The sequence below is a fragment of the Micromonospora sp. MH33 genome, assembly GCF_003013775.1.
Lineage (GTDB): Bacteria > Actinomycetota > Actinomycetes > Mycobacteriales > Micromonosporaceae > Micromonospora > Micromonospora fulviviridis.
Genome location: NZ_MUYZ01000002.1, coordinates 1 through 56,411, shown reverse-complemented (window position 1 = coordinate 56,411; position 56,411 = coordinate 1). Strand labels below are relative to the sequence as shown.

The 56,411-nt window shown below is 71.6% G+C and carries 55 protein-coding genes (1 of these 55 running past the window's edge); 30 read left to right on the top strand and 25 right to left on the bottom strand.

The features are described from left to right. The 5 genes from B0E53_RS00760 to B0E53_RS00740 all read left to right on the top strand — a co-directional run. Positions 1-971 carry the 3' portion of a TIGR02677 family protein gene (locus B0E53_RS00760; RefSeq protein ID WP_210405840.1) on the top strand. Its footprint begins 610 nt before the window's first position, so 971 of the gene's 1,581 nt are visible here — the last part of the coding sequence; the start codon falls outside the window, past its left edge; it ends in the stop codon at positions 969-971. Between the two features lie 15 nt (positions 972-986). Then, positions 987-2,204, top strand: a complete 1,218-nt coding sequence (locus B0E53_RS00755) for a TIGR02678 family protein (RefSeq protein ID WP_107074141.1) — start codon at positions 987-989, stop codon at positions 2,202-2,204. After that, positions 2,201-6,238 carry a TIGR02680 family protein gene (locus B0E53_RS00750; RefSeq protein WP_107074140.1) on the top strand — a complete coding sequence of 1,346 codons (4,038 nt, stop codon included), beginning with the start codon at positions 2,201-2,203 and terminating at the stop codon, positions 6,236-6,238. Before B0E53_RS00755 ends, B0E53_RS00750 begins: the two co-directional genes overlap by 4 nt. Beyond that, positions 6,235-7,497, top strand: coding sequence for a TIGR02679 family protein (locus B0E53_RS00745; protein WP_107074139.1), 1,263 nt, complete (start codon positions 6,235-6,237; stop codon positions 7,495-7,497). Before B0E53_RS00750 ends, B0E53_RS00745 begins: the two co-directional genes overlap by 4 nt. Before the next feature lie 318 nt (positions 7,498-7,815). Continuing rightward, a complete protein-coding gene (locus B0E53_RS00740) occupies positions 7,816-8,694 on the top strand; it encodes an alpha/beta hydrolase (protein ID WP_107074138.1) in 879 nt (292 codons plus the stop codon). 52 nt (positions 8,695-8,746) lie between these two features. Here the strand turns inward: B0E53_RS00740 and B0E53_RS00735 are convergent, their stop codons facing one another. Further along, positions 8,747-9,262, bottom strand: coding sequence for an ABATE domain-containing protein (locus B0E53_RS00735; RefSeq protein ID WP_168215158.1), 516 nt, complete (start codon positions 9,260-9,262; stop codon positions 8,747-8,749). 134 nt (positions 9,263-9,396) lie between these two features. On the opposite strand from B0E53_RS00735, the gene B0E53_RS00730 reads away from it, so the two are divergent. Both B0E53_RS00730 and B0E53_RS00725 read left to right on the top strand, forming a co-directional pair. Continuing rightward, a complete protein-coding gene (locus B0E53_RS00730) occupies positions 9,397-10,320 on the top strand; it encodes a ketopantoate reductase family protein (protein WP_107074136.1) in 924 nt (307 codons plus the stop codon). 173 nt (positions 10,321-10,493) lie between these two features. Beyond that, positions 10,494-10,841: a hypothetical protein gene (locus tag B0E53_RS00725; RefSeq protein WP_107074135.1), complete on the top strand. Its 348-nt coding sequence runs from the start codon at positions 10,494-10,496 to the stop codon at positions 10,839-10,841. 48 nt (positions 10,842-10,889) lie between these two features. Here the strand turns inward: B0E53_RS00725 and B0E53_RS00720 are convergent, their stop codons facing one another. Beyond that, complete coding sequence (locus B0E53_RS00720; protein WP_107074134.1) at positions 10,890-11,855, bottom strand: helix-turn-helix domain-containing protein; 966 nt, start codon at positions 11,853-11,855, stop codon at positions 10,890-10,892. 105 nt (positions 11,856-11,960) lie between these two features. On the opposite strand from B0E53_RS00720, the gene B0E53_RS00715 reads away from it, so the two are divergent. The 5 genes from B0E53_RS00715 (at position 11,961) to B0E53_RS00695 (ending at position 16,612) form a co-directional block, all read left to right on the top strand. Next, positions 11,961-12,389: a DUF6010 family protein gene (locus B0E53_RS00715; protein WP_107074133.1), complete on the top strand. Its 429-nt coding sequence runs from the start codon at positions 11,961-11,963 to the stop codon at positions 12,387-12,389. Positions 12,390-12,444: 55 nt separating this feature from the next. After that, positions 12,445-13,227 carry a methyltransferase gene (locus tag B0E53_RS00710; protein WP_107074132.1) on the top strand — a complete coding sequence of 261 codons (783 nt, stop codon included), beginning with the start codon at positions 12,445-12,447 and terminating at the stop codon, positions 13,225-13,227. Further along, entirely contained in the window at positions 13,224-14,606 is a 1,383-nt protein-coding gene (locus B0E53_RS00705; protein ID WP_146167530.1) for a hypothetical protein, read from the top strand. The genes B0E53_RS00710 and B0E53_RS00705 overlap by 4 nt, the downstream gene beginning before the upstream one ends. Before the next feature lie 179 nt (positions 14,607-14,785). After that, positions 14,786-15,688 (top strand): helix-turn-helix domain-containing GNAT family N-acetyltransferase, encoded by a 903-nt coding sequence (locus B0E53_RS00700; RefSeq protein WP_107074130.1) that lies wholly within the window; start codon positions 14,786-14,788, stop codon positions 15,686-15,688. A 129-nt stretch (positions 15,689-15,817) separates the two neighbouring features. Further along, positions 15,818-16,612 (top strand): serine protease, encoded by a 795-nt coding sequence (locus B0E53_RS00695; RefSeq protein ID WP_107074129.1) that lies wholly within the window; start codon positions 15,818-15,820, stop codon positions 16,610-16,612. 76 nt (positions 16,613-16,688) lie between these two features. Here B0E53_RS00695 and B0E53_RS00690 read toward each other — a convergent pair whose 3' ends face one another. The 6 genes from B0E53_RS00690 to B0E53_RS00665 form a co-directional block, all read right to left on the bottom strand. Continuing rightward, positions 16,689-17,171, bottom strand: a complete 483-nt coding sequence (locus tag B0E53_RS00690) for an SRPBCC domain-containing protein (protein ID WP_107074128.1) — start codon at positions 17,169-17,171, stop codon at positions 16,689-16,691. Continuing rightward, positions 17,168-17,506 (bottom strand): metalloregulator ArsR/SmtB family transcription factor, encoded by a 339-nt coding sequence (locus B0E53_RS00685; protein ID WP_107074127.1) that lies wholly within the window; start codon positions 17,504-17,506, stop codon positions 17,168-17,170. Before B0E53_RS00685 ends, B0E53_RS00690 begins: the two co-directional genes overlap by 4 nt. Before the next feature lie 148 nt (positions 17,507-17,654). Next, entirely contained in the window at positions 17,655-18,710 is a 1,056-nt protein-coding gene (locus B0E53_RS00680) for a CapA family protein (RefSeq protein ID WP_107074126.1), read from the bottom strand. 108 nt (positions 18,711-18,818) lie between these two features. Further along, complete coding sequence (locus B0E53_RS00675; protein ID WP_107074125.1) at positions 18,819-19,691, bottom strand: class I SAM-dependent methyltransferase; 873 nt, start codon at positions 19,689-19,691, stop codon at positions 18,819-18,821. Between the two features lie 187 nt (positions 19,692-19,878). Beyond that, complete coding sequence (locus B0E53_RS00670; RefSeq protein ID WP_107074124.1) at positions 19,879-20,319, bottom strand: MmcQ/YjbR family DNA-binding protein; 441 nt, start codon at positions 20,317-20,319, stop codon at positions 19,879-19,881. A 120-nt stretch (positions 20,320-20,439) separates the two neighbouring features. Next, a complete protein-coding gene (locus tag B0E53_RS00665) occupies positions 20,440-20,820 on the bottom strand; it encodes a VOC family protein (protein ID WP_107074189.1) in 381 nt (126 codons plus the stop codon). Positions 20,821-20,960: 140 nt separating this feature from the next. On the opposite strand from B0E53_RS00665, the gene B0E53_RS00660 reads away from it, so the two are divergent. Then, positions 20,961-22,058: a CapA family protein gene (locus tag B0E53_RS00660; RefSeq protein ID WP_168215157.1), complete on the top strand. Its 1,098-nt coding sequence runs from the start codon at positions 20,961-20,963 to the stop codon at positions 22,056-22,058. Positions 22,059-22,127: 69 nt separating this feature from the next. Here the strand turns inward: B0E53_RS00660 and B0E53_RS00655 are convergent, their stop codons facing one another. Then, positions 22,128-22,841, bottom strand: coding sequence for a hypothetical protein (locus B0E53_RS00655; protein WP_107074122.1), 714 nt, complete (start codon positions 22,839-22,841; stop codon positions 22,128-22,130). Between the two features lie 73 nt (positions 22,842-22,914). Here B0E53_RS00655 and B0E53_RS00650 point away from each other — a divergent pair, with 73 nt between their 5' ends. The 4 genes from B0E53_RS00650 to B0E53_RS00635 all read left to right on the top strand — a co-directional run bounded on the left by B0E53_RS00650 (position 22,915) and on the right by B0E53_RS00635 (position 25,267). Further along, positions 22,915-23,745: a PIG-L family deacetylase gene (locus B0E53_RS00650; protein ID WP_107074121.1), complete on the top strand. Its 831-nt coding sequence runs from the start codon at positions 22,915-22,917 to the stop codon at positions 23,743-23,745. Positions 23,746-23,931: 186 nt separating this feature from the next. Continuing rightward, entirely contained in the window at positions 23,932-24,375 is a 444-nt protein-coding gene (locus tag B0E53_RS00645; RefSeq protein ID WP_107074120.1) for a phage holin family protein, read from the top strand. A gap of 24 nt (positions 24,376-24,399) precedes the next feature. Beyond that, the gene (locus B0E53_RS00640; protein ID WP_246835139.1) at positions 24,400-24,834 is read left to right on the top strand and encodes a ChaB family protein; all 435 of its coding nucleotides are present in this window, start codon (positions 24,400-24,402) and stop codon (positions 24,832-24,834) included. 97 nt (positions 24,835-24,931) lie between these two features. Further along, complete coding sequence (locus B0E53_RS00635) at positions 24,932-25,267, top strand: GNAT family N-acetyltransferase (RefSeq protein ID WP_246835138.1); 336 nt, start codon at positions 24,932-24,934, stop codon at positions 25,265-25,267. 102 nt (positions 25,268-25,369) lie between these two features. Here the strand turns inward: B0E53_RS00635 and B0E53_RS00630 are convergent, their stop codons facing one another. The 3 genes from B0E53_RS00630 to B0E53_RS00620 form a co-directional block, all read right to left on the bottom strand. Further along, positions 25,370-26,050, bottom strand: coding sequence for a CHAP domain-containing protein (locus B0E53_RS00630; RefSeq protein WP_107074118.1), 681 nt, complete (start codon positions 26,048-26,050; stop codon positions 25,370-25,372). 94 nt (positions 26,051-26,144) lie between these two features. Beyond that, positions 26,145-28,931 (bottom strand): tetratricopeptide repeat protein, encoded by a 2,787-nt coding sequence (locus tag B0E53_RS00625; protein ID WP_246835137.1) that lies wholly within the window; start codon positions 28,929-28,931, stop codon positions 26,145-26,147. A gap of 248 nt (positions 28,932-29,179) precedes the next feature. Next, complete coding sequence (locus B0E53_RS00620; RefSeq protein ID WP_107074116.1) at positions 29,180-29,587, bottom strand: hypothetical protein; 408 nt, start codon at positions 29,585-29,587, stop codon at positions 29,180-29,182. Positions 29,588-29,816: 229 nt separating this feature from the next. On the opposite strand from B0E53_RS00620, the gene B0E53_RS00615 reads away from it, so the two are divergent. Further along, positions 29,817-30,260, top strand: coding sequence for an OsmC family protein (locus B0E53_RS00615; RefSeq protein WP_107074115.1), 444 nt, complete (start codon positions 29,817-29,819; stop codon positions 30,258-30,260). A 423-nt stretch (positions 30,261-30,683) separates the two neighbouring features. Here the strand turns inward: B0E53_RS00615 and rph are convergent, their stop codons facing one another. After that, positions 30,684-33,281, bottom strand: coding sequence for a rifamycin-inactivating phosphotransferase (gene rph / locus B0E53_RS00610; protein ID WP_107074114.1), 2,598 nt, complete (start codon positions 33,279-33,281; stop codon positions 30,684-30,686). Positions 33,282-33,701: 420 nt separating this feature from the next. Between rph and B0E53_RS39975 the strand changes: the two genes are divergently transcribed. After that, positions 33,702-33,833 carry a hypothetical protein gene (locus tag B0E53_RS39975; RefSeq protein WP_281492817.1) on the top strand — a complete coding sequence of 44 codons (132 nt, stop codon included), beginning with the start codon at positions 33,702-33,704 and terminating at the stop codon, positions 33,831-33,833. A 6-nt stretch (positions 33,834-33,839) separates the two neighbouring features. On the opposite strand, the gene B0E53_RS00605 is transcribed toward B0E53_RS39975, so the two are convergent. The 5 genes from B0E53_RS00605 to B0E53_RS00585 form a co-directional block, all read right to left on the bottom strand. Continuing rightward, a complete protein-coding gene (locus tag B0E53_RS00605) occupies positions 33,840-34,790 on the bottom strand; it encodes an alpha/beta hydrolase (protein WP_107074113.1) in 951 nt (316 codons plus the stop codon). A 100-nt stretch (positions 34,791-34,890) separates the two neighbouring features. Continuing rightward, entirely contained in the window at positions 34,891-35,115 is a 225-nt protein-coding gene (locus tag B0E53_RS00600) for a hypothetical protein (RefSeq protein ID WP_107074112.1), read from the bottom strand. A gap of 8 nt (positions 35,116-35,123) precedes the next feature. After that, entirely contained in the window at positions 35,124-35,768 is a 645-nt protein-coding gene (locus B0E53_RS00595; protein WP_107074187.1) for a DNA alkylation repair protein, read from the bottom strand. Between the two features lie 143 nt (positions 35,769-35,911). Further along, positions 35,912-37,192 carry a D-alanyl-D-alanine carboxypeptidase gene (locus B0E53_RS00590; RefSeq protein WP_107074111.1) on the bottom strand — a complete coding sequence of 427 codons (1,281 nt, stop codon included), beginning with the start codon at positions 37,190-37,192 and terminating at the stop codon, positions 35,912-35,914. Between the two features lie 157 nt (positions 37,193-37,349). Beyond that, the gene (locus B0E53_RS00585) at positions 37,350-37,652 is read right to left on the bottom strand and encodes a helix-turn-helix transcriptional regulator (RefSeq protein ID WP_107074110.1); all 303 of its coding nucleotides are present in this window, start codon (positions 37,650-37,652) and stop codon (positions 37,350-37,352) included. A 65-nt stretch (positions 37,653-37,717) separates the two neighbouring features. Between B0E53_RS00585 and map the strand changes: the two genes are divergently transcribed. Then, a complete protein-coding gene (gene map, locus B0E53_RS00580) occupies positions 37,718-38,482 on the top strand; it encodes a type I methionyl aminopeptidase (protein WP_107074109.1) in 765 nt (254 codons plus the stop codon). Here the strand turns inward: map and B0E53_RS00575 are convergent. From B0E53_RS00575 to B0E53_RS00565, 3 genes are all read right to left on the bottom strand, one after another. Then, entirely contained in the window at positions 38,479-39,189 is a 711-nt protein-coding gene (locus B0E53_RS00575; protein WP_107074108.1) for a DNA alkylation repair protein, read from the bottom strand. The two genes, map and B0E53_RS00575, sit on opposite strands and share 4 nt — an antisense overlap. A 77-nt stretch (positions 39,190-39,266) precedes the next feature. Further along, positions 39,267-39,929, bottom strand: coding sequence for a response regulator transcription factor (locus B0E53_RS00570; protein ID WP_107074107.1), 663 nt, complete (start codon positions 39,927-39,929; stop codon positions 39,267-39,269). A 1-nt stretch (position 39,930) separates the two neighbouring features. Next, positions 39,931-41,115 (bottom strand): sensor histidine kinase, encoded by a 1,185-nt coding sequence (locus tag B0E53_RS00565; RefSeq protein ID WP_246835135.1) that lies wholly within the window; start codon positions 41,113-41,115, stop codon positions 39,931-39,933. A gap of 143 nt (positions 41,116-41,258) precedes the next feature. On the opposite strand from B0E53_RS00565, the gene B0E53_RS00560 reads away from it, so the two are divergent. From B0E53_RS00560 to B0E53_RS00550, 3 genes are read left to right on the top strand one after another with little or no spacing between them, the layout of a single operon-like run. Further along, positions 41,259-42,248 (top strand): carboxymuconolactone decarboxylase family protein, encoded by a 990-nt coding sequence (locus B0E53_RS00560; protein WP_107074105.1) that lies wholly within the window; start codon positions 41,259-41,261, stop codon positions 42,246-42,248. Between the two features lie 9 nt (positions 42,249-42,257). Further along, on the top strand, positions 42,258-42,710 hold the full coding sequence (locus B0E53_RS00555) for a DUF6220 domain-containing protein (protein ID WP_107074104.1): 453 nt from the start codon (positions 42,258-42,260) through the stop codon (positions 42,708-42,710). Beyond that, positions 42,707-44,461: a multicopper oxidase family protein gene (locus B0E53_RS00550; RefSeq protein ID WP_107074103.1), complete on the top strand. Its 1,755-nt coding sequence runs from the start codon at positions 42,707-42,709 to the stop codon at positions 44,459-44,461. The genes B0E53_RS00555 and B0E53_RS00550 overlap by 4 nt, the downstream gene beginning before the upstream one ends. Before the next feature lie 6 nt (positions 44,462-44,467). On the opposite strand, the gene B0E53_RS00545 is transcribed toward B0E53_RS00550, so the two are convergent. Next, a complete protein-coding gene (locus tag B0E53_RS00545; RefSeq protein ID WP_146167529.1) occupies positions 44,468-44,650 on the bottom strand; it encodes a hypothetical protein in 183 nt (60 codons plus the stop codon). A gap of 191 nt (positions 44,651-44,841) precedes the next feature. On the opposite strand from B0E53_RS00545, the gene B0E53_RS00540 reads away from it, so the two are divergent. After that, positions 44,842-45,270 (top strand): Fur family transcriptional regulator, encoded by a 429-nt coding sequence (locus tag B0E53_RS00540; RefSeq protein WP_107074101.1) that lies wholly within the window; start codon positions 44,842-44,844, stop codon positions 45,268-45,270. Between the two features lie 23 nt (positions 45,271-45,293). Next, positions 45,294-47,570 carry a catalase/peroxidase HPI gene (gene katG / locus B0E53_RS00535; RefSeq protein ID WP_107074100.1) on the top strand — a complete coding sequence of 759 codons (2,277 nt, stop codon included), beginning with the start codon at positions 45,294-45,296 and terminating at the stop codon, positions 47,568-47,570. A 66-nt stretch (positions 47,571-47,636) separates the two neighbouring features. Here katG and B0E53_RS00530 read toward each other — a convergent pair whose 3' ends face one another. Beyond that, a complete protein-coding gene (locus B0E53_RS00530) occupies positions 47,637-48,920 on the bottom strand; it encodes an MFS transporter (RefSeq protein WP_107074099.1) in 1,284 nt (427 codons plus the stop codon). Positions 48,921-49,176: 256 nt separating this feature from the next. On the opposite strand from B0E53_RS00530, the gene B0E53_RS00525 reads away from it, so the two are divergent. Continuing rightward, positions 49,177-50,547, top strand: a complete 1,371-nt coding sequence (locus tag B0E53_RS00525) for a serine/threonine-protein kinase (RefSeq protein WP_246835134.1) — start codon at positions 49,177-49,179, stop codon at positions 50,545-50,547. An 83-nt stretch (positions 50,548-50,630) separates the two neighbouring features. Here B0E53_RS00525 and B0E53_RS00520 read toward each other — a convergent pair whose 3' ends face one another. Continuing rightward, on the bottom strand, positions 50,631-51,353 hold the full coding sequence (locus B0E53_RS00520) for a VOC family protein (protein WP_107074097.1): 723 nt from the start codon (positions 51,351-51,353) through the stop codon (positions 50,631-50,633). Between the two features lie 216 nt (positions 51,354-51,569). Continuing rightward, entirely contained in the window at positions 51,570-51,875 is a 306-nt protein-coding gene (locus B0E53_RS38365) for a hypothetical protein (RefSeq protein WP_146167528.1), read from the bottom strand. 157 nt (positions 51,876-52,032) lie between these two features. Between B0E53_RS38365 and B0E53_RS00510 the strand changes: the two genes are divergently transcribed. The 4 genes from B0E53_RS00510 to B0E53_RS00495 form a co-directional block, all read left to right on the top strand. Continuing rightward, entirely contained in the window at positions 52,033-52,800 is a 768-nt protein-coding gene (locus B0E53_RS00510; protein WP_107074186.1) for a class I SAM-dependent methyltransferase, read from the top strand. Between the two features lie 64 nt (positions 52,801-52,864). After that, positions 52,865-54,892, top strand: coding sequence for a BTAD domain-containing putative transcriptional regulator (locus B0E53_RS00505; RefSeq protein WP_210405839.1), 2,028 nt, complete (start codon positions 52,865-52,867; stop codon positions 54,890-54,892). A gap of 230 nt (positions 54,893-55,122) precedes the next feature. Next, a complete protein-coding gene (locus B0E53_RS00500) occupies positions 55,123-55,602 on the top strand; it encodes a sigma-70 family RNA polymerase sigma factor (protein WP_107074094.1) in 480 nt (159 codons plus the stop codon). Between the two features lie 135 nt (positions 55,603-55,737). After that, the coding region (locus B0E53_RS00495; RefSeq protein WP_210405838.1) for a BTAD domain-containing putative transcriptional regulator at positions 55,738-56,411 on the top strand (674 nt) is incomplete at its 3' end.

The following is a 56,411-nucleotide window of genomic DNA, read 5'->3' as shown; positions in this document are numbered from 1 at the left end:
TCAAACAGGCCACCATCGCCTATCTGTCGGAGTTCGTCACCAACCTCGACTCGCGGCGGCACGCGATCTCCGACGCCGTGGCCCGCATCCACGGGCGCGGGGTCACGATCCTGCACCACCGGGCGCTGCGCGGCGCCGACCTTCCCGCGCTACCCGGCGGCGACGACCCCGCACCGCGCTGGCTGGAGCAGCGCGCCGCCCGGTGGGACGGCCTGTGCGCCTGGTTCCAGCCCGCCGACGGCACCAGCCCCCGCATCGATCAGCTCGCCGACGTGGCGCGCCGCGCCATCGTCGCGCTGATGCGGGCCCTGGAGCGGCTGACCGACAGCCGGCGGCGCGGCACCAGCACCGCCGCCGACTTCCGCGCCCTGGCCCGCTGGTTCGCCGCCAGCGACTCCGACGAGACCGCCCACGAGCTGTGGTCAGCCGCGTTCGGGTTGTGGCCGGCCCGGCACACCCACCTCAGCCCGGATGACCCGACCGCGGTGCCGGCCACCACCTCGTGGTGGGACGCCCCGGCGGTACCGGTGTCGCCGCTGCTGCGCACCACCGGCCAGGTGGACAAGGTCGCCCGTACCGCCCGGGTCCGCGACACCGCGCAGGTGCGTCGGCTGCGCCGCGAGCGGGTGGTGGCGGAGCGGGCCGAGCTGGAACGGGCGTGGGCACAGCTGGCGACGCCCGGGCCGGTGCGGTTGTCGGCGTTCGCGCAGCTCGATTCCGGGAGCTTCGCCCGGTTGCTTGAGCTGCTGTCGCGGGCGCTGTCCGCCCCGCAGCGCGACGGTGTCCGGCGGGCGGCGACGGCCGACGGCCGCCTGGTCGTGACCCTCGACGACGCCGGCGCCGACCGGCGCGCCCTGTTGCGCACCCCGCACGGTGTGCTGTCCGCCCCGGACCTGCTGGTCTCGATCAGTGAGGCCCGCTCGGCGGCAACCATGGCCGCGGGCCGAGCGGGTGTGGAGGCGAGCGCATGACCGAAGGCCGCGCACGTGAGTGACCTGCGCAGCGAACTCGACCGGGAGCGGGCGACGGAGCGGGCCCAGGCCATCCGCGCGTTGCTGGCCCGCCCCCTGCTCACGCGTGACACCGGCGCCGACTTCGCCCTCGTGGTGCGGCACCGCGCCGGGCTGGTCACCTGGTTCGACACGCACACCGGCTGGCCGCTGATCGTCGAGCCCCGCGCCGGCTACGCACGGCTGATGAAAACCTCGCCCCGCCCACCGGTGGATCGGCCCGCGCGCCGCCCCCGCGGCGCTCGCACCCCGTTCGACCGGCGCCGCTACACACTGCTGTGCCTGGTCGCGGCGGAGCTGCTCGGCGGGCCGGTGACCACGATCGGGATAATCGCGGAGCGGCTCGCCCAGGCGTCCGCCGCGGAGCCGGACATCGTGGGTTTCGACAGCTCCCGGCACGACGACCGCCGCGCCTACGTCGACGCGCTGCTCGCGCTGGAGGAGTTGGGTGTGCTCACCGCCGTGGACGGCAGCACCGACGCCTACCTGCAGCAGGCCGACGCGAAGGTGCTCTACCGGGTCGACAGCGGACGCCTGGTCCGGCTGCTCGCCGCCCGGCAGGCGCCGTCGCGGCTGACCGACGGCGACATCGGCGCCCTGGTGGTCGAGCCGCGCTACGGCGGCGCCGACGACCCCGCGGCCGACGTGTCGGACGAGCAGCGCAACCGCTGGCTGCGGCACTCCATCGTCCGCCGGCTCCTCGACGACCCGGTGGTCTACGTCGCCGACCTGTCCGTGGCGCAACGCGCCTACGCGAATAGCATCACCGGCCGGCGGATGCTGCGCGCCGCGGTGGCCGACGCAGGCATGATCCTCGAAGAGCGTGCCGAAGGCATGCTGGCCGTCGACCCGGACGCCCTCGCGACGGACGAGAGGTTTCCGGTGGGCGGCAGCGTGGCCGGGCAGGCGGCGCTGCTGCTCCTCGACACTGTTCTGGCGGCCCGCCCCGACGCCGTGGGCGAGGATCAGCTGGTCCGGCAGCTGGCCGACCGGTTCACGGCCGTACCCGGGTGGGCGCGGACCTACCGCTCCGACGGCGGACCCGACCGGTTGACCGGCGAAGCCCTCGCGTTGCTCGCCCGGTTCGGGCTCGTCGACCGGGCCGGCGGGGCCGTCCGTGCGCTGGCCGCCGCCGCCCGCTACGCGGTCAGCCGACCCACCGTCGTCACGCCCGCACAGAGGAGCCGCCGGTGACCGTTCTGACCCTGCCCGCCGGGGGCGCCCCCACTGCCGGGCTGCGCGCCGACCGGTGGCAGCCCACCCGCGCCGGCGTGCTGAACATCTGGCGCTACTACGACGAGGTGTTCACCTTCCACCGCGGCCGGTTGCTGCTGCGCGGGCCCAACGGCACCGGCAAGTCCAAGGCGCTGGAGCTGCTTCTGCCGTACCTGCTGGACGCGAGCCTGCGCCCCGCCCGACTCTCCACGTTCGGCGGGTCCGAGCGCACCATGCACTGGAACCTCATGGGTGATGGCTACCCGCACACCACCCGGGTGGGCTACGTGTGGCTGGAATTCGGACACGGCGGCGACGAAACGCGCTGGTTCACCTGCGGAGCCCGGCTGGCCACGTCGACCAACACCCGTACCGTCGACGCCACCTACTTCACCACCCGGCTGCGGGTGGGCGAGCCCGACGGCCTGTCCCTGGTCAAGGAGGGCAACGTCCCGCTGACCCGTCAGGACCTGACCCAGGCGCTCGGCGACGAGGGCGGCGTGCACACCGGCGCCGAGTCCTACCGGCGGGCCGTGCGGGAGACCCTGTTCCGCGGGCTCAGCGAGACGCAGTATGAGGCGCTCATTGCGACGCTGCTGCAACTGCGCACCCCGAAGCTGTCCGAACACCTTAACCCCGACGCGCTGTCGGAGGTGCTGTCGAAGGCCCTGCCGCCGCTGGACGCCGCCGACCTGGCCGAGATCGCCGAAGGCTTCGAGCAGCTGGATCGGCGCCGCGAACGCCTCGCCCGGCTCGACGAGGAGGTCACCGCCGCGCGTCGGCTGGCCGAACGCCAGCAGCGCTACGCCCGGCGTGCCATGCGGCGCGGGGCGGCCGAGGTCATCGCCGCCACCACCCAGCTGGACAACGTCACCCGTGATGCCCGCCACCGCCGCCAGGAGCACGCCGCCGCCGCCGACGAGCTGACGCAGGTGAGTGCGGCCATCACGGCCAACGAGCGCGAGCAGACCGTCACCGAGGAACGCATCGGTGGCCTGCGCGACAGCGACGCCTACCGCGAGGGCCGCCAGCTCGACGACCTGCGTAGGGAGGCTGCTGCCGCCCGGCGCAGCGCCGCCGACACCCGCGCGGCGGCGGACAGCCGGCGTGCGGAGGCGGCCCGCGCCACAGAACAGGCCGAACGCCTTGCCGCCGAGGTCACCACGAGCGCCGCGCAGACCAGCAGATCATGGCGTGACACCACCGCCGCGGCGCTCGCCGCCGGAATGGCCACCCTGGTCGAACCCCTCGCCGCCGACACCACCGACCGGGCCAGGAACCTCCTCCGCGGCATCATCCGCGGCCGGGAGGAGGAGATCGCCGCCGTCGGCGCCGCGATCGCCATCCACCAGCGGGCGGTCAGCGAGCGCGACCAGGCCCAGGCGCGGCGAGAACGACGAACCACCGAACGTGACTCCGCCGCCGCCGCACTGCGGCAGCTCTCCCGTGCGTACGACGACGAGGTGGCCGCCCTGCGCGAGGCCGTTGTCCGGTGGGCGTCTGAGTGTGCGGTGCTCCCGGTCACCGGCCGGGCAGCCGAACTGGCCGACCTCGCCGGCGACGAGGACACCCTCGGCACCCTGCTCGGCGAACTGGCCGCCACCGTGCGCGAGCAACTCGCCGCCGCGCACGCACAGCAGCAAGCCCGTGACGACGAACTGCGCCGACGGCGCGAACCCCTCGCGGCACGCCTGACCGAGCTCTCCACCACGGCTACCTCCGAGCCGGCACTCTCGCTGCTGCGCAGCGCACCCCGTCACGAGCGACCCGGCGGCCCGCTGTGGCGGCTGGTCGACTGGCGTGGCGGGGTGCCGAGCACCGTGCAGACCGCCGTGGAAGCAGCGCTCGAGGCATCGGGCCTGCTCGACGCCTGGGTCTGGCCCGACGGGTCGGTGACCTCGGACCGCCGCGGCCACGACACCTACCTGGCCGCCGCCATCGCCCTGCCCGCACCCCACGACTCCCTGCTCGTGGTGCTCAGTCCCGACGAACGGGCGCCCGTAGCGGCGCCGGTTGTGGCCGCGGTGCTCGGCGGCGTGGCGTTCGGACCGACCCGACCCGACCACATCGCCGCTGTCGGCGCGGACGGCACCTGGCGACTCGGTCCGCTCTACGGCAACGCCGGCAAACCGGACGTCGAGTTCCTGGGCGCGGCGGCCCGGGAACGCGCCCGGCGCCGACAGATCGACGAGCTGACGGCCCGAGTCGCGGACCTCGACGGCGAACGCGCCCGGATCAGCGAGGCGACCCGGCAGTTGAGCGAGCGGCGCCACCTGCTGCAGACGGAGTTCGCCGCCCGGCCCGACCACCGCGGCGTCACGCGCGCGGCCGATCAGGTCACCCGCGCCGAGCTGAAGCTCGCCGCCGCACAGGACCTCCTCGACGAGGCCGGCCGGGAAGCGGCCACCACGGACGACGCCGTTCGCGCCGCTCTGCGCGACCTGACCCTCGCGGGTTCCCGCCACGGCCTGCCCACCGCCGTGGCCGATCTCGACCGCCTCACCGACGCGCTGCGCACCCTGCGTCAGGCGGCCGACGGTTGGTTGGCCGACCGCAGCCGGCAGGAGAGCATCACCGCGCGGCGCGACGACGCTCGGGACACGGCCGATCGCGCGGCCACCCTCGCCGAGGAGGAAGCGATCCGCGCCGAGACCGCAGAGGATCGCGCCGCCGGTCTCGCGGCCCGACTCGAGGCGGTGGAACGCACCGTCGGCGTGCAGTACCGGGCGGTCCTCGACGAGGTGCACCGGCTGCGCGGTCACCTGGAAACCCTGAAACAGGACCTGCAAGGCTTACGGCCCCGCCACGACACCCTCATCGGGCAGCTGCACGACCTCAATGCCCGCGCTGAACGCGCCGAACAAGACCGCGACGCCGCTGCCGCCGTCCGCGACACCGCAACCGGCCACCTGACCCGACTCGTCGACCTCCTCGGCCCCGACGCGGCCCTCACCACCGACCTCACCGGCGTCGGCGGCGTCACCGCAACCCTGCACGTCGCGCGCCAGATCGCCGAGGAGATCGGCAGCCTCGCCCACGGTCCCCGCCACCTCCGTCAGGACGAAGGTGAACTCGGCAACGTCCTGCACGTCATCGCTGCCTCGCTGGCCGGCTACGCCGACCTGGCCATGACACCCGACGAACAGTGTGACGTGCAGATCGTCACCGCAACCGTCGACGGCCTGCCGACCACCCCCACCGCGCTGGTGCACCGGCTCGTGTCCGAACGCGACGACATGCGCGCCCACCTCACCGAAGAGGAACGGCAGCTGTTCGACCGCACCCTGACCGGTGACACCCGCCGTCATGTCGCCCTGCGTATCCGCCAGGCGGCCGACCTCGTCCGCGACACCAGCGCCCAGCTCGAACAGGTCCGCACCGTGTCCGGCCTCGGCGTCCGGCTGATCTGGGAGGTCAACAGCGACCTCGACCCCCGCCTGCGGCAGGCCCGAGAACTCCTCCTGCAGGACCCGGCGCTGCTGACCGACGCCCAACGCGTCGCCCTGCACGACTTCTTCCGCGCCCGCATCGACGACATCCGCAACGCCGGCTCCAACGACGGCTGGGAGCAGCAGCTCAGCGAAGCCCTCGACTACCGGCGGTGGCACCGCTTTGTCGTGCAGATCCGCTCCGCCGCGGGGGGCTGGTCACCCGTCACCCGCCGACAACACGGCGCGAAGTCCGGCGGCGAGAAGGCCATCGTCCTGCACCTGCCCCTGTTCGCCGCCGCCGGAGCCCACTATCGCGCCGCACCGACCGCGCCCCGGCTGATCCTGCTCGACGAGGTTTTCGTGGGCGTCGACCAGACCAACCGTGGACAGCTGATGGGCGTGCTGAAAGCCCTCGATCTCGACCTGCTGCTCACCTCCGACCAGGAATGGTGCACCTACGCCGAGGTCGACGGCATCGCCATCCACCAGCTGATCGCCGGCGCGGAGGACGGCGACGACGCCGTCACCACCGCCCGCTTCGTCTGGACCGGTCACGACGTGCTGGCCGACGACCCGACATGACGGCGGCCCGGTTCGACCGCCCCGACCTCGCCCCGTTGTGGGCCGAGGCTCGGCGTCGGTTCGAGGCCACCGACGGCCCGGTGACCCGAGTACGGCTGCAGGCTCTGCAACCAGACGAGCGGGCCGCACTGGCGGACCTCCTCGGCCTCGCCCACACCCCCGACCCGGAGGTGACCGTTCCCCTCCGGACGCTCGACGCCATCCTGCGCGCGGCCACCGGCGGACTGGACACCAGAGGTGTGGTCGAGGCGATCGGCGGCCCGATCACCAGCCGGGCGGGACAGCGTCGCCAACGTGCCGCCGAGCGCGCCGAACTCTGGCGCTGGGCACGCGAACACCCGGCCGTCACCGCCGAGCCCGCCCTGCTCACCTGGCTCGACCGGGCCCGTACCGGTGGCCTCGCCGCCGGTGAGGTGTCCACCACCCGCACCCTGCTGAAGCAGGCGTTCGAGGTCCTCGCGGCGCTGCCCGCGGCAGGTGAGCCACTCGCGGTGCTGGCCGCCCGGCTCACCGGTGACTCCCACGCGCTCGACGACGACAGCCGGCTCGGCAAGCTCGTCCTGCGAGCGCTTGCCGCCCTGCACGACGAAGAGACACCGACCGACGCGGAAGGGCGCCGACGGCTGTGGGAGTACTCCGGCATCGCCTGCGACGAACTGTCGACCACCGTCCTCGTCGCCGGGATGCGACCCGACGGCGACAGCCCGCTCGCGCGAGGGCTGCGCACCTGGGCGGATGCCGGTGAGGGATCCCTGATCACCCTCGCCCAGCTCCGCCACCATCCCATCGGTCAGCTGCCCGGGCCGGTGTTCGTCGTCGAGAACCCGGCGGTCGTCACGGTTGCGCTGCGACGCTTCGGTGCCTCCTGCCCACCCCTGGTCTGCACGGCCGGCTGGCCGAGCACCGCCGCGGTCATGCTGCTGCGCAGCATGTCCGCCACCGGAGCCCAGCTGCGGTATCACGGAGACTTCGACGGGGAGGGGCTGCGGATCGCCGCCCACCTGATGAGCCGGACGAATGCCCAACCGTGGCTGCTCCAGGCTCACGACTATCAGCAAGCCGTTCCGCCCGCCGGTCCGCCCGTCGGCCGAGTCGACGACACGCCGTGGGACCCACAGCTCGCCGAGGTGGTCCGCGCACATGGTGTCGCGCTGCTGGAGGAGATGGTGGTGGACTCCCTGCTAGCCGATATGGCGTCCGGGTCGGGTACGTCACGCCGACGGAAGGCGTATCAGGAGGATGTGACCCACAGGGTGTGACAGTCAGACTCACTGATCTCAATTGCTGTCCGCAGTCTCGAATCAGGTGCGCTCGCGGGGCGCATCGGCCTGATGCGGAGGAATTCGTGGTTCGCTGGCGCGCCCGCTGAGGTGGCCGACCTGACTTCGTCGGGATCAGTTTCGAATCCTGGACGCCCGTTCACTCGATCACGCGGAAATCTCCCAGGCGTTCTCTCACCTTGCGTCTTCGCCGCCGGTAACCCTATCGGCAGCCACAAGCAGGGCGTCGTCGCAGAGAATGCTCGCCGCCATACCGGGTAGCCGACCCGTTGCATCTCGATCGAGGGGAGCGGGTCCATGAGCGGCAGGGGTGTGCCACAAGGTTTTGTCGAGCGGCAGTCCCGCACCGGTGCGGTCAACATGAACTACGTCCGCGGTGGCCAGGGTCCTCCGCTGCTGCTGCTGCACGGCTACCCGCAGTCGTGGTACATGTGGCGCCACGTCCTGCCCGAGCTGGCCCGCTCCTTCGAGGTGATCGCCCCGGACCTGCGCGGATTCGGTGCCACCGACGCCCCGAAGGACGGATACGACAAGAAGACCGTCGCCGCCGACGTGCACGGTCTGCTGACGTCAATAGGCCTGGACCATGACCTGCGGATCATCGGCCATGACCTCGGCACGATGGTCGCCTACGCCTACTGCGCGGCCCACCCCGACACGGTGACCCGACTGGTGCTGACCGAGGCGCCCATCCCCGACGAGAGTGTCTACAGCTTCCCCGCCCTCGGCGCGGCAGGCCCGGCCCTGTGGAACTTCGGCTTCTTCAACGTCACCAACGGGCTGCCCGAGAAGCTGACAGCCGGCCGCGAAGAGCTGTGGGTAAACCTGTTCACCGATGCGCTCATGATTCAGAAGGGCAGCCTCACACCCGAGGATGTCGAAGAGTACAGCCGCCACCTGCGCGACGAAGCCCACCGGAAAGCGAGCTTCGAACACTTCCGGGCAATCCCTCAGGACGTCACCGACAACATCGAGCACCGCAAGACGAAGCTGGGCATGCCCGTGCTCGTCATCGCGGCGCGAGCCAGCCTCGGCGACACGATGTCCGAGCAGGTGAAACAGTACGCCACCTCCGTCACCGCCCACGTTCTCGAGGACAGCGGCCACTGGCTGTTCGAAGAACAGCCCAACCAACTCCTCGATCTCGTCCTGCCCTTCCTGCGGGACCAGACCTGACACGGCCCCTCGGCTGAGGCAACCCCGCGTCCTCTACCTCAGGCCGGACGGGTCACACGGCGTCGCGCCGGCGGTAGCGGGCCATCTTGTGGCGGCTCCCGCAGGCCTCCATGGAGCACCAACGGCGGCTGCCCGCCCGCGAGGTGTCCAGGTAGAGCAGGGTGCACGTGTCGCGGGAGCATTCGCCCAGGCGGTCGGCGTGGGGGCCGCCGAGCAGGTCGACGCCGTCGCGAGCCACGAACGTCAGCAGCTTGCCGGCGGTGGGTGCCACGAGACGTTTCGCCGAACCGTCCGCCGTGAGCTGGACCGCGGGTGGCGCCTTGGCCGCCCAGCCGTTCACCACATCGATGGCTCGCCGGTCCAGCGGTTCCTGGGAAACCCGGCCACGCATCAGCCGGTAGAGGGCTTCGCGCAGATCAAGGGCGCTGCGGTGGGTCGAGGCGGAAACCGGCACGGGCATGGCGGTCAGCCCCGCCTCGATGAACCAGCGCGCGAGATCGGCCGGGGCGGGAACGCGTTCGACGCCGGGGTCGCGCCACCGCAGGCCGTGGGTCGCGGTGAAGTCCACCGAGACCCGCCCGCCGACGAACCGGAAGGCCGCCTCATCCTGAAACACCACTCGATGTTACCGGTTCAACCGGTAACGGAGATCACTTCACGCATGCTGTTGTGTTACCGGCTACACCAGTAACGTCTCGGCGCATGAGGATTCTTGTCGTCGGGGCGGGCGCGACCGGAGGCTACTTCGGCGCCCAGCTCCAGCAGGCCGGCCGGGACGTCACCTTCCTCGTCCGGCCCAACCGCGCGGACGTGCTCCGCGAGCGCGGGCTGCGAATCACCGGCCTGGGGACCGAGACCGTGCTTTCGCCACGGCTGCTCACCGCCGCCGACATCGACGGGCATTACGACATCGTCCTCGTCTCGGTGAAGGCCACCGCGCTGTCGGCTGCGATCGACGACGTCGCCGCTGCGGTCGGCCCGCGTACCACGGTGATCCCGTTCCTGAACGGCATGGCGCACATGGACGGGCTGAACGAGCGGTTCGACGAGGACGCCGTGCTCGGTGGCGTGGTCCGCGTCCTCACCACGCTCGACGCCGAGGGTGACATCGTCCGGCTGGGCGCCCTGGCCGAGATCGTCATCGGCGAACAGCAGGGCGGCACGTCGCAGCGCGTCGAGCGGATCGCCGAGGTGCTGTCCAGCGCGGGCTTCGACCTGTCTGTCTCGCCGGACATCCGCGCAGCCATGTGGCACAAGTGGGTCTTCATCAGCACGCTCGGTGCCCTCAACACCCTGGTACGCGGCTCGGTGGGCGACGCCATGGCAGTACCCGGAGGCGACCGCCTCGGCCCGCAGATCGCAGCCGAGGCCGCGGCCGTCGCCGCGGCGGCCGGGCATCCGGTGCCGAAGCAGACCCTCGACAACGTCCAGGCCTTCATGACCCGGCGCGGCTCGGCCGACACGGCCTCGCTCTACCGGGACCTGGTCGCCAGGCAGCCGACCGAGGCCGAGCAGATCTTCGGCGACCTCACGGCCCGGGCCCGTGCGCTGGGCGTACCCACTCCTCTGCTGGACGCCACAACGGTGGCTCTGCGCGTGCACGAACAGCGCCTCAACTGCGGATAATGCCCCGTCATCCAGGCTCAGCCGTTCATTGGCAACGTGGCAGCCGGCTGCCCATGCGTGCGTTCAAGCCGAAGGCTGAGGACTGAAGGCGCACCGTTCGCCTGATAGATCCCTCACGCCTCCATAGGCTTGCTTGGGGACGTAGCGCTATGGGCCTTGGAAGGGATCGGGTCATGACCGACGATCATGTCGCTCGCAACCTGAAGAGCATGGATGAACTAGACTATAAGGGGTGGAACCCGGCGGACTGGAACGGAGTGTTCGCCCACTACCACACCGATGATGTGCTCGTGGACTTGAAGGGGCAACCGCAGACTCACGGCGTCCAGGAGCACATCGATGCCATGAAGGCGTTCGCCGAGAGCACCGGTGGTACGCCGGTCCAGATCAAGTCGCACCCGATCGGGTTCGGGTCGGGGGAGTGGACCTGCGTGGTGGGCGAGTTGGAGGACGGCAGCCGGATGGTGACGGTAGCGAAATGGCGCGACGGCGCCATCGCTGAGGAGTACATCTGGATGTAGCAGATCCCGCCGGCAAGGACGCGGGAGAGGGTAGGGCCCTGCCCGGCTTCATTCACTCCGACGCTGCCCGCATGCCTTTGGCCTGGCGAAGGTGCGCCGGTACGCCGACGGGCTGACGCCGACGAGTTCCTTGAAACGGTCGCGGAACGTGGTGGTCGAGGCGAAGCCCGTCGCCTGCCCAACCCGCTCGACGGGCATGTCGCTGGTCTCCAGCAAGTGTTGCGCCCGGCGCACCCGGTGGTGGGTGAGCCACTGCATGGGCGTGGTCCCGGTCTGGGCACGGAAGCGCCGCAGCAGGGTGCGCACGCTGACGGCGGCCTCGGCTGCCATGTCGTCAAGGTCGATGTCGCGCCCGGCATTGCTGGCCAGCCACTGCAGCAGCGGCGCGAGGGAGCCGCTCGCGGTCGGTGGTTCGTAGGTGATGAACTGCGCCTGGCCGCCGGCGCGTTCCAGCGGCATCACCGAGGCGCGGGCGACATCCGCGGCGACGGCGGCGCCGTGGTCGCGCCGGACCATGTGCAGGCACAGGTCGAGCCCGGCGGCCGCCCCCGCCGAGGTCAGCACGTCGCGCTCGTCGACGTAGAGCAGGTTCGGCTCGACGGTGACGGCGGGATGTCTGCGGGCCAGCTCGGCGGCGGCGGACCAGTGGGTGGTGGCCCGGCGGCCGTCGAGCAGGCCGGCCTCGGCCAGGACGAAGGCGCCCACGCAGATCGACGCCACCCGGGCTCCCCGCGCGGCCGCCGCCCGCACGGCCCTGAGCAGTGGCGCCGAGGTCGGCGCGGCGAGGTCCGCGATGCCGGGCACGATCACCGTGTCCGCCCCGAGCAGGGAGTCGAGACGCCAGGGCGCCCGCAGCACGAAGGAACCCGCGTCGACCTCCCGGCGCTCGGCACACACCTTCACCTGGTAGGCCGGCGCGCCGTCAGGTAGCCGTGCCCTGCCGAACACCTCCAGCGCGGTCGCCAGGTCGAAGCCGACCACCCCGTCGAATGCCGCCACCGCCACCGTGTGCACCCGTCGAAGTTACCCCCGGTCGCCGCGGGCGCCGTGGCGGTGAGCCGTTGATGATTGGCGCTCGCGCCACTGTTCGCCCTGCGGCCCCGGTCGTAGGTTCCCTGCATGATCGTGATCGCGCCCGTGTTGATCGGGCTGACCTACGCCGCGCTGAACTCGTTGATCCCCGCCGTGCACCGCCGACCCTTCAACGCGGTCATGGTCGCCGGCGCGGGCGCCGCCTACCTCAGCGGCGGCTTCGGGGTGTGGGAGCTGCTGTTCACCACGGCGATGACGTACGCCGCCTTCCGAGGGCTGCGGTCCTGGCGGTGGATCGGCGTGGCCTGGCTGATGCACACGGTCTGGGACCTGCTGCACCACCTGTACGGCAAACCGATCCTGCCGTTCGCGGCGCATTCCTCGCTGGGCTGCGCGATCTGCGACCCGGTCATCGCCGTGTGGTGCCTCGCGGGCGGCAGGTCCGTACCGGACCTGTGGCAGTCCTGGGCCCACCGGACGGCAGGCCGTCGCACCTACCCCGGCGACGCGGCGTAGGACCGAACCCGACCGTTGTTCCTGCGACGCCCACGCCGAATGCCACAATCCGCGTATGCCGTCGGACGCTTGGGCCGCGTTGGCGAACCCGTTCGTGGAAGGTGCGTTCGCCTCGGTCAAGGGGCAGGTGCGGACGTACGTCCTCCACGCGCAGCTGCTGCGGCACCTGCCCGAGCCGCCGGCGAGCGTCCTCGACGTCGGCGGGGGAGCGGCCCACCAGTCGTTGCCGCTGGCCCGACTCGGCTACGACGTGACCGTCCTGGACCCGTCGCCGGCCATGCTCGCCAAGGCCGAGCAGCGGCTCAAGGAGGAGCCGGACGACGTCCGGCGGCGGGTCCGGCTGGTCGAGGCGCCCGGCGAACAGGCCGAGGCGGCGACCGGTGGGCAGCGGTTCTCGGCGGTGCTCTGCCACGGCGTGCTGATGTACCTGGAGCGACCCGAGCCGCTGGTCTCCGCGCTGTGCCGCTGCACCGCACCCGGAGGCGTCCTCTCGGTCATGGCGCTCAACGCCCGCACACTGGCCGTCCGCCCGGCCCTCGACCACCGCTGGGCCGACGCCCTGGCCGCCTTCGACGCCACCGGCGAGGTCGGGGTGCTCGGCGTCGACACCCGTGGCGACACCGTCGAGGGCCTGTCCCTCCTGCTGCGGCAGGGTGGCGTGGACCCCGAGGACTGGTACGGGGTCTGGTTGTTCTCGGACTGGCTGGACCTGCCGTCCGACGGCACGGACGTGGCGGCCGTGGCCGCCGTCGAGCTCGAAGCGAGCGTACGGGACCCCTACCGGCAGCTCAGCCGGGTGTTCCACCTGATCGGACGGGCCCGGGCAGTAGGTCTGTGACTCTTCACCGCGCGATCCACCTATCGACGGCGGTCGACCATTATGTGATCTTGGTCATTGATGACCTTTGTGTGCCAGGTCTACTTTCGACCGTCATGATGATCAACCGACGCGCCCTGCTGAAGGGCCTCGCCGCCGCGCCCGTCGCCATCGCTGCCGGGGCGGCAACCGGTCAGCAACCCGCCACGGCGGCGGCGACCGCTGCTCGGGCGCCCATCGGTCCGCAGCCTGTCTCGGCCGACCTCTCCTACCTGACGGCGAGTCACTTCAAGCTGAAGTACCGGACCACCACGCAGGCGGGCACCGTCGCGCCCTACACGCAGGTGATCAACGACATCCAGACCGTCGGCGCGTTACCGTCGGCCACCGTCGACGACGTGCTCAACTCGGCCAATCGCACCGGCAGCAAGATCCTGCTGTCGGAGATGAGCGGGTTCGCGCAGGGATGGACGTGGGACAAGAACACCACCGACGGAACGGGCCTGTGGTACCCGCAGGGCCTCACGACCAGCGCCGACTACGCCGACGGCGGCCTCTACAACGGCCGCAAGGTCATCCTTGTGTCGTGGTACGACCATCTCGACGAGACCACCGGTAAGGGCGCACGGATCAGCTTCGTCGACATGACGAACCCGGACGCGCCGAAGTACCGGCACGTTCTCCTGGTCGAGCCCTACCTCGACCCGTCGACCGGCGGGGCCGGCACGCCGAACTTCAAGGCCATCCACTTCCACGCCGGCGGCATCATGTGGTACGGAAAGCTGCTGTACGTGGTGGACACCAAGAAGGGGATCCGGGTCTTCGACACCACGAAGATCCTCAAGGTCACCGCCAACGGTGACGACACCACCATCGGCCGGCAGTCCAACGGCACCTATACCGCGCACAACTACGCGTACGTGCTGCCGCAGAGCGCCGCCTACGACGCGCAGGCCCCCACCGGCGGCGAGCGGGCCGTCCAGTGGTCGTTCATTTCCCTCGACCGCACCACCACGCCGGACAGCATCGTGGTCGGCGAATACGGTCTGCCGGAGGACCCCGCCGATCACAAGCGGGTGTTCCGGTGGAACATCGACGCGACCACGCGGCTGTTGACGGCGACCAGCAACGTGGCTACTGCCGTGGAAGCCATTCAGATCGACGTGAACGAGATGAACGGTGCCACGAGCGTCAACGGCAAGTACTACATCGCCCGCGCCAACGGCAACAGCAACGGAGATCTCGTCACCTGGGTTCCCGGCAGTCTCGTGAACTACAACGACCTGCTGGCGCACCCCGAGGACCTCGCCTACGACAAGAACACCGGCCGGCTCTGGAACCTGACGGAAGCGCAGCAGGAGCGGTACGTCTTCGCCCGCAACATCAGCCAGCTTCAGTAGCAGGGGTTTCGGCGAGACGCCGGACCACGCGTGCCCACGTGGTGCCCCGCCCCGGATCGATGTCCGGGGCGGGGCCGGTCCCGGTGCCAGCCCTGCCGGTGGGAGTCGATCGCCGACGGCTCACCGTCATTCCGGCTGGCCCTGGCGGCCGACGGCAAAGCCTGACTAAAGTCAGGCATATGAACTCGGAGCTCATCGCCACCGTGCGGCGGTTCAACCGGACGGTCACCCAACGGGTGGGCGCTCTCGACGATCAGTACATGTCCCGCGACCGGCCCCTCGCTCAGGCGCGGCTGCTGTGGGAGATCGGCCCCGACGGCGCCGAGGTCGCGGCGCTGCGGGCCCGGCTCGGGCTGGACTCCGGCTACCTCAGCCGGCTGCTGCGCACCCTGGAGGGCGACGGACTTGTGAGTGTCGGCCCGGCCGACCGGGTGGGCGGCGACGGACGGGTACGGGTCGCGACGCTCACCGCAGCCGGACGGTCGGAGTGGGCGGAGCTGGACGAGCGCTCCGACGAGCTGGCCCGCTCCATCCTCGAACCGCTCAGCGACCGGCGCCGCGAGCGCCTGGTCGCGGCGATGGCGGAGGTGGAGCGGCTGCTCGTCGGCTCGATGGTGGTCGTCGAGCCCTGTCCACCGGCAGACCCCCGAGCCCGTTCCTCCGTGCGGGCGTATGCCCGCGAGATCGCGCAGCGCTTCGACGACGGCTTCGACCCGGCACTCAGCAAACCGGTCCGCGACGAGGAACTCGTCCCACCCGCCGGCGTGTTCCTGCTCGCCACCCTCAACGGCGAGCCGGTCGGCTGCGGGGCGATCAAGCTGCACGCCGGCGCGCCCGCGGAGATCAAGCGGGTCTGGGTGGCGGACGGTGTCCGCGGGCTCGGCGTCGGTCGACGGCTGCTGGACCGGCTGGAGCGGTACGCCGCCGAGCGCGGCTGGACGGCCGTCCGGCTGGACACCAACCGCAACCTGAGCGAGGCGATCGCCATGTACCGCGCCGCCGGCTACCAGGAGATCGAGCCGTACAACGACGAGCCCTACGCGCACCACTGGTTCGAGAAGCGCCTGGCACCCCTGACGTGACGGGTGGTCATATCAGGGCGATACGACCCGAAGAGTATGGCCAGAGAATCCATTGATCTCAATATGCTGTCCGCAATCTCGAATCAGGTGCGCACCCCGAGGCGCACCGGTCCTGATGCGGAGGAACTCATGGTTCGCTGGCGCACCCTCACCGGCCTGTTGGCCACCGCGTTGGCCGCGGTGACCGCGGGCAGCCTCACTCTCGCCGCACCCGCTGTCGCCGACGCGGGTCCGGTGACGCCGAACGTCGTCGGCGGCACCCGCGCCGCGCAGGGCGAGTTTCCGTTCATGGTGCGGCTCTCGATGGGCTGCGGTGGCGCGCTGTACAGCCCGCGCCTGGTGCTCACCGCCGCGCACTGCGTCGGCGGTACGGGCGCCAACACCAGCATCACGGCGACCCTGGGCGTGGTCGACCTCCAGTCGTCCAGCCGGATCACGGTCCGCTCGAACTACGTCTACCGGGCGCCGGGCTACAACGGCAGTGGCAAGGACTGGGCGCTGATCCGGCTGGCCACCCCGGTCACGAGCCTGAGCACTCTGAAGATCGCCAACACCACCGCCTACGACAACGGCACGTTCACGATCGCCGGCTGGGGCGCGGCGACCGAAGGGGGCGGGCAGCAGCGGTACCTGCTCAAGGCGACCGTGCCGTTCGTCAGTGACGCCACCTGCAGCGCCAACTACGGCGGCGACATCATCCCCGCCGAGGAGATCTGCGCCGGGTACGCCGCCGGCGGGGTGGACACCTGCCAGGGTGATTCGGGCGGCCCGATGTTCCGCCGGGACGCCAGCAACGCCTGGATCCAGGTCGGCATCGTCAGCTGGGGCAACGGGTGCGCCCGCCCCAACTACCCCGGTGTCTACACCCAGGTCAGCTACTTCGCCTCGGCCATTGCCTCGGCCGCGGCGAGCCTCGGCGGCTGACCGCACGACCTGGGGGCGGCCCGGCTCACGACCAGCCGGGCCGCCCCGTCCGCGCCTCATCCCGAAGGGGCTCGGATCAGGCGTAGAGCGGGCTGCCGGTCTCCAGCAGCGTCTTCAGGTCGCTGAGCACCTCGGCCCAGCCGCCACCGGCACTCTCGATCTCGCCGTTGACCTGCGCCATGGTCTGCGGCGCGCCGGCCAGCTCGTGGGTCACGGTCAGCGAGGTGACGCCGTTGCCCCGCTCGGCGATCTCGTAGGTCAACCGGGTGGCCGGCTCGTCCAGCCAGGTGGGCCGCCAGGTCTGGACCAGCCGGACCGGCGGGTCCACCTCGATGACCTCGCCCTCCACCGGCACCTCCGGCATGCCGGCCTCCTGGTGCTCGGGGATGGCCAGGGCCCGGTAGGTGCCGCCCGGCCGCAGGTCGTATTCGGCGATGCCCTGGTAGCCGTACTTCCGGGTCCACTCCGGCTTGGTGATCGCGTCCCAGATCGCCTGCGGGGTGGCCTTGATGTAGACCCGGTAGACCTTGGTCGTCCCGGTCGTCGTCGTGGTGGTCATCGCTTCTCCTTCGGGTCGTCGCGTTCGAGTTCCGCCTTGAGGTCCAGCAGTGCCGCGGTGTGGTGCTCGGTGTACTTGTCGATCCACCGGTCGTGGATCAACCGGATCGGCACCGGGTTGAGGAAGTGCAGCTTCTCCCGGCCCTGCCGCCTGGTGACCACGAGACCGGCGTCCTCGAGCAGGCGCAGGTGCTTCATGACACCGAATCGGGTCATCGCCAACTCGGACTCCAGCTCCGTCAAGGTCTGGCCGTCGCGGACGAAGAGCCGGTCGAGCAGGGCGCGTCGGGTCGGATCGGCGAGCGCCTTGAACACCAGATCGTCATCGTCGCTCACGGGACCAGAATAGGTGACCGGATGGTCACATGTCAACGATGACCGGGGCCGGGGCCGGGGGGCGAGCCGGTGACTGTCGCCCGGACGTCTCGACGGCCTCCGGCCCTTGATCAGGCGTGTTCCACGTTGCCGGGCCGTGCGTCCCCGACTAGGGAGCCGGGCTCGCGGCAAGTCCGGTGCAGCCGCGCAGGGCCGCATACTCCTGGCGGATCCGGGCCGCGTCATCCCCGCCGGAAAGTTCGGGTCGACCGGTGCGTCGGGAGATCGTCGCGGGCACCAGCTCCGTCTTCGAGATCGCCGAACCGTCGAGGGTCACCCGCAGCACCCCCGTGTCGTTGCTGTACGCGTCGTCACGCCACCACAGGAAGTTGCCGAGTCCGTACTGGACGAAGGTCTTGCCGAGCCATCCGTCGCCGAGCAGCAGGTGGGCGTGGGTGCCGACCACGATCGTGGCACCCGCCTCGGCCATCTCGCCGGCGAACGTGCGAGCCTCGGCGGGCGGACACGCGTCGCCCTCCGTCCCCCAGTGGGCGTAGACGATGACCACACCGGCCTGGCGCCGGGCGGCGCGCACCGCCGCGACGGCGCGCGGCAGGTCCCGGGTCATCGCGATGCCGGCCCGGGTGTCTGTGGCTCGCCACTCCGACCACAGCTCGGAGACCTGGCTGAAGCCGAGGACGGCGATTCTGGTACCGCGTATCTCGGTGATCCACGGCGTGTACGCCGCCGCCGCGTCGGCGCCCGCCCCGACGGCCGGCATCCGGGCGGCCCTGGCCGCGTCCACGGTGTCGGCCAGCCCCGTCCGTCCGTAGTCCAGCGCGTGGTTGTTGGCGATCGACACGACGTCGATGCCGGCGGCCTTCACCGCGTCATACGCGCTTGGCGGTGCCCGGAAATGGAACTCCTTCGGCTCGGGAGCGCCGCGCATGGTGACCGCCGTTTCCAGGTTGACCATCGCCAGGTCTGCGGCCGACAGGGTCGACGAGATCGACCCGAACGCGGTCGCCGGATCGCGCAGCAGATCAGCCGCACGATCGGCGAAGTGCACGTCGCCCGCGAAGGCCAAGGTGATCTCGGCGGGGTGCGACGGGGACGCCGCAGCGGCGGAGCGGGTGGGCGCACCGGCTGGCGGGGTCCGGGCAGCCTCGCACGCCGAAACAGTCAGGGTCGCCGCCAGCGCGACGAAGGATCGTGCCCATTTCACTCAGGCAGCCTACGGAAACCCCGCCCGACCCTGGGCCTACTTGGCCAGGGCTGCCCTCGGGCTGACCTGCGTGATGTCCGGGCCGAGATGACAAGGCATGCGCCGGGGTCAAGGCCGATCAGCGATCATCACCCGGCCGTGGCGCAGCGACGTGGTGCGGCGGACCGGTAGGGCGAGCGCCCGCGCTGTGTCGAGGAGGTTCTCCTCCCGGGTGACGCGGTAGCCGTGACGGGTGAGCAGGGCGGCCATGGCGGCGGACGTCCAGGTCGAGCGCCACGGCTCGTTCGCCCAGACGCTCGACCGGCCGGTGGACGCCGTCAGCAGCCGGGCCAGGACGCGGCCCAGCCGGGCCGAGATGGCGGGACTCTGGAAGTTGACGACCAGGCGACTGCCCGGCGCGGAACAGCTGGCGATTTCCGCAACCGTGGCGGCCACCTCCGCCCGGGTCAGGTACGGCACGACGCCCTCCCAGATCCAGGTCGTGGCGAGATCGGCGCGGTGCCCGTGGGCCGTCAGTGCCTCGGCGAGCCGGTCGCGCCCGAAGTCCACCGGGACGAACCTGGGCGGGGCGTCGGCCAGGGCCACGGCCCGGTCGCGCTTGTCCTGCTGGGTGGCTGGCTGGTCGACCTCGAAGACCGCCACCCCGGCGAGTTCCGGCATCCGCCAGGCGCGGCCGTCCAGCCCGGCGCCGAGAATCACCAGCTGTGGGGACGGGTGGGCGCGGATCGCGTCGTCGATGGCGATCGTCCGGGGCGCCATCAGTTCGGCGGCGGCGCGTACCGTCTCGTAGTCGATCCGCTGCTGCCAGTTCCGGGGTGGGACACCGTCGCGTACCCACTGGACGGCCTCCCGCTCGTCGGGGCGCAGCAGGGGCAGGGCGGTGGGATCCGCGAAGCGGCCCGGAGGGATCAGGGCATCCGCGGCTGCGCGACCCTGGCACACCAGCACCGCGGTACGGCTCGCCCGCGGGGTTCTCGACATCGCGTCCTTCTCTCGGCGGGGACCTCGGCACTGTGGCCGACGGTAACGCCGGCCACGGTCCGGCACGGCTGACAATTGTCACGGGCGGGACGGCGTCCACGGCGGTCACCTTGTACGCGTCGGACAGCTGAAGACCGCGTCCACGGGGTGAGCATGTCCCGGCGCGCGCCAGAGGTGATCCGACGCGTCAGTGTGGCGCCGGCCGGGCCGGCGGTGGCGCGGCTGGCCGGTCGACCAGCGCGGCCAGCTTCTTCGGGGCCAGGACGCAGTAGCTCTCAGTGAGCAGTTCGCCGACCTCGGCCCAGTCGACGGAGTCGTCGAGCACCATGCCGACGACGTCGGCACCCCAGTCGGGCTTGAAGAACGGATGGCCGCCCGCGAGCAGTCCGGCGATCTCGTCGCCGGGGGAGCGGAAGGTCAGCACGCAGATCGGCTCGTCGCTGTCGGCCGCTCGGGCATAGGCGGCCTGGTGGTCGGGGTCGACGGCGAGCACGTGGGCGAACGTCCGCTTGCGGATCCGCCACCGGGTGCCCACCCATGCCGGCTCCTCGTAGGCTTCCGGCAACCCGAGGCAGACGGGCCGGAGCCGACCGAGGATCTCGGGTGGGACGTCGCCAGGATCGCTCACGCGGGGGACGTTACGCCGCCCCTCCGACAGATCGGCGTGATCGTCGTACCGGACGAGTGGAACCGGCGGGGTCCGGCGCCCGGGGCCGAGCGGGCAAGGGAACAGGAGCAAGGGCTGGGTTCAGTTCACCGGCGCCGCCCAGGTAGGGCGCCTGATCAGGCAGAACGGGTGGCCAGCGGGATCGGCGTACACGTGATCGCCGGGCAACCGCCGCGCGCCCAGCGCGAGCGCTGCCTCCCCCGCGGCATCCTGGTCGTCCACCATCACGTCCAGGTGCATCTGCTGCGGCACTGCCGGCTCCGGCCACGTCGGCGGCGTCAGGTCGGTGGCGCGCTGAAACGCGAGCCCGGACGCCGCCGTGCTGGCCGACACGACGACGAAGTCCTCGTCCGCATAGGTGATCGGTTCGCCGAGGACCGCGCTCCAGAACCGCGCCTCGGCCATCGGATCCGGGCAGTCGACGATCAGATGGTGGAGCCGGCCGACAGGCAAAGCGGGCACCTCCTTCGTGGTCAGGCCCCGTGCCAGCACGGTCGCCGCTTCCGGCACACGGGGAGGGTGTCGGGACCATGTTCGTTCATCGTCGCCCAGGTGGTGCCGCCGGTCCACGAGGCTTCGTCGGAGCGCTTACCCTTGGCCGGGTGATCTGCGGGACGGCGCGTACCTCGTTGGCGGTGCTGACGGCGGTAGCGGTCGGCGTGGGGCTGGCCGGGTGCGCCGCCGGATCGACCGGCCCGGCACCGGTCTGGCGCGGGGCCACGCCGGGTCCGACGTCGTCGGCCACCGGCACTGCGACGCCGGAGTCGAGCGCACCCGTGGAGGTGCGGCTGGCGTTCGCCGGCGACGTTCATTTCACGGGCCGTACCCTGGGCCTGCTCGACGATCCGGAGTCGGCCTTCGGTGCGATCGCGTCGACGTTGCGCGACGCCGATGTCGCGCTGGTGAACCTGGAGACGGCGGTGACCGACCGGGGCGCCCCACAGCCGAAGACGTACCATTTCCGGGCTCCGAAGACCGCTTTCGCGGCGCTGCGCGCGGCCGGGGTCGACGCGGCGTCGATCGCCAACAACCACATCCTCGACTACGGCCGGCAGGGACTTTCCGACACCCTCGATGCCGCGGCGGAAGCCCGGTATCCGGTGTTCGGCGCGGGCCGCGACGCCGCCGCGGCGTTTGCGCCCTGGTTCACCACCGTACGAGGGCTGCGGATCGCGGTGCTCGGCATGTCACAGGTGCACGACCTGGCCGGGTCGTGGCGGGCGACGGACACCCGAGCGGGGGTGGCGATGGCGTTCGATCCGGCCCGGGCCACGGCCGCGGTGCGGTCGGCGCGGGAACGGGCCGACCTGGTCATCGTGTTCATGCACTGGGGCGTGGAGGGCAATTCTTGCCCGAGCGGGGAGATGAAGACGTTCGCCGGACGGCTGTCCGAGGCCGGCGCCGACATCGTGGTCGGCGCGCACGCGCACACGCTGCTGGCCGGCGGCTGGCTGGGCCACACCTACGTGCACTACGGGCTGGGCAACTTCCTCTGGTACGGCACGTCGCACAGCACGGACTCCGGCGTGCTGACCCTGGTCGTACGCCACCGGACGGTGGTGGACAGCCGGTTCGTCCCGGCGACGGTGTCCGGCAGCGGCCAGCCGGTGCCGGCCACCGGGGTTGGCAGGCAGCGCATCCTCGACAAGCTCGCCACCGCACAGCGGTGCACCGGCTTGGCGGCCAAGCGCCCCGGATAGCGTGGCGGACGCCGCCCCGGCCCAGCAGGATCAGGCGAGCGCATGTTGGCGTGGTTCCGCCGCGTGTCTTCAGACCAGGAGAGTCTCCCGCATCTTCGCGCCCGGATTGATGCGGCCGACAACCCGAGGACCCGTCGGGTCGTACACGTCGAGGGTGTTGTTGCGGCGCATCAGCTCGCGGACCGCAGGTGGCAGCCGGGGCGGGTCGTCCACGGCCGCGAGGACCTGCCCGGCGGTCGAGATCAGTCGATCGGCCAGCGCGGCGGCGTCGGTGTCCACGCGCACCCGGCCGTACTCCCAGCCGGCGGTGGTGAGGTCGAGCAGCTCGAACACGTGGGTCAGGAGCGGGTTCGGGTCGGTCACCCGGTCGAGCCGGGACGCCCGGCCGCCGACCACCGCGACGGCGGCGGCCACCTGCGCGTACGGGTGGAAGCCGCTCGGCAGCGCGAACAGTGGCCAGCGCAGCGCCGGGCCGGCCTCCTTCCACAGCGGCCGGTAGTTCCGGCGGTGCACCAGGAGCCGCCGGCCCGTCCGTCGGTGTACGTCGTGGGCCTGGGCCTGCAGGTCGGCGTGGGCCTCGTCGGCGGCATCACCCACGATCCGGGCCGCCACCACCAGGCCGTCGTCGCCGGTCAGCAGCCGGCTGACCGCCTCGACCTGGTCGGGAAACCGGATCTGGGCGCGGGCACCGTACCGGTGCTGGACGTCCCGCAGCAGCGCCTGCTGCCGCGCCGGATCGAGCTGGACCCGCCCGCCACCCAGCAACCGCCGGAGCCAACGCATCTCGCCTCGTTTCAGCAGCCGTCCCGGACCGCGGCAATGCTAGTGCGTCGGGCCTCTCTCGTATGGTGATGGGGTGGCTGAGCGATCTCTGACCTTGATGGCGGTGCACGCGCACCCCGATGACGAGGCGACGAGTACCGGTGGCGTCCTCGCCCGGTACGCGGCGGAGGGCATCACGACGGTGCTCGTGACCTGCACGGACGGGCGGTGCGGCGACGGGCCCGGCGGGGTCAAGCCGGGCGACCCGGGGCACGACCCGGAGGCCGTGGTGGCGATGCGCACGGCCGAGTTGACGGCCAGTTGCGAGGCGTTGAAGGTCACCCACCTGGAGACGCTCGGCTATGCCGACTCCGGGATGATGGGTTGGGCGACCAACGACATGCCCGGAGCGTTCTGGAACACCCCGGTGGCGGAGGCGGCCGACCGGCTGGCCGGGTTGATCCGGCGCTACCGGCCCGACGTCGTGGTCACCTACGACGAAAACGGCTTCTACGGCCACCCGGACCACATCCAGGCGCACCGCATCACCATGGCCGCCGTCGAGCGCACGGGCATCCCCGCGAAGGTGTACTGGACCACCGTGCCACGCAGCGCCTTCCAGGAGTTCGGCCGCGTCATGAAGGAGATCGGCGTCGAGTTCCCCGAGCCGGACGGGCCGTCGGAGGAGATGCCGCAGCTCGGCCTGCCCGACGACGAGATCACCACCTGGGTGGACACGAGCGGCTACGGCGGGCAGAAGTTCGAATCGTTGGCCGCGCACGCCAGCCAGGCCGAGAACATCTTCTTCCTGCAACTGGGTCAGGACCGGTTCACCGAACTGATGGGGGTGGAGACCTTCGTCCGGGTCCGCGACACCACCAACGCGCCGACGCCCGAGGACGACCTGTTCGCTGGTCTGCGCTGACCAGGCACGGATGGCGGTCTCGGCCGGGTCGATTGCACCAGCACCTCTGCGGTCCGCCCCGCGATGATCTCCCCCTGCTCATGCTCGACGCCTGCCTGACGATTGAGGAAACGCGGCCCCTCCGGTGTGTGGCCCGGCCACCCGGGTACCCGCAGGGCCCGTGAACCAGCTCAGGGGGAGGCGCGCATGAGCGACGGGTTCGGACATTCGGGCCGGGACGGGCGCAGCGGCAGCCCGACCGACCGTCTGGCGCAGGACGTCGCGGACGTCGTCCGCGAGGAGGTCCGGGCCGTCCGCGGGCAACTGACCGAGGCGGCTCGCCCGGCCGGGCTCGGGATCGTGCTGCTGGCGGCCGCCGGCGGTTGCCTGGTCCTCGGCGCCGGTGCGGCCTCCACCACGGTCCTGCGCCTGCTGGAGGCGTTCCTGCCTCGCCGGCTGGCCGCCGCGGGCCTCACCGCCGGCTACCTGGCCACCGCCGTGGTTCTCGGTGGGATGGGGCTGGAGCAGCTGCGCGCGGCAGGTGGCAGTTCCGCCCGACTCGCCGACGAGGTGCGGGACGTGGTGTCGGCGACCGCCTCCCGGGTGGTCCCGGCCGGCACCGACGCCGCCCGTGACGAGCTGGGCCGGTAACGAGGACCGGACGGGAGGGATGACATGGCGGACAAGCACGAGCAGGCCGAGCAGATGCGCGAAGACGTGCCGTCGACCATCGCGCGCTCCGACGACAAGGCGGTCCGCACGTACAAGAAGACGCTGGAGTCGGCGGAGGAGAGCTACGGCGACGGGGAACGGGCGCACCGCACGGCGTACGCGTCGTTGAAACACACCCATGAGAAGGTTGGCGACCACTGGGAGCCCAAGGAGCACAAGGGGCCCTCGGACCCGCAGGCGGCCCAGGGCACCCCGGCCTCCCGCGACCGGACCCGCCCGACCGCCCAAGGGGTCGACGCCAACGCAAGCACGGGGCACCTCGAGGACGTGGCCCGCCGGGTGGGCATCGACGATCCGCAGAACCTGACCAAGGATGAGCTGGTCCAGGCCATCGAGAAGGCCAACGCCCGGGCCACCGCCCGCGCCCGGCGGAGGTGAACGCCGAGCCGAGGGCAGCAGAATCCACCCCGTTCTTCCGTCGTCGGCTTTCGACCGCGCGTCGTGCGGATGGGCTCCGACCCGCGCCCCTCCAGCGGTGGACCGCTACGCATCATGGTTGGATGGCCGGGTGGGTTTCACGGTGACAGATGTTCCCGAGCGGGAGCGGTTCGAGGCGCGGGACGAGACGGGCGCCACGGCCGGCGTGGTGACATATCAGCTAACCGGCAACATCATCGCCTACACCCACACCGAGGTCGCCCCGGAATTCGAGGGACGTGGCGTCGGTTCGACCCTGGCCCGCGCGGTGATGGACCACGCGCGGGAGAACCGGCGAACCGTGGTGCCCATCTGCCCCTTCCTGAGCGGCTGGCTGGACAAGCATCCTGAGTACGACGGCATCGTGGCCCGATCGACCCGCAAGGTCAAATAGCGGGCCGCTCCGCCCGGTTCGCTCCCAGCATGACGCCGACCGGCACGACACCGGCCCTGGCCGGTTAGGCGCAGAGCCGGTGTCGTGTCCCGAGCCGGCGGCCTACTTCGGCGCCGGTGAGGCGTAGCCGACGATGGACGAGGCCCAGTTGTTGTACTGCGGGTGAGTCACCCCGTCCGACTGATTGCCGCCCACCACATAGTGGTTGCCATCGGTGCTGGTGTCGTAATACGACGTGACGATGGCGACGTGGTCGTAGGTGCCGTTGCCGTCCCAGTCGTAGACCACCGCGTCACCCTTGCGCGGGACGTAGCCGCTGCCCCGCCCGTGCCAGGTGCCGTTGTTGATGCCGTACGTCCTGAAGCTCCCGGCAGCCGCCGTGAGGCCGGTGTACTTCGCGCCGCCCCAGTAGAAGGCGAACTTCGCGAAGTCGGCGCACCAGGGTCGCTTGCGCCACGCCACCGGCCCCCAGGACTTTGTGCCGTTGCGGTACATGTAGCCGTCGGTGGTCTTGCCGCACTTGGCGTACGTGGCGGCGGTGCCGTCGTAGCGGTCGTTGGCCGGATCGGCCCAGAAACCGCTGTAGAAGTTGCAGTCCTCGGTCGACGTCTCGGACAGCCGCGCCTGGACGTCCGAATTGGTCGAAGTGTACTGCTCCCAGGCGATGTTGCCGACGTCGATGCCGAGCTGGGTGTCGCCTGCGGCGTACGCGGGGCTGGCCACGCCGAAAGCCGACGCCGCGACGGCGACCGCAGCGACCAGCGCCATGCGGATGCGTTTCATTGGTTCTCCGATTTCTGACTGACGGGATGGGTCGTCAGAAGTCTCGGCGCAGGGACTTGGGCGAGTCTTGAACGTGTCTTGAACGGCCCGGTGGTCAACGTGCTGTGGTGCGGTCAAGTTCGCGCAACGTGTCGGCCACCTGATCGGCGTTCGGATGGTTGAGTTCGCGAAGAATGGTCATCGCCTGCCGCAGAAAGTTCCGCGCGACGCCCGGTTCGCCGGCCGCACGATGGCTCGCACCCAGATGCGTCAGGATTTCGGCCTCGTTGTACCGGTCTCGAAAGCCGCGGACCAGCTCCAGGGCCCTCTGGTAGCACGCGTTGGCGTCCGCGTGCCGCCCCAGGTGGTGATACGTGTAACCCAGGCTGTCCCAGGCGCCCGCCTCGCCATGCCGGTCGCCGATCTCCCGGTTGAGCTCAACCGCCCGCTCGCAGTACGCCAGTGCCGCGTGGTGGTCGCCGAGCTGCGCATGCAGCCACCCGGCGTTGTTGACGGCCATGGCCTGCCCGGGCCGGTGCCCGGCCTGCCGATAGAGCTCGAGGGCCAGTTCGTTGTGCTGGAGCGCGTCGGACCAGCGGTCCTGTTGGTTGTAGACCCAACCGAGCCCACGGTGAGTGTGCGCCTGGCTCACCGGGTCGCCCAGTTTCTCGAACAGGGCGAGTGCCTTCCGATGGTGCCGGTGGGCCTCGTCGAGTTCACCGAGCTGCGTGTAGGCCACCCCCAGGCTGCGGTGGGAGCCTGCCTGCCAGCTCCGGTCGTCCAGGCGGTACGCCGCGCGCAGCGCCGCGAGCTGGGTCGTCGTCCAGTCGCGCCAGTGCCCCTGTTCGTCGAGGTAGCTCTCCAGCGTCCAGGCCAGCTGCCAGGCGTACGCGTCGAGGCCTTTCTGGGCCGCTCGTTCGAGGATGCCGAGCAGTACGGCGTGCTCGGTGTTGAACCAGGCCAGCGCTTGGCCCTGGTCGGCGATCGGATCGAGGGTGAGCTGGCGCTCCGCGGGCGGCAGTGTGATCGGCTCGCGTAGCGGGTCGAGCAGGCGCGCAGCCGCGTGTGCGGTGTGCAGGTAGTGGTCGAGCATGCGATGCAGGGCGGCCTGCCCGGCCTCTGGGAGCTCGCGCTCGACCTGCTCCGCCGCGTAGAGGCGGACCAGGTCGTGCAGGCGGTATCGCGTCGACGTCTGCTGGTGGACCAGGTGGGCTTCGTGCAGCTCGTGCAGCAGCCTTCGGGTTTCTTGCGCGGGCAGGCCGTTCAGGCTCGCCGCGGCCCGCAGGCTGACCTCAGGACCGGGGGTGAGACCGAGCAGCCGGAACACCCGGGCCGCCCGGGGCTGCAGCGCTCGCGTAGAGGCAGCGAAGACCGCGCGCAGATCCGCGGTCAACTCGCCGGCAGTCAAGACGTCCAGCCGCGTCGCCTCCTCCGACAGCTCCTCGACGAGCGTCCGGAGCGGGAGGTCCGGGTGCATCGCCGCGCGGGCCGCGACGATGCTCAGGGCCAGTGGCAGACCATGGCACCGGTCCAGCAGCGCCGCGACGCTGTCGGGCTCCTCCGCGACCCGTCGCGCCCCGAGCCGGCGGGACAGCAGGTGGTGGGCTTCGTCGTCGGTCAGCACATTCAGGGTGAATCCCTGCGCGCCCTGCGCGACGAGTCCGCCGAGACGACGGCGGCTCGTCACCAGCACGGTACAGGTCGGGCTGCCGGGGAGCAGCGGGACGACCTGCGCCGAGTCGTGAGCGTTGTCCAGCACGATCAGCATTCGCCGGCCCGCGATCAGGCTGCGGTAGAGGGCCGCCAGCGCGTCCAGGCCGGCCGGGAGCGCCTTGGGTGGTACGGCGAGGGCGTCGAGGAAGCCGCGCAGGGCGACCAGCGGCGGTACCGGCTCGGCCGAGGGATCGAAGCCGCGGAGGTTGACGTAGAGCTGGCCGTCAGGGAAGCGATCCAGATTGTCGTACGCCCAGCGCAGGGCCAGCCATGTCTTGCCGATGCCGCCGATTCCACCGATCACCGCTACGGCGACGGCCTCCGCTCCGCCGGCCTGACCAAACAGGACGCTGGACAGTTTGTCGAGTTCGCGGACGCGGCCGGTGAACAGCGGCGGCGGCGCCGGCAGCTGCCGGGGCATCGGGTAGGGCACTGTCGTCCCGGTGGCCGGCGCGGCGAGTGCCGGCTCGCCATTGAGGATTGCCAGGTGCAACTCTCGCAGTTCGGGCCCAGGGTCGACTCCGGTCGCGTCCGCCAGAAGACGCCGGAGCCGGTCGTAGTGATCGAGCGCCTCGGCCTGGCGGCCGGAGCGGTAGAGGGCGCGCATGAGCTGTCCGGCGAGACGCTCGTCCAACGGGTGGGCTTGGGCCTCCCGCAGCAGATCTGGCAGCAGTGACGCGTGCAGCCCCAGCCGGAGCGCGACCTCCGTCCGGTCCCGCTCGGCGGCGAGCCTTTCCTGCGTGAGAGCCTCCCGCATCTCGTTGAGCCACGGGGTGTCCAGCCGGGCGAAGGGCTCGCCGCGCCACAGGCCGAGGGCCTCGTCGAAGCGGCGCAACGCCGCCTCGTCGTCGTCCACGGCGCCGGCCCCGGCGACCAGCTCGCGGAACCGGTGCAGGTCCACCGCGGCCGGCGCCACGGTGAGCAGGTAGCCGCCCGAGCGGCGGGAAATGCTGACGCCCTCGGCTTCGTCAAGGCAGGACCGCAGCCGAGACAGATAGCTGTACAGCGAGTTCACCGCACGTTGCGGACGACGGTCGGCCCAGACGCGGTAGAGGAGCTGGTCGACGTGGACGACGCGATTCGCCTCTATGAGCAGAACCGCGAGAACGCTGCGCTGCCGGGCGTGACCCAGATCGACGAACGCGCCGTCGATTACCGCCTCCACCTCGCCCAGCAGCCTGAACTCCACCGACACCGTCCCCCGCTGTCGTCCATTCCCGGCTTGACCAGGCGATTCAAGATTTGCTCAAGAAGCCCCTCCAGTGTACGCGTCAACATTCACCTACTCGAATGGCGCCGGCCCAGCGCCTACCTACTGAGACGGACGTCGAAACGGGCCCCGCGACTCCGAGGAATCGCGGGGCCCGCCGGCGCCGGCGTGACGTGCACCGTCAGCTATTCGGGCCGCCGTTGTGGGCAGCGCCGGAACCAGCGGTGTCATCCGTTGGCGGAAACCTCGAAGACCCGGCTGCCACTGACGAACGTGGATCCTTCGTAGTTCGCGATGGTGAACGTGATGTAGCCGGACTCGGCGATGTCGAGGTCGATGTCGACGCAGTTGCCGTAGCCGGGGTAGTAGTGCTTGTTTCCGCTCCACGCACCACCGTTGATCGCATAGTTGACCACCGGGTGGTGGTTGTTGCCGCTGTCACAGACCCAGAGATGCTCGCCGTAGGGCGCGAAGCAGGCGAAGGCGCCGCCGTCGTACGAGTAGCCGCCGTAGCAGGCTGACGGCGGGGTCGACGTGGCCTGCACCGACGGCGCGGCAGCCGAGGCCGGCGCGACGAACGTCAGCACGGCACCGAAGGCGAGGGCGATCACCGTCGCGATTCGCGGAAACTGCATTGGAACCTCCTGTGAGTTGCCCCGGACGTCCGGGTGTCTGCATCAGAGGCTGCCGGTGGAGGTGTGGAAGAACCTTGTGCGGAGGTTGAATCACCTGATGAAGCCACAAGACTTCCGCCTTCATCAACGGCGGCCAGCTGATCGAGACCGCTGACAGTGTCAGCAGGGGGCTGATGGGCCGGCCGGGTCGGTGGCTCGGGGACCAGACGGCCTGGGTAGCTTCCCTGTCATGAGTGAAGACACCTTCCGCTCGGTGGAGATCGAGCGCACCAGTGTGGGGAACTACGTCGTACGGAATGTTCGCGGCGGATCGCTGCCGATGGGCACGGGCGAGGACGGCAGCTTCACCCCGGTCGAACTTCTTTTGGCAGCCATCGGCGGCTGCACCGCGATCGACGTGGACCACATCACCAGCCGCCGCGCCGAGCCGACCCAGTTTGCCGTCGAGGTCACCGGCGACAAGATCCGGGACGAGGCCGGAGGTAACCGGATGCAGAACCTCAAGGTCGAGTTCACCGTGACGTTCCCGGTGGGCGCCGACGGCGACAAGGCGCGCGAGGCGCTGCCACGATCGCTGCAGCAGTCGCACGACCGGCTCTGCACCGTCTCCCGTACCGTCGAACTTGGCACTCCCGTCTCGATCGTGGAGGCCGCCGGTTCCATCGGGGACTGAGCTTTCCGCAGGCTCTGGGCGGCGGCGCGGTCGATCGCAGCGAGGCACGGCCCCGCACGCAGTCCAGCAGTGCCTCCTTCGGCCCCGGCCGCGCGCCCAGCGCCGCTCGACGATCGCCACCTCGGTTCATCAAGGTGGCACAACACCAGTTCTCCCTCGCGCTGCCGATGCTGGCCAGGGCCCGGAGCGCCGTCGTGGGTGTTCGGCATCGGCATGGAGCAGCGGGCCGCGCAGTAGTCGGGTTCCGGCAGCGATCCGGCGCCGCTGCGCCACCGCCGGTGTCCACCAAGGCAACTCCACAAGCATCGCAACGGAGTGGAGCGCCTGACGGCAGGCATGTCTACTGCGCGTACCCGCTGTTCGGTGTCGCCGCTCAGCGTCGCATCGGGCCGGCTACGAACAACCGTCTCGGTCGGTGGTCGGTCAAGGCAGGATCTCGACGTACCCGTCGGTTCCGTGCACGCGAATCCGCTGGCCGTCCTTGATCAGCTTGGTCGCACGTTCCACACCGACGACGGCGGGCAGGCCGTACTCCCGGGCGATCACCGCCCCGTGGGTCATGAGGCCGCCCACCTCCGTCACCAGTCCCTCGACCGCGACGAACAGGGGAGACCAACTCGGGTCGGTGTAGGGGGTGACCAGGATGTCGCCTGGTTCGAGATCGGCCTCGGCCATGTCCAGGATGACGCGCGCCCGGCCCTCGACGATCCCGCCGGAGACCGCGAGGCCGACCAGCGCGCCGGCCGGCACACCGTCGCGTCGGTACGCCCCGGCGATGCCCTCACCTTCCGAGGTGAGCACCCGCGGCGGTGTGAGCGCCTGATACGACCGGAACTCGTCCTTCCGCCGCTGGATGAGCTGATCATCTGCCTGGTGCGTACGGACGACGTCGTGAAGCTCCTGGAACGTCAAGTAGAAGATGTCCTCCTTCTCACGGAGCACGTCGGCGTGCACGAGGCGCTCGGCCTCTTCCAGCAGGGCCCGCTTGTAGACGAAGTAGCGGCTGACAATGGCGTACTTCGGATACTCCCGGTACCCGATGAAGGTGCGGACCCGGTCGATCATCCGCTTGGTCTCTTCGGCCTTGCGCTGCCCGTCCGGCAGGGCCCGCAGCTGCTCCAGGACGTCCTGTTCCTTCTTCGCCGCCGCCTGGCGCCCCTGCTCGAAGCGCCGCCTGCTCGCGCCCGGGTCGAAGTTCCTGATGTTGTCGAGGATGACGGGCACGAGCGTGCTGGGGCGTTCGCTCCAGCGCGGCCTCGTGATGTCGATCTCGCCGACGCAGCGCATGCCGTACCTGTCGAGGTAGGCCCCGATGGCGTCTCGCGCTTCTGGGCCGCCCGGGAGCTTGGCCAGCTCATCCAGGAAGCCCTCGTCCTCGACCTCCTGCAGGAAGGCCACCACCTCCGGATGCGGGCGGATGACGTCGGCGACGTCCAGGAGCGCCAGACCCATCTCCGACGTGACGTTGTGGGGCGCGGACAACGTGAGCGTGTCGGCCGCGTTCTTCTCGCCCAGCCACGCGTGCAGTTGCTCGTTGAGCCACCACGTGGCCTCCATCCCCGCCATGATCACCTGCATGGTCTGCGGATCACGCAGGAGCCGCTTGTGCTCCTCGAAGGCAGCCAGCAGGAAGTCGAACAGCGCGGGCCCGGACTTCGTCCCGATGTCGCGCTGCAAGGTGGCGATGGACGCCTCGCTGCGTTCGATCAGGTCGGTGACGATGGCCGGATCGGTCTCGATCGGGGCGGGCGCGCCGCCGGCGGGCGGCCCCGCGGGAGCCTGATCGGGGAGCGACGGGATGAAGTCGCCGCGGTCGATGACGGTCTCCAGCGCATCCCTGGTCAGCGGATCGGATCGTCCCGCGAGCTCCAGCAGCCTGGCGCGGCTCGCAGGCGATGCCAGTTGCCGGGTGGCGTCGACGAACAGTCTCCCACCGGCGTCCTGCATCGGCGCGAGGGCCGTCAGCTGCCACATGGAGAGCCCCAGAGGTTTCATGGCGTCCGTCATCATCTGCTGATGACCGACGGAGAGGTAGACGTGGTTCTCTCCGTCGCCGGTCTCGGGGACGGGAAACAGCGTGGTGATCGGCCGGCTCTGGACGATCTGGAAGCCGTCGTCGACCAGGCACCATTCGATGTCCTGGGGGTGGCCGAAGTGTGCTTCGATCCGCCGGCCCAGCTGCACCAGCCGCACGACCTGCGCGTCCGTCAGCGCCGGCTGGTCCTGCCGCTCCGGGTCGATCTCCTGTTCCGTCGTCCCGCCCGCCGGCAGGGCGTGGATGGCGAGCCGCTTGGTGGCGATCGCCCTGTCGATGAGCTCATCGTCCCGCACCTTGTAGGCGTCCGCGTTCACCAGCCCGGAGACCAGAGCCTCGCCGAGGCCGAAGCTGGCCTCCACGGAGGCGACCTTCCGGTTGGACGTGACGGGGTCGGCCGTGAACAGGACGCCGGCCGCCTGCGGGAAGACCATCTTCTGCACGACAACGGCCATGTGGACCGCGCGGTGGTCGATGCCGCTCCGCTGACGGTAGGTCACGGCCCGCTCGGTGAAGAGCGAGGCCCAGCAGCGCCTGACGTGCCGGAGGATCGCCGCCGGCCCCATGACGTTCAGGTACGTGTCCTGCTGGCCCGCGAACGAGGCCGTCGGCAGGTCCTCCGCCGTCGCGCTGGATCGGACGGCGTAGGCAGCTTCCTCACCGAGCTGGGCGAGAGCCCGGGTGATCGCCGCCGCCAGCTCCCCGGGGAGGGGGGTCTCTTCGATGGTCCGGCGGATCTCCGCGCTGAGCGTGCGGATCGCCGCCCGATCGTCCGGGTTCAGGCGCGACAGCTGATCGAGCCGGTCGTCGATCGACGGCGCTTCGGCCAGGATCCGGCGGAAGGCGTCCGTCGTCACGCAGAAGCCAGCCGGCACGCGAAGGCCGTCGATCCGCGACAACGCCCCCAGGTGCGCGCCCTTGCCGCCGGCGATCGCGACCCGCGTCTCGTCGACCTCGTGCAGACCCAACACGTACTGCTCGCTCATCGCGCTACCTCCGTGTCGGCCGTCCTCCGCTGAACTCCACTGACCGGATGGGTCACCGGCGTCTCGCATTCGAGCGAACCTCTTGGGGTCGTACTCATCTCGCCTTGCCTTTCCCGCTTACTGCCGGCCGGCGGCTCCGCCCCGCCGGGCGGCGCGCACACCCGCATCGCTGCGCCGATCGGACGGACTCGCACCCCCGCGGCCACCAGTCTTTCGAGGCCACCGCGCCCCACATAGGTTGACAACAACACCCGCACGTCGTGCCCCATTTCTCCGCCCGTTCCCGGGTCCGGCCGACGATTCTGCGGCACGACCCGGGTCTTGCGGCAAGGCCCCCGGTGCGATATACGTTAAAGTGGGACGGCTTACCTGTTGTTCTTCCCCGCTGCGGACAGAAACCGTTTCTCGCAAATCGGTGGAGTGGCAAATTCGGCGGTGCGCGCCGGGGTCGCTCTTTCCGTACTGGTCAACGGTGGGGCCGCCGCCCACGCGATCGGTGCCCGGTTCGAACGCGGCGCCCTGGTCGAGCGCCCCGAGGCCCGCGCCGCCTGATCGACGTCACCGGAGCCGGACGACGAGATCGGCGACGTCAGCGAAGACTCGGTCTCCGGCAGCCGCGGCGGCGGGCGAGACGGTGTCGAGGGTGAGGAATCCGTGCACCATGCCGGCCTCGCAGCGGTGCCGGACCGGAACGTCCGCGGCCGCCAGCCGGGCCGCATAGGCGTTGCCCTCATCCCGAAGCGGATCGTGTTCCGCAGAGACGACAACGGCGGGCGGCAGCCCGCTGAGGTCCGCGGCGAACAGCGGACTGACGTCGGCGGCGGCGCGCCGGGAGGGGTCCGGGACCCATTGCTCGGCCCCCCATGCGACGTCGTCGGTGGTCAGGCCCCAACCCGTGGCCTTCGTCCGCGCGCTGGGACAGGAGAGTGTCAGATCGGTGTTGGGATACACCAGGATCTGAGCGGCCGGCAGTGGGCCGCCCTCGTCCCGCAGGCGCAGGCAGGCGAGCGCGGCGAGGTTCCCGCCGGAGCTGTCGCCCATGACGACCGGCGGGCCCCCGATGCCGGCGCTCGAACCCCCGCTTGTCGCCGCCCACCGGATGACGTCCACGCAGTCATCGACCGCGGCCGGCCACGGGTGCTCCGGAGCCCGTCGGAAGTCGACGCTCAGCACGGCCGTACCGGTCCTGAGCGCCAGGCGGCGACACGCCCGGTCGTGCGACTCAAGATCGCCGATTGTCCACATCCCGCCGTGGAGGAACACCACCAGGGGCTGAGCCGACGGCGACGGCCGGTAGAGGCGCGCTCCCACGGCGGCCGAACCGACCGCCAGATTCTCGACCCGGGCTATCTCGGGCCCCGGGGGGCGGGCTTCGACACGGAGCCGTTGCGCGCGTCGCAGAGCCGCCGCTCCCACCGCACGGGCAGGAGGCCCGGGATCCTGCCGGACGGCCTCGACGAAGGCGGCCAGTTCGGCATCGGCGAGCGGGGAGCTGATCGGTTCGGCCATGCCGGGCAGGATCCCATGATCCCGTACGGTCCCGTCCGGAGATGACCCTCCGACCCACGACAAATGACAGCTTCTCCGCGCGGGCTCCAGCGCCTGACTGTCAGTCGTAGAGCTCGGGCCGCCACAGAGTCTCTTCTCGTCGATCCATCTCTGGCGGAGCCTGAAGCAACGGATGGTCCCGTAGCCGGCGAGATCGTTTCCTGGTCAGGTGGTGCCGTAGTCGCCGGATGCCCTCCGGGAGGCGGATGCAGATCCAGAGCAGGGCCAGCGACGCCGCAAGGTTGAGCAGCGCGATGCACAGGAGGCTGGCAACGAGACTCACCATGGGCAGTCCTAGCTGTCCTGCTGTCGGCGCACCATCTCGGTGATCCAGACGGGCGCGAACGGAGAGGTGCAGCCCGGGGAGGTCGGATAGTCCTTGAGCACCGCCAGGCGCTCGCCGATGCCGATAGCGCGGGCGCGGTGCTCGGCGTGCTCGATCCCGATCTGCGCCAGGCAGTGGTTCATCGCCCACTGCAGGCGATCCGGGGCGTCCTTCATCTCCGCCTCGATGACGTCGAGCAGCGCTGCGAGGTCGAGGCCCTCGGGCTTCCTCGCCACGCGTTCGGTGGTCAGCGCCCAGCCGGCACTCGCGACCGCCGGATCCGGATCGGCGGACCAGGCCAGGCGCAGCTCCTCGGAGTGCGGGTTCTTCTTCACCACGTTGTTCACGAGCCAGTCGTGCACCTTGGGTGTGCGCGCCTCGCGCAGCATGACGTCCAACTCGTCACGCTCGAACGCCTTCGGGCGGCAGACCAGGATCGCCAGCAGTCGCGCTGCGGTGTCACCCGTCTCCCAGAGCTGGCACGCCAGCTCCTGCTGCGTCTTCAGCCGCTTCGCGAGGGCGCGCAGCTTGCCGAGGTTCACGCCGTGATCGTCACCGTGTCTCTCGTTCACCTCGCGGGTCTTCGGGTCCTCCAGCTCGGCCAGCTCGGCCATCACCTCGGCCAGCGTCGTGTCGGCCACCTCAACCTCCTGCCATCACGTGCGAGACGCAGCGTACGACGGAGAACAGCGCAGGTCGTGCGCGCCCGGGTTCGGCGGCAGGCACCGGGTCGACACCGCAGGCGGCTCCCGCCGGGTCAGCGGTGCCTGCGGATGCGGTCCCAGGTGCTCGGGGATTCGAGCCGTACGCCGGACTGGAGCGGGGTCGTGACGGGCTTGCCGCCGCCGGCGACGGCGGTGACCCGGCCGTGTTCGGTGCCGGCGGGCAGCTCGGCCGGCACGGCCGGGATGTCGGTGTCCAGCTTGACGCGGAGGCCGGGCCAGCCGACCACGGACAGGTCCTTCGCGGCCTGCAGCGTGGTCTCGGCGCCGAGCGGCCCGCGTACGGTGGCGACCGGGTCGCCGGCCCGCACGACCGGGTGGAGCTTGATCGTGGAGGTGGCGCTGCGGATCAGCGAGCCGGTCACCCGGAAGACCCGCTCCAACTGGACCGGGGTGTTCGCGCCGGGCTGCCCGAGGACGGCACCCACGACGGTGATCTTACGGCCGCCGACGGTGACGACGAACGCGAACGACAGGCATCCGCCGGCCTCGTCGGTGGACCCGGTCTTGATCCCCACGACGCCGTTGCGGCCGACCAGCGAGTTGTAGTTCTTGACCTCGCCGGCGACGGGCAGGGTGGCCTTCTTCTGGGCCACGATCTCCGCGAACGCGGGTAACGCCATCGCCTTGCGGGCGAGGATCACCTGGTCGGCGGCGGTGCTGACGGTCGCCGGACTGAGCCCGGACGGGTCGGTGTAGCGGGTGTCCCGCATGCCGAACTCGGCGGCCGTGTCGTTCATCTTGTCGACGAACGCGTCGATGCTGCCGGCGTCCCAGGCGGCAAGGATCCGCGCCATGTTGTTCGCCGACGGCAGCAGCACCGCCTGGAGCGCCTGCCGCTCGGTGAAGACCGCGCCCGCGGTGACGCGGATGAGGGACTCGCCGCGCGCGAGCTCGCTCGGGTACGCGGCTGCCTGCGCCGCGCTGACCGTCAGCTTCGGCCCGTGCTCGCCCCGGTCCAGGGGATGTGCGGTCAGGATGACGTACGCGGTCATCACCTTGGCCACGCTTCCGATGGGCAACGGCTCGCTGCCGCCCGAGGTGCCGATGGATCCGACGCCCTCCACGTAGAGGGCGGCCTGCCCGGACTGCGGCCACGGCACCGTCGGCGCCTTGCCGGGGACGACGGTCGACGCGGGCAGCGTCCGCGTGACGGTCGGCGCGGGCAGCGGGTGGCGCAGCGGTTCGACCGCCACCAGCGCGGCGGCGAGCAGGAGCAGGGCCATCAGGATGCTGATCAGCAGCGGGAGGCGCCGCCGGCGGCGGCGTGGCGGCGGGACCCGCGGGATCACCTGGGTCGTCGCAGAGTCGAGCATCCTGATGTCTCCCCGTGGGGTGCGTCGCGCGGCTCGGCAGGCGCCGGCGTGCTGATCTCGGTATCACCGGTGTGGTCACCTGGTCAAGGCGGTGCCCGGCGTCGCGCGGCCGGTCGTCGCGGTGGCACGTGCCGCCCGGTGGGTGCGGGGTCGGGACCTACGAGGCCAACCGCTCACCTGCGTGGCGACCTGATCCTGCGAGTCCGACCCTGCCGTCTGACGGGTTGATCTCCGCCCAGACGGCATCGAGGGAGAGGCCGAGAACGTCGGCGATCGCGGCGATGGTCGGGAAGGCAGGGGTGGCTACGCGACCGGACTCGATCTTCCGAAGGGTCTCCGGTGAGACACCTGCGTCCAGCGCGGTGTGGAGCATCGATCTCTCCCCCCGGGCACGTCGCAGAAGGGCGCCCAGGCGCTGCCCGCGCTCGACCTCCGCGGGAGTGAGCGGAAACCTGACCATGACGCGATTCTAGTACCGGGATAGTATGGCCGGGATATTTATTGGTCGCACGAGTAAGGCGCCGCATGATCGAGATCCTGGACCCCACCGAACTGCCGCGAGCCAGGGAGGCCGGCGCCCTGGTCGCCCACATCCTGCGGACGCTGCGCAGTCGCTGCGGGGTGGGCACGAACCTTCGGGACATCGACCGGTGGGCACACGACATGATCACCGAGGCCGGAGCGGAGTCCTGCTACGTCGACTACGAGCCGTCCTTCGGACGCGGGCCGTTCGGCCACTACATCTGTACGTCGGTCAACGACGCGGTGCTCCACGGACGGCCGTACGACTACACGCTTGCCGACGGCGACCTGCTGTCGCTCGACCTCGCCGTCTCCAGCGGCGGGGTCGTCGCCGACTCCGCCGTCAGCTTCATCGTGGGCGACTCGAAGCCCGCGGAGAGCGTCGCCCTGATCGACGCGACCGAGCGGGCATTGAGCGCGGGGATCGCCGCGGCCGGACCGGGGGCTCGCATCGGTGACATCTCCCATGCCATCGGCTCGGTCCTCCGCGGGGCGGGATATTCGATCAACACCGAGTTCGGCGGTCACGGCGTCGGATCGACGATGCACCAGGACCCGCACGTCTCCAACACGGGGCGGCCCGGTCGCGGCTACCGGCTGCGCCCCGGGCTGCTGCTGGCACTGGAGCCGTGGGTCATGGCGGACACCGCCGAACTCGTCACCGATGCCGACGGCTGGACGCTCCGGAGCGCGACGGGCTGCCGGACCGCGCACAGCGAGCACACGATCGCCATCACCGACGACGGAGCCGAGGTTCTCACCCGCTAGACCCGGCCGGACAGGTACTCGCCACGTCGCTGCGGGTCGAACTTCTCGATCGCGTACCGCAGCATGACCCGCGGCATCTCCCGGTAACGGGAGGCCAGAAACTCCTCCTCGGCCGCCCGGTCGCGGTTGCCCACCTCGCGCAGCATCCAGCCCACCGCCTTGTGGACGAGGTCGTGCGGGTCGCGCAGGAGCCGATCAGCGAGGCGGAAGGTCCAGTCGAAGTCGCCGGCCCGGATGAAGGCAAACGTCGCCATGACGGCGATGCGCCGGTCCCACACCAGGCTCGACGCGGCCAACCGGTCCAGGACGCTCCGGTCCTTGTCGATCAGCCAGGGCCCGACGATGTACGGGGCAGACGAGTCCACCAGGTCCCAGTTGTCGATGTGGGCGGTGTTGGCCAGGACGACGTCGACGATCTGGCCGCGTTCGGTCTCATCGCCCTTGGTGAACTTCCGCACCAGGATGAGCAGCGCCGTGAGCCGCTCCTCGTGCACGCCGCCGGTCAGCAGCTCCGCCGTGTCGGCCAGGGAGAGGTCGCGCCAGTACCGGGCGGCCACCCGGCGCTGCTCCGGCACGGAAACACCGATGGCTGTGTCACCCTCGCCGTAGCCGCCCGGGACCATCTGCAGGAACCGGCTCGACGCCTCCGCCCGACGCGGGTCGGCGAGGCTGGCGAGTTCCTGGCGGACGCCGGCGCTCGTGGCCATGACTGTGCAACCTACCGCGACCGCTGGTGCCCACGGTGCCGCCGGCGACGGCGTACCGGCATCCCGCCGGCCGGCTGTCACCGGCGACGCGGCGTTATCAACCCCGCCTCGTACGCCCACACGACCAGTTGGGCGCGGTCGCGGCAGTGCAGCTTCGTCATCGCCCGGTTGACGTGTGTCTTGGCGGTCAACGGACTGATCACCATGCGTCCGGCGATCTCGTCGTTGCTCAGTCCCCGGGCGACGAGCTCGACGATCTCCTGCTCGCGGGAGGTCAGCACGTCGCGTCCGGCCGCCGGGTCGGACGGTGGGGGACCGGCGACGAACTCGCTGATGAGCGTACGCGTGACCGCGGGGGCGAGCAGCGCGTCGCCGCGGGCCACGACGGCGATGGCCTGCAGCAGGTCGGCGGGGTCGGCGTCCTTGAGGAGGAACCCGCTGGCGCCCGCGCGGAGCGCGGCGAAGACGTAGGAGTCGAGCCCGTAGTTGGTGAGGATGAGGACGCGGACCGCCGCGAGGTCGGGCTCGGCGGCGAGGCGCCGGGTGGCTTCGATGCCGTCGAGTCCCGGCATCTGCACGTCCATCAGCACGACGTCCGGCCGCAGGTGCCGCGACAGCTGGACGGCCGAAGCGCCGTCGGCGGCCTCCCCGACGACCTCCAGACCGTCCTCCGCGTCGAGCAGTGCCCGGAATCCGGCCCGCATGAGCGCCTGGTCGTCGGCGAGCAGGACCCGGATCATCTCAGCCCCGATCCGTGGCGGGCTGGGCGGACGGGACCTCGCGCGAGCGCCCGGTCGTGCCGGCTCCGCCCAGCGGGAAGGTGGCCCGTACCACGAACCCGCCGCCGTCGCGGGCGACCGCCTGGAGCGTGCCGTCCAGTCCGGTGACCCGTTCCCGCATGCCGCGCAGGCCCACACCCGGTGTCACCGGCCGGGCCGGCGACGCCTGTCCGTCGTCGGTCACCGACACGGTCAGCTGCGCCGGGGCGTACTCGACGTGGATCTGGGCGGTGGCGGGGCCGGCGTGGCGGGCCACGTTGGTCAGGGCCTCCTGGACGACGCGATACCCGGCCTGGTCGACCTCGGCGGGCAGGTCCCGGGGCTGACCGGTGACGGTCACCTGCACCGGCACGCCGGCCGCCCGGGTCCGCTGGGCGAGTTCGCCCACCCGGGCCAGCCCGACGGGGTCCTCGTCGGAGGGTGCGCGCAGGACGTCCAGCGTCGCCCGCAGTTCCCGCATCGCGGCGCTGCTGGCCTCCTGGATCGCGAGCAGCGTGGCCGACGGTTCCTCGCCGTGCTTGCGGGCCAGGTGCACGGCGATCCCGGTCTGCACCTTGATCACGGAGATGTTGTGGGTCAGCGAGTCGTGCAGGTCGCGGGCGATACGCAGGCGCTCCTCGCCGGCACGGCGCAACGCCATCTCCTCGCGGGTGCGTTCCGCCTCGATCGCCCGCTGCTCGACCTGTTCCAGGTACGCCCGGTGCTGCCGCGCGACGAGCCCGGCGACGTTGGCCGCCACGAACCAGCCCAGCAGCAGGGCGGTCCGCTCGGCGATCTGCTGGCCGGGCCGGCCGGCGGGCGCGACCGAGATGTCGCGGGTCAGGAAGCCGCCGAGGAAGACCAGGCTGGTCAGCATGGCGGCGGACCGGTGCCCCCGCCAGGCGGCGAGGTAGACCACGCCGAGGACCGGGAACGCGGCCGACACCCCGGGGTGTACGCGGACGTGGACGGCCAGCATGGTGGCGGTCACCACGCCCAGCGCCACCACCGGGTACCGCCGGCAGACCGCCAGGGCCGCCGCCATGACCAGGACCAGGGCGACGTCGACCACCCGCACCGTGGCGGCGTCCGGCGCGAGCGCGGCGTCGCCCAGCAGGAGGACGCCGAGGGCGAGGCCGCTGAGGGCGTACGGCAGATCACGGCGCATGGCCGAACTGTAGAACGGCTGTCGTCGGTGGAGCATCCCGCGCCCGTGGTAGCTGGGCGTACCGCGGACGCGGTATCGGCGGCCGGGCAAGTGCCTGCGGCGGCACGACGCTTTCCCGGCCCGCCGAGGCGAGCATCGAGCCCATGACATACCGCTTCTTCACCCCCGCGAGAGCGGCGGGCGCGACCGGTCTCACCGCGGAGGTCTACCGGCAGCTGCGGGACGAGTTCCTCGGGCCGGTGCCCACCTTCCAGGCGCTCTCGGCCGTGCCGGAGCTGCTGGCCGCGACCTGGGCGCTGATGCGTGAGGCCCTGCTCGCCGGGGACGCGTCCCGGGTCGACCGCGAGCTCGTCGCGTCGGCGGTGTCCCGGGCCAACCGCTGCCGGTTCTGCGTCGACGCCCACGTGATGCTGCTGCACGCGCTCGGCGAGCACGCGCTGGCCGAGGTCATCGCCCGGGGCGGGACGCCACCGGAGCCGAGGCACGCCGAGCTCGTCCGCTGGGCCGAGGCCAGCCGCAGCCCCGCGTCCGCCGCCTGGACCGGCCGGTACCGCCCCGAGGTCACCGGCACCCTGCTCGCCTTCCACTTCATCAACCGGGTCGTGTCGGCGTTGCTCGACCCGGATCTGCTGCCCGGCGGCCTGCAACGGTCCCCGGTGGTGCGGTCGGTCGGGGGCCGGCTCTACGCCAGGACGGCCCGGGAGCCGAAGGAGCCCGGCCGCAGCCTCCCGCTGCTCGACGCCGGCACGACGGCGCCCCCGGCCTGGGCGGGGGACCGGCCGGTGGGCGTCGCGTACGCGACGTTGCGGACCGCCGCCCTGCGCGGCGGGGACCTCCTGGGGGACGTGGCCCGCCGCACCGTCGCGGCGACCGTGCGCTGGGAGGACGGACAGTTCCCGGCCCGGCCCGCGGAGTGGGCCGTCGATCTCGTCCGGGACGTGCCCGGCGCGGACCGCGTCGGGACCCGGATCGCGCTGCTGGCGGCGTTCGCGCCCAGCGGGATCAGCGCGGGCGACGTCGCCCTCTGGCGGCTTTCGCATCCGGGCGACGCCGACCTCGTGCGGCTGGTCGCGTACGGCGCGATCACGGCCACCGACCATGTCGCCCGGGCACTGTCCTCAGCTCACCTCTAGGAGGTCACCATGCGCAAGGTCTTCGTCGTCGTCAGCGCCCTGTCGCTCGCCTCGTTCGCCCTGCAGTTCGTCTTCGCCGCCGTGGGCGCGTTCACGAAACCCGCGGGCGACGGCGCCTACGCCCTGCACAGCCTCAACGGGATGGCGATCATCCCCGTCCTCACCCTGCTCACCGTCCTGTTCGCCGTGCTGGCGAAGGCGCCGGGCCGGCTCGTCGGGCTGGCCGTCCTGCCGCTCGGTCTCGTCGTCGTGCAGGCGCTCCTGGCCGCGCTCGCCAACGGGTCCACCGACGCGGCGGGCACCAGCACCCCGTTCGGCCTGACCATCGCCGGGCTGCACGCGGTCAACGGAATCGTCGCGGTGCACGTCGTGGTCAACGTCCTGAGGGGAGCGCGACAGCTGGCTCGCCCGGAACAGGCGGAAACCACCCCGGTGACCGTCCGGGAAGCGGAGCCGGCATGAGCACCGGCTCGCTGCTCGCGGCCGACCTGGTCATCGCGGTCCTCGCGGCCGCCGGATGGCTGGGCGGCGGCGCCGCGTCGGCCGCCCGACGCCGTCCGCTCGCACTGGGGCTGGCCGCCCTCGCGCTGCTCGCCACGCTCGCCCGCGCGATCACGATCACCGCGCTCGCCCGCGCCGGCTGGTGGTTCGCGGCGGAGAAGGTGCTCATCGCCGCGCCGCTCTCGCTCGCGGCGGTGGTCGTCGCCGGGCCGCGGCTGCTGCGGGCCCCGGGCGACATCCGGTCCGTCGCGGTCCCGCTTCTCTTCGCCGGGTACGCCGACAGCAGCGCCCTGCTCGTGACGGTCCTGCACGGCTACCCGGCGTCGGCCGACGCGGGCCTGCTCGCGGTCGCCGGGGTCGTCGGGGCGACCGCGGTGTCGTGGCGGCTGCTCGGCGCGCCTCCGTCCCGGACCGTCTCCCGGGCTGCCCTCACCGTGGCGGTCGCGGCACTGCTGGCCGGAACCGGGCTGGCCGCCGCCCCGGGGGCCGCTCCCGGCGTACCACATGATCACGGACCTGGGGATGCGCGGACCGTCGGCGAACCGACCAGGCGGGTGACCCTGACGGCCGCGACGGCGACGGTGAGGGCGAGCGGCCGGGACGTCGCGGCGTGGGCGTTCAACGGGCAGGTTCCCGGGCCGGAGCTGACCGCCACGGTCGGCGACGTCCTGGAGGTGAGGCTCCGCAACCGGGACATCGCGCGTGGTGTCACGCTGCACTGGCACGGGTACGACGTGCCGAACAGTCAGGACGGGGTGCCCGGCGTGACGCAGGCGGCGGTGCTGCCCGGACAGGAGTTCGTCTACCGGTTCCGCGCCGATCAGGCCGGCACGTACTGGTACCACACGCATGCGGTGTCCGACGTCGGCGTGCGGATGGGGCTCTACGGTGTCCTGGTGGTGCGCCCGGCCCCGGTGGCCGGCATCGACGTCACGGTGCCGGTGCACACCCTCGCCGGCATTCCGCTGCCGGCAACGAGCACGGAGCCGGTCGCGGCGGGGACGCCCGTGCGGCTGCGCCTGATCAACACCGACAGCACGACACACCGGTACGCCCTGGCCGGGACCCCGTTCCGGGTCGCCGCGATCGACGGATCCGACCTGCACGGCCCGACATCGCTCGCGGACACCGCCGTGCTGATCCCGGCCGGCGGACGCTACGACCTGGTGTTCACCGCGCCCGCCACGCCGGTGGCGCTGTTCGTCGACGGACGGGCGGTCTACTCGACCGGACCGGTGTCGAAGGCGACCGGCGGGTGGCCGGTGCTGGATCCGCTCACCTACGGTGCCGGTTCTCCGGTGCCGTGGTCCCGGTTCGACCGGAAGTTCACCCTCGTGCTCGACCGCGGCCTCGACCTGCACGGACTGCTGCCGCGATACGCCCACACCGTCAACGGCGCGGCCGATCCGGACATCCCGCCGCAGGTCGTACGCCTCGGCGACATCGTGAAGTTCACGATCGTGAACCGGTCTCAGGCCGTGCACCCGTGGCATCTGCACGGCCATCACGTCCTGGTGCTGTCGCGCAACGGAGAACCGGCGACCGGAAGTCCACTCTGGTTGGACTCCTTCGACGTACGCCCCGGTGACGTCTGGGAGGTGGCGTTCCAGGCCGACAACCCGGGGATGTGGGCCAACCACTGCCACAACCTGAAGCACGCCGACGCCGGGATGACGCTGCACCTGATGTACCTGGGGCAGCCGAACCGCTGACCGGTCTCAGTCGAGGCGCGGGCTGACCAGCGCGCCGGCCAGCTCCTGTTCGGCGTACTGGCGGGTGTCCCGGTCGGCGACCATGACCAGGTAGGCGTCCTGCCCGGTCGGGACCCGGGGAACCGGGAACCAGAACCGGCAGGTGCCGTCGGTGAGCGCCCGCGCGTCGGTCAGCCTTCCGGCGGCCATCCCGCCTGTGGTCATGATGAGTACCGGGGCCCCGTCCACGACGTCGGCATGGGCTCCGGTGCCGGCACAGCCGCCGAAGATCGTTTATCTCCGCAATCCCGTTCGGCGCATCGGGCCGCAGCCGTCCGCCCCGGGATCGGCAATCTCGGGAAAACTTGATTCATTCCAGAAGAGTGGGCTATGTTCGGGGCATGACGTCCGACTTCGAGGCCCAGCTGCGGGCGGTCTCGTTGCGCGTGACCCGGCCCCGGTTGGCGGTGCTCACCGCGCTGCACGACCACCCCCACATCGACACCGACACCGTGATCGCGCTGGTACGGGCGGATCATCCCACGGTGTCCCACCAAGCGGTGTACGACGTGCTTCGTGCGCTCACCGACGCCGGTCTGGTGCGCCGCATCCAGCCTGCCCGGGCGACCGCCCGCTACGAGTCGCGGGTGGGGGACAACCACCATCACGTCGTGTGCCGCTCCTGCGGCGCGATCGCCGACGTCGACTGCGCCGTCGGCCATGCTCCCTGTCTCACCGCCTCGGACGACCACGGGTTCGTGGTCGACGAGGCGGAGGTCGTCTACTGGGGCACCTGCCCCGACTGCGCGACCGACCGCACGTCCCAGTGATCCACCAGTTCGGAAGGAAGTAGATGAGCGACATCCAGGACAACGCTCCCTCCAGCGCGCAGGGCGTGGACAAGAAGGAGGCGGCCGGCTGCCCGGTCGCGCACGACTCCGTGACCGCGCACGGCAGCGAGAGCGAGAACCCGGCGATCGACTCGCCGACCCCGAAGACCGGGGGGCGTCCGCGCACCAACCGGGACTGGTGGCCCAACCAGCTCGACCTGTCGGTGCTGCACGCGCACTCGCCCAAGGGCAACCCGCTGGGGGCGGACTTCAGCTACGCCAAGGAGTTCGCCAAGCTCGACGTCGAGGCCCTCAAGCAGGACATCATCAACGTCCTCACCACCTCGCAGGACTGGTGGCCGGCCGACTTCGGCCACTACGGCGGCCTGATGATCCGGATGAGCTGGCACGCCGCGGGCACCTACCGCATCGAGGACGGCCGCGGCGGCGCCGGCGACGGTGGTCAGCGGTTCGCCCCGCTCAACAGCTGGCCGGACAACGCCAACCTGGACAAGGCCCGCCGGCTGCTGTGGCCGGTCAAGCAGAAGTACGGCCAGAAGATCTCGTGGGCCGACCTGCTCGTGCTCGCCGGCAACGTCGCCCTGGAGTCGATGGGCTTCAAGACCTTCGGCTTCGGCTTCGGCCGGGAGGACGTCTGGGAGCCCGAGGAGATCTTCTGGGGCCCGGAGGACACCTGGCTCGGCGACGAGCGCTACGCCTCCGAGAAGGAGATGACGCCCGGCGTCGGCGCGACCGAGATGGGCCTCATCTACGTCAACCCGGAGGGCCCGCGCGGCAACGCGGACCCCGCCGCCGCGGCGCACTTCATCCGCGAGACCTTCCGCCGGATGGCGATGAACGACGAGGAGACCGTCGCCCTCATCGCCGGTGGCCACACCTTCGGCAAGACCCACGGCGCCGGCGTCGCCGACGACCACGTGGGCCCCGAGCCGGAGGCCGCCCCGCTGGAGGCGCAGGGCCTGGGCTGGCTGAGCACCTACGGCAGCGGCAAGGGCGCCGACGCGATCACCAGCGGTCTCGAGGTGACGTGGACCGACCGGCCGACGCAGTGGAGCAACCGCTTCTTCGAGATCCTCTTCGGCAACGAGTGGGAGCTCACCACGAGCCCGGGCGGCGCCAAGCAGTGGGTCGCCAAGGACGCCGAGGCGATCATTCCGGACGCCCACGACCCGTCGAAGAAGCACAAGCCGACGATGCTCACGACCGACCTGGCGCTGCGCGTCGACCCGGCGTACGAGAAGATCTCCCGCCGTTTCCTGGAGAACCCCGACGAGTTCGCGCTGGCGTTCGCCAAGGCCTGGTACAAGCTGCTGCACCGCGACATGGGTCCGGTCAGCCGCTTCCTCGGGCCGTGGGTCCCGGAGCCCCAGCTGTGGCAGGACCCGGTTCCGGCCGTCGACCACGAGCTCGTGGGTGACGCCGACGTGGCCGCCCTCAAGGCGAAGGTCCTGGAGTCCGGCCTCACGACCGCTCAGCTGGTCTCCACCGCCTGGGCCTCCGCGGCGAGCTACCGGTCCACCGACAAGCGCGGCGGCGCCAACGGCGCGCGCATCCGGCTGGAGCCGCAGCGCAGCTGGGAGGTCAACCAGCCCGAGCAGCTCGCGACCGTCCTGCAGACCCTCGAGGGCATCCAGCGGGAGTTCAACGCCGCCGGCGGCGCGCAGATCTCGCTCGCGGACCTGATCGTGCTGGCCGGCTCGGCCGCCGTCGAGAAGGCGGCGCGCGACGCCGGCGTCGAGGTGACCGTGCCGTTCCGCCCGGGCCGCACCGACGCCAGCCAGGAGCAGACCGACGTCGAGTCCTTCGCGGTCCTCGAGCCGCGCGCCGACGGGTTCCGCAACTACCTGCGTGCCGGCGAGAAGACCCAGCCGGAGGTGCTGCTCGTCGACCGTGCCTACATGCTCAACCTGAGCGCCCCGGAGATGACCGTCCTCGTCGGCGGTCTGCGCTCCCTCGGGGCCAACGTCGGCGGCGCGCGGCACGGCGTCCTCACCGACCGGCCCGGCGTGCTCACCAACGACTTCTTCGCCAACCTGCTCTCCCCGGGCACCCGGTGGAAGGCGTCGGAGTCCGAGGAGCACGTCTACGAGATCCGCGACCTGGCCACCGACGAGGTGAAGTGGACCGCCACCGCGGTCGACCTCATCTTCGGCTCCAACTCCCAGCTGCGCGCCCTCGCCGAGGTCTACGCCAGCGAGGACGCCCGCGACAAGTTCGTGGCCGACTTCGTCGCAGCCTGGACCAAGGTCATGGAACTCGACCGGTTCGACCTCGCCTGACCGGCACCAACCGACGAGCCCGGTCGATCCACCAGCGATCGACCGGGCTCGCCCCTCGGTGCCCCGTCACCCGGCTTCCGGCGAACCGCCTGCCGCCGGTTGTCGGACACCGGCTGCTGCCAGCTCACGGTCGGGTACGGGTGCGGAATCCAGGCGGCGGGGCAGCAGCAGCGGGCTGGCGAGGATCAGCAGGCCCGCGACCGCGATGGCCGTGCGCGGGCTGGTGACGCCGGCGAGCAGTCCACCGAGCGCGCTCAGGACGGCGATGGCGGCGCTGCTGCTGATCGACCAGGCCGACAGGGTGCGGGCGATGCGGTCCCCGGGGGTGTGCTCCAGTCGGTAGGTGGCGAGCACCGGGTTGTACAGGCTCATGCTGATGATGATCGCGAGCTCGACGGCGATCACCGTCGCGAGGCCGGCGACACCGGGCTGCACGAAGGCGAGGCCGATCAGCCAGACCGCGCGCAGCGTGCCGACCGTACGGAGGATCCGGTGTTGGCCGTACCGCGCCACGACACGGCGGGCGAGGCGTGAGCCGATGAGCCCGCCGAGGCAGGGGGCGGCGAAGGCGAGGCCGTACTGCCAGGGCGGGAATCCGAGCTGGCGGAGCAGGAGCACGGCCAGCAGCGGCTCGGTGGCCATGATCAGTCCGCTGACGAGAAGCTGGTTGAGGTAGAGCGCCCGCAGGCCGGGATGGGCCAGGAGATGCCGCCAGCCGTCGAGCAACTCGCCGGCCCGGACCCGACTCCTGTCGGTTCGCCGCGGGGGTTCCTCCGAGCCGCGGATCGCCGTGACGCCCAGCGCGGACAACAGGTAGCTGAGCGCGTCGGCCACCACGGTGGTGACGGGCCCGAACAGGCCGATGGCCGCGCCGCCCAGCGGCGGACCGACGGCGATGGAACTCCACGTCGTCGACTCGAACCGCGCGTTGGCCACGAGCAGGTCGTCCGGCCGGACGAGCGCCTTGAGGTAGGCGCCGCTGGCCGCACCGAAGGCGATCTTGGCGGCGGCGACCACGGCCGACACGACAAGTAACTGGACGAAACTGAGCCGGCCGAAGGCGTAGGCGACCGGGATCGTCATCATGACCGCGAACCGGGCCAGGTCCATCCCGATCATCACCGGCCGCTTGCGGCGGAACTCCACCCACGGCCCGAGCGGCAACGCGATCAGCGCGCCCACCGCCGGCCCCACCGCGGACAGCGCGGACACCTGAGCGGGGCTGGCATCCAGCACCAGCACGGCGATCAGCGGCAACGCGCCGAACCCGAGCGCCGAGCCGTAGGCGCTGACCGCGTAGGACGCCCACAGCCATCCGAACGAGCGGCCCAGGGACCGTCTGGCCGCCATGCTCCGCACCTCCCCGCTTCGCCTCACGTGCCGTCGACCGCTGTGATCAAAGCAAGACCCGGGAGGGCGGATCAAACTCCGGGACCCGGCGATTCCAGAAGGCCTCGCGGCCGCACCCGACGCTCGACCGCACCGGCGTCGGTTCAGCCGACCGGCTGCGCGTGCGCCGCCGCGACCTCGCCGGTGCGGCGCGCTTCTCTTACTTCAGCCGACCGCCGCTGAGCCCGCCGTCGGTCCCGCGAGTGAGGACGCCTGCTTGAAAGAGCAGCACCTGGGGTACGGAAACCGGATGCCAGACGTGGGGGATCTCATCGGCGACCGTTATCGCCTGGTCGATCGGATCGCGGCCGGCGGCATGGGTGAGGTGTGGCGCGCTGTCGACCAGACGCTGAAGCGGACCGTGGCCGTCAAGGTGCTGCACAGCCGGGTCATGACAGACGCGAGTGCCGGTGAGCGTTTCCGGCGAGAGGCGCGGGCGATGGCGGCGCTGCGGCATCCCGGTGTCGCGGAGGTCTACGACTACGGCGAAACCACCCTGCCCGGCGCATCCGGTCTCGCCTTCATCGTGATGGCGTACGTGCAGGGCCAGTCGCTGTCGGAGCGGATCGCGGAGGCCGGTCGCCTCAGCGCCACCGAGACACTGTCGATCGTCGCGCAGACCGCCCGCGCCCTGCAGGCCGCTCACGATGTCAACGTGGTGCACCGTGACGTCAAACCGGGCAACCTCATCATCGAGCCGGACGGGCACGTCGTCCTCGTCGACTTCGGCATCGCGCTGTCTCCGGACGCGACAGAACTGACGGCGGCGAACCAGGTTGTCGGCACGGCCCTCTACATGGCGCCGGAGCAGCTGACCAGAAGCGGCGTCATCGGTCCCGCCGTGGACATCTACGCGCTCGGGTGCGTGGCGTATCACTGCCTCGCCGGCCGTCCTCCGTTCGCCGGTGACAACCCCGTCGCCGTGGCGCTGCGCCGCCTCGAGGAGGAGCCGCCCCCGCTGCCCGATGACGTCCCGGCAGCCGTCCGCGACCTGGTCGCCTCCGCCATGGCCAAGAACGCCGATCATCGGATTCCGACCGCCGCGGCCATGGCCGCCACCGCGGACGCGATCGCCGACTCAGCCGATGGGCGGACGGCTACTGCGCTCGCGGCTCCGGCCGTACCGCGAGCCGCCAGCCCCACGACGCGCCAGCTACCGCTGGTCGCTGGACCCCCCGCGCGGGCGGCCGGCCGACGGCGGGCGGTCGCCGGCATCGTCCTGGCGCTTGCGGCCGCTGCGGCAGCCGCCGTGGCGCTGGCTGATCCCGCCGGGTGGTCGCCCGGCCCGTCCGGGGTGCCACCGCCGTCCGTGGTCCGGTCAGATCCGAATTCCGGCGGCGGTGACTCTCCGCGCACGCCGACAAGAGCGCGGAACGCACCCGCCGACCCGGACCTGACCACGCCCGCGTCCCGATCGTCCGAACCTGGGCCCGCCGGCTCCCTGCGGTCACGCGACAACGGGCCTGCCGCGACATCCGCTACGCCGTCGCGAGCCCGTTCCAGCGGACCGTCCGTGGAACCGACGGGAGAGCCGACCGGTGAGCCTCGTTCGCAATCCGCCTCGCCGTCGCCCCAAACAACCAATTGATGATCCGCCGCCCTGCCTCACGGCGCACGGCTGGACCCGCACCGCCGGTGAGGCTCAAGCTTCTGGTTATCGGTCGGGCTGCCCTACCGGGACGGCAACACACAGAACTCGTTGCCGTCGGGGTCGGCCATCACCACCCAGCTGGCGTCGCCCTGGCCGATGTCGATCCGAGTCGCCCCGAGGGAGAGCAGACGGTCGACCTCCGCCTGCTGGTCGCCGTCGACAGGTGGAACGAGGTCGAGGTGCAGTCGTTGCTTGCCCGTCCTCGGCATCAGCGGGGGGCCACCCCAGGTGATCTTCGGACCGCCGAGCGGTGAGCGGATCGCGGTCTCCTGGTCCTGGTCCCAGACCAGCGGCCACCCCAGCGCCTCGCTCCAGAAGTAGCCGACCTCCTGCGTGCCGTCGCAGGACAGCGCTCCGATGAATCCGCAGCCGGCGAGGAAGTTGTTGCCGGGCCCGATGACGCAGAACTCGTTGCCGTCGGGGTCGGCGAGCACCACATGGTCCTCGTCCGGGCGTTGGCCGATGTCGATGTGCCGCGCGCCCAGTTCCAGCGCCCTGGCGACCGTCTGCCGCTGGTCTTCCAGCGAGGTGCTCGTCAGGTCGAAGTGCGACCGGTTCTGGCCGACCTTCTCACTCCGGGTCGGAAGGAAGCGGATCCGGAACCCGACGTCGTCATCGGGCAGGAGCGCGACACCGTCGTACGGATCATCGGCCACCTCCCGGCCCAGGACCCCGGACCAGAACCGCGCGAGCCGCAGAGGTTGGCTCGCATCGAAGCTGACCGCGAACAGTTGACAAGTCATCCCCGTGCTCATCTCCGATCCCGCTGACGCCTTACCTGCCCGTCGAGCGGGAGCCTAAGGGCGAGGCGGCGTCGCCCGCACCCGAGTTTCGACGGCAGCCGGAACACCCGGCGGCGCACGCGACACCAGATATCCGCTCATCAGCTGAGGCGGCGCCGCCGGGCCCGCGACGCGGTCCGGAGGGTGCTCCGCGCCCGGATCACGCGCCAGCGCCGCCTACTTCACCGATTCACCCTGAGCGGGCCAGCCGGCGGCGACCGCCTGCTGGATCAGTCCCGCGACCAACCGCGGCGTGACCGGCTCCAGGGCGAAGACCTCGGCCACCCGGTCCGAAGACGCGGTGATGATCGGTCCATAGTTGAGCCACGGGTCGTCGAAGGCCACCAGGGCCTCCAATCGTGTGCCCCGCCCGGGTGCGACGTGCCAGACCCTGACGACGACGTGACCGGGGTCGACGTGACGGACCGTCCATCGGTAGTCGGCGCCGTCGACGCGAATCCTCCGCTTGCGGGTCCGGGCCACGGGGCGAGGGTAGGCGGCCGCGCCGTCACGGCGGTAGCGGGATTCGCGACGGGCCGCCGCAGCCGACCGCTGCCGTGAGGCAGCGCCCGTGATCGGGTGGATGGGTGGCGCCGAAAGGCCGCGCGTCGACGGCCCGGATCGTGCCAGCATGCTCGACATGTCGGATCGCGCACTGAGCTTCGGGGTGGTGGCGGAAGCGTACGAACGGTTCCGGCCGGGGTGTCCCGCGGCGCTCTTCGACACGGTGATGACGTACGCGGGTCGGCCCGTCCGGACCGCCCTGGAGATCGGCGCCGGGACGGGCAAGGCGACCCGGCTGCTCGCTCAGCGGGGGGTCGCGGTCACCGCGACGGAGCCCGACGTGGCCATGCTCGCCGAGCTGCGCAGGCACGTGCCGGCAGACGTCAGGACCGTGCGGGCCGCGTTCGAGGACCTGCGACCGGGCGAGAGCTACGGGCTGGTCTACGCGGCAGCCGCGTTGCACTGGACGAACCCGGAGGGCCGGTGGTCCCGCGTGGCCGCGCTGGTGGAGCCGGGCGGGGTGTTCGCCTCGTTCGGTGGGCCGGTCCAGCTGGCCGACCCGGCGGTGGAGGAGGCTGTACGCGCGGCCCGGGCACCGTTCCTGGCGAGCGACGAGGTTCCGTCTCCGGACGGGACGCCGCCGGGAGATGACATGCAGTGGCCGGGCACGGAGCTTCAACGGTCGCAGTGGTTCGCCGATGTCCAGCAGTCCGTGATCGAGCGGCGCCTGACGATGACAGCCCGCGACTACGTGGGTCTCCTCTCCACCATCTCGGCCTACCTCGTCCTGCCGGCCGCGGAGCGGGAGCAGGTGTACAGCCGGATCATGCGGGTCCTGCCCGAGACGGTCGAGATCGCCGCCGACATCACCGTTCATCTCGCGCGTCGGCGTAGCGAGCCGTAGTGCCACGACGAAGCCGGGCGCCCGACCGCAGGTCGTGGCGGGTCGGCCGGTTACCGTTGCCGCTGTGCGGGCGGCGGCGGGCGAGACGATCGGCTTCTCGGTGCTCGGCTCCGTCAGGGTCGTCCGCGCTGGCGCCGAGCTGCACCTGGGCGCTCGCCAGCAACGCCTGGTGCTCGCCTTGCTGCTGGCCCGGGCCGGTTCCCCGGTCTCCCTGACCGAGTTGATCGACCTGCTCTGGGACGAGGAGGCACCGGCCAGCGCCGCGAACGTCGTGCACCGGCACGTCGGGGTGCTCCGGCGGCTGCTGGAGCCCGGCCTGCCCACCCGGTCGGCGGGCCGGCACATCCTCCGGGACCTCGCAGGCTATCGGCTGCGCGCCGACGAGGAGTCCCTTGACCTGCTGAAGTTCCGGTCGCTGAGCCGGCTGGCGGGCCGGCGTCTGCAGGACGGCGACCCGGAGGCGGCGCTGCGGCATTCCCTCGACGGGCTGCGGCTGTGGCGCGGCCGGTGCGCCGCGGGCCTGGAACCGGCCTCCCGCCGGCATCCCACGTTCCTCGCCGTGGAGGCCGAACGTGTCCAGGCCGTGCGCGAGGCCGCCGACGCCGCCGAGCGCTGCGGCCGGCTGGGCGCGGTGCTGGCGCCGTTGCGGCAGGCCGCCGAGCAGCACCCGCTCGACGAGTCGCTGCAGAGCCGGTTGCTGCTGGCGCTCGCCGCCGACGGCCGTCAGGCGGAAGCCGTCGAGATGTACCGGATGGTGCGCCGCCGGCTCGCCGACGACCTCGGCATCGACCCGGGCGGGGAGCTGCGGGAGGCGTACGACCGGCTGCTGCACCAGCGCATCCAGCCGGTGCGTACCGGGTCGCCGCCGTCACTTCCCCGGCCCGCGCAGCTGCCACCGGACCTGCCCTTCTTCAGCGGGCGGGACGACCTCATCGCCGAGGCCCGCGCGGCGGTCGCGCGCCCGGGCGGACCGGCGGTGCTCGCGATCGATGGCATGCCCGGGATCGGCAAGACCGCGCTCGCGGTCCACCTCGCCCACGGGTTCGCCGCCGGCTACCCGGACGGGCAGCTCTATGCCGACCTGCGCGGATACGACGGGCGGGAGCCGGCGATGAGCCCGGCGGAGGCGCTACGCGGATTCCTCGGCTCGCTCGGGGTGCCCCAGGAGGGCATTCCGGCCGAGCTGCACGCCCAGGTGGGCATGTACCGCAGCAGCCTTGCCGGCCGGCGCATGCTGATCGTGCTCGACAACTGCCGGGACGCCGAGCAGATCCGGCACCTGCTGCCGGGCAGCCCGGGCTGTCTGGTGATCGTCACCAGCCGCAGCCGGCTCAGCGTCCTGCTGACCACGGCCGGCGCCCACCCGTTGCCGGTCGGGCTGCCGAGCGTCGAGGAGGCCCGCGCTGCGCTCCTGCGGCCGCTCGGCGCCGGCCGCCTCGCGGCGGACCCGGCCGCGATCGACGCCATCATCGCCAGCTGCGGGCGGCTTCCGCTCGCGCTGGCCGTGGTGGCCGCCCGCGCGGCAACCCTGCCGGTGACGCCACCGGCGCAGATCGCCGCGGAGCTGGCCCGAGCGCCCGGGAGTCTGGACGGCTTCGACGGCGACGACCCGCAGACCGGCCTGCGTGCCGTCTTCTCCTGGTCCTACCAGGCGCTCTCCGCCCCGGCCGCCCGGCTCTTCCGGCTGCTGCCGGTCCATCCCGGCCCCGACATCTCGACCGCCGCGGCAGCGGGCGTGGCCGGCGTCCCGCTGCGGAGCGCGCGGGCACTGCTCGGCGAGCTGAGCCGCGCGCACCTGGTCAGCGAGGACCTGCCGGGCCGCTACCGCACCCACGACCTGCGATGGCGCTGTCGCGCGCAGCGCGGTACAGGTTGGGTGTCGCCGAGGCGTGGGAGGTGCTCGGCCGGGTGCATGCCGCCCGCCGGGAGCTGGGACAGGCGGTCGGCTGCTGGCGCGAGGCGGCCGTCGCCTACCAGGAGGCCTCTGCCGCGGCGCCGGCCGCGGAGGTGCTGGCGCTGGTCGGCGACGCCCTCGCCGCCGGCGGAGACCAGGACGCCGCGGCGCGCGCCTGGCAGGAGGCGCTGGCCCTGATCCCGTACGCGCAGAGCCGGACCGGCCGGCGGCTGGCCGGCCTCCTCGCGGTGGTCACGCCGCGTCCGTGACCGATCGCGGTCGGCGACGGCACTCGATCCGCACTCACGGATCAGTGCATTCGCATCGGCCGTCCCTAGGCTCGGGCCTCATTCACCGTTGCTCCTGCCTGTGGGGGAAACATCGTGCTACGGGCACCCCTCGAATCACCGGCCGGCCCGGCCGAGCGCATGACCGCGCTGCATGCGGACCACGCCCGCGCGGTGCTGCGTCTCCTGCTCGTGCTGACCCGCGGCCAGCGGCAGACCGCCGAGGACCTGCTCCAGGAGACGATGCTCCGGGCCTGGCGGCATCTCGACTCGGTGCCGGCAGAGCCCGATGCCGCCCGACGGTGGCTCCTCACCGTCGCCCGGCGGCTCGTCATCGACGGTGTCCGGCTGCGCCGAGGTCGCCCGGCCGAGGTCCATCTCGTCGACATGACCTGGATTCCCGCCGGTGACGACACCACCGGCACCGCGCTCGCCTCGTACGCCATCCGCCACGCGCTCGGCCGGCTGAGCCCGGCGCAGCGCAGTCTGCTCTCCGAGGTGTACCTGGTGGGGCGGTCACCGGAGGAGGTCGCGGGCCGGCTGGGAGTGCCGATCGGCACGGTCAAGTCCCGGACCCACTACGCGCTGCGCGCCCTGCGCACCGGTCTCGACGCGTCCTGAGCGGGGATGACTCCGCGGGCCGGCGAGCCGGCCGGTGGGTCGGAGGTCACATTGCCGCGACGCGCCTGTCCCGCGGCGCCGGCCCTGCACTGCTATGACGACCGTGGCACCCAGCCGTACCCGGCTCGCACCAGAATGACCGGCCCGCTCTTCTTCGCCGTGCTCGGCCCGGTCCGGGCCTGGCGCGGCCAGTCCGACATTGACCTGGGCACCCGGCAGCAGCGGCTCATCCTGGCGTTGCTGCTCGCCCGGGCCGGCGGGGCGGTCAGCGTCGCCGAACTCGTCGACCTGCTCTGGGCGGCCGACCCCCCGCCCAGCGCGGTCAACGTGGTGCACCGGCACATCGGGATGCTCCGGCGGCGCTTCGAGCCGGGCCTGCCGACGCGGGCGGCGGGCTCGGTGCTGATCCGCGACGGCGCCGAATACCGGCTGCGGATCGACGGGGAGTCCCTCGACCTGCTGCGTTTCCGGCGCCTGGTGGCCCAGGCCGGTGGCAGCTCCGGCGAGCCGGCCGTGGAGCTCTACCGGGAGGCGCTGGCGCTGTGGCGCGACCGGTGCGCCTCGGACCTGCGGGCCGGCGGTCGGGCTCATCCGGAGTTCGTCGCTGTCGACGGCGAGCGGTTGGCGGCCGTCCGGGCGGCGACCGACGCCGCCCTGCGGGCCGGGCGCGTCCACGCGGTGCTGCCCGCGATCCGGCTCGCCGCCGAACACGAGCCGCTGGACGAGGCACTGCGGGCGCGGCTGCTGCTCGCGCTCGCCGCCGACGGCCGGCAAGCCGAGGCCCTGGCGGCGTACGCCGACATCGAGCG

Bases quoted from the DNA above. Each gene is read 5' to 3' on its own strand.
- B0E53_RS00600 (WP_107074112.1), bottom strand. From the start codon at position 35,115: ATGGTGAGTCTCGTTGCCAGCCTCCTGTGCATCGCGCTGCTCAACCTT.
- B0E53_RS00675 (WP_107074125.1), bottom strand. From the start codon at position 19,691: ATGTCGAGAACCCCGCGGGCGAGCCGTACCGCGGTGCTGGTGTGCCAG.
- B0E53_RS00700 (WP_107074130.1), top strand. From the start codon at position 14,786: ATGAACTCGGAGCTCATCGCCACCGTGCGGCGGTTCAACCGGACGGTC.
- B0E53_RS00595 (WP_107074187.1), bottom strand. From the start codon at position 35,768: ATGGCCGAGCTGGCCGAGCTGGAGGACCCGAAGACCCGCGAGGTGAAC.
- B0E53_RS00615 (WP_107074115.1), top strand. From the start codon at position 29,817: ATGAGTGAAGACACCTTCCGCTCGGTGGAGATCGAGCGCACCAGTGTG.
- rph (WP_107074114.1), bottom strand. From the start codon at position 33,281: ATGAGCGAGCAGTACGTGTTGGGTCTGCACGAGGTCGACGAGACGCGG.
- B0E53_RS00500 (WP_107074094.1), top strand. From the start codon at position 55,123: ATGACCGCGCTGCATGCGGACCACGCCCGCGCGGTGCTGCGTCTCCTG.
- B0E53_RS00730 (WP_107074136.1), top strand. From the start codon at position 9,397: ATGAGGATTCTTGTCGTCGGGGCGGGCGCGACCGGAGGCTACTTCGGC.
- B0E53_RS00530 (WP_107074099.1), bottom strand. From the start codon at position 48,920: ATGGCGGCCAGACGGTCCCTGGGCCGCTCGTTCGGATGGCTGTGGGCG.
- B0E53_RS00585 (WP_107074110.1), bottom strand. From the start codon at position 37,652: ATGGTCAGGTTTCCGCTCACTCCCGCGGAGGTCGAGCGCGGGCAGCGC.
- B0E53_RS00640 (WP_246835139.1), top strand. From the start codon at position 24,400: ATGGCGGACAAGCACGAGCAGGCCGAGCAGATGCGCGAAGACGTGCCG.
- B0E53_RS00745 (WP_107074139.1), top strand. From the start codon at position 6,235: ATGACGGCGGCCCGGTTCGACCGCCCCGACCTCGCCCCGTTGTGGGCC.
- B0E53_RS00725 (WP_107074135.1), top strand. From the start codon at position 10,494: ATGACCGACGATCATGTCGCTCGCAACCTGAAGAGCATGGATGAACTA.
- B0E53_RS00560 (WP_107074105.1), top strand. From the start codon at position 41,259: ATGACATACCGCTTCTTCACCCCCGCGAGAGCGGCGGGCGCGACCGGT.
- B0E53_RS00630 (WP_107074118.1), bottom strand. From the start codon at position 26,050: ATGAAACGCATCCGCATGGCGCTGGTCGCTGCGGTCGCCGTCGCGGCG.
- map (WP_107074109.1), top strand. From the start codon at position 37,718: ATGATCGAGATCCTGGACCCCACCGAACTGCCGCGAGCCAGGGAGGCC.
- B0E53_RS00555 (WP_107074104.1), top strand. From the start codon at position 42,258: ATGCGCAAGGTCTTCGTCGTCGTCAGCGCCCTGTCGCTCGCCTCGTTC.
- B0E53_RS00510 (WP_107074186.1), top strand. From the start codon at position 52,033: ATGTCGGATCGCGCACTGAGCTTCGGGGTGGTGGCGGAAGCGTACGAA.
- B0E53_RS00545 (WP_146167529.1), bottom strand. From the start codon at position 44,650: ATGGCCGCCGGAAGGCTGACCGACGCGCGGGCGCTCACCGACGGCACC.
- B0E53_RS00550 (WP_107074103.1), top strand. From the start codon at position 42,707: ATGAGCACCGGCTCGCTGCTCGCGGCCGACCTGGTCATCGCGGTCCTC.
- B0E53_RS00520 (WP_107074097.1), bottom strand. From the start codon at position 51,353: ATGACTTGTCAACTGTTCGCGGTCAGCTTCGATGCGAGCCAACCTCTG.
- B0E53_RS00540 (WP_107074101.1), top strand. From the start codon at position 44,842: ATGACGTCCGACTTCGAGGCCCAGCTGCGGGCGGTCTCGTTGCGCGTG.
- B0E53_RS00620 (WP_107074116.1), bottom strand. From the start codon at position 29,587: ATGCAGTTTCCGCGAATCGCGACGGTGATCGCCCTCGCCTTCGGTGCC.
- katG (WP_107074100.1), top strand. From the start codon at position 45,294: ATGAGCGACATCCAGGACAACGCTCCCTCCAGCGCGCAGGGCGTGGAC.
- B0E53_RS00740 (WP_107074138.1), top strand. From the start codon at position 7,816: ATGAGCGGCAGGGGTGTGCCACAAGGTTTTGTCGAGCGGCAGTCCCGC.
- B0E53_RS00570 (WP_107074107.1), bottom strand. From the start codon at position 39,929: ATGATCCGGGTCCTGCTCGCCGACGACCAGGCGCTCATGCGGGCCGGA.
- B0E53_RS00715 (WP_107074133.1), top strand. From the start codon at position 11,961: ATGATCGTGATCGCGCCCGTGTTGATCGGGCTGACCTACGCCGCGCTG.
- B0E53_RS00590 (WP_107074111.1), bottom strand. From the start codon at position 37,192: ATGCTCGACTCTGCGACGACCCAGGTGATCCCGCGGGTCCCGCCGCCA.
- B0E53_RS00645 (WP_107074120.1), top strand. From the start codon at position 23,932: ATGAGCGACGGGTTCGGACATTCGGGCCGGGACGGGCGCAGCGGCAGC.
- B0E53_RS00695 (WP_107074129.1), top strand. From the start codon at position 15,818: ATGGTTCGCTGGCGCACCCTCACCGGCCTGTTGGCCACCGCGTTGGCC.
- B0E53_RS00605 (WP_107074113.1), bottom strand. From the start codon at position 34,790: ATGGCCGAACCGATCAGCTCCCCGCTCGCCGATGCCGAACTGGCCGCC.
- B0E53_RS00655 (WP_107074122.1), bottom strand. From the start codon at position 22,841: ATGCGTTGGCTCCGGCGGTTGCTGGGTGGCGGGCGGGTCCAGCTCGAT.
- B0E53_RS00565 (WP_246835135.1), bottom strand. From the start codon at position 41,115: ATGCGCCGTGATCTGCCGTACGCCCTCAGCGGCCTCGCCCTCGGCGTC.
- B0E53_RS00690 (WP_107074128.1), bottom strand. From the start codon at position 17,171: ATGACCACCACGACGACGACCGGGACGACCAAGGTCTACCGGGTCTAC.
- B0E53_RS00575 (WP_107074108.1), bottom strand. From the start codon at position 39,189: ATGGCCACGAGCGCCGGCGTCCGCCAGGAACTCGCCAGCCTCGCCGAC.
- B0E53_RS00710 (WP_107074132.1), top strand. From the start codon at position 12,445: ATGCCGTCGGACGCTTGGGCCGCGTTGGCGAACCCGTTCGTGGAAGGT.